Genomic DNA, 55,048 nt, shown 5'->3' with positions numbered 1-55,048 from the left:
CCGTGATGTATCTCGGCAACATCGTCGAGATCGGCCCGAAGGGCGCGATCTTCGCCCGCCCTGCGCATCCCTATACGCAAGCCCTTCTAGCTGCCGCGCCAGTCGCGCGACCTGGCGCACGCCGAAGCCGAGCGGTGCTGGCCGGCGATATGCCGAGCCCGCTCAATCCGCCATCCGGCTGCCGCTTCCATCCGCGCTGCCCGTTCGCCGTGGAGCGTTGCCAGCGCGAAGTGCCGGCGCTCACGCCGGGGGATGATGGGCGCTCGGTCGCCTGCCACCGCTGGCGCGAGCTCGCGGCAGCTCCTGCCGAGGCGCCAACCCTGCGGCATGCGCCGCGCACCGCCCGGTTGCTGGCGCTCTATCGGAGTGCTGCGGCTGCGTCCGGCTCTCGCATCGGGATCAACTGACCATGCCGCCAATCGAGGTCACAGCCATTCCCACCGGTCAGACCGTGCCGGAGGGATTGCCGCCAGAGGTCGCGGACCGCTTGCGCATTCTCCTGTCCGCCCCCGGGCAGCTCATTCTCGTCGCAAGACGGGGGGCCGTCATTGTCGGGCTTCTCGCCGGGCTCCGCCGCCGGACGACCGCGATGCTGCGCATCGTCTGGTTCTGGGCCGGTTCTGCGGACACGAATGGCGATGGCGAGGAGACCGGCCGCGCGCTGATCGCGGCGCTGGAACGGATTTCGCTCGAGGCCGATATCCTGACCTGGCGGATTGCCGGTGCGACCGGGGAGGACGACCTGCCGCCGGCGCTGCGACGGCTGACAGGGATTGCGGCCGCCGAACCGGGATCGGTCTATTCAGAACGCAGGCTCCGCAACGCCGAGCAGCCGCCGAAGCCAGTCGCTCCGCTCTACCCGCAATCGACCGGATTCACCTGCGGCCCCGCTTCGCTTGCCATGGCTTTTGCCGGCCTCGAGCCCGCCATGGTTCCCGATCGCCAGCTCGAGATCGCCCTGTGGCGCGAAGCCACGACGGTCATCGGGCTGACCGGTCCGGGCGGCTGCGACCCGTATGGGCTGGCGCTCGCCGTTGCCGCGCGCGGCTATGCGCTGCGGCTGTTCATGAGCGCTTCGGAGCCGGTCCTGCTCGATCGCGGCAATACGGAAGCCAAGCGCGAGCTGATGACCTTCGTTCAGGCCGATTTCAAGAGCCGGGTGCTCGCCTCCGGCATCGATGTCGAGCATCGCGCCTTCGAGAGCTGGGAGCTGCGCGACGCGATCGCCGAGGGTGCCATCGCCGTCGTTCTGATCGACCAGATGGAAACGCACGACCGGACAGCGCCCCATTGGGTTGTCGTCCACGCCGTCCATGACGACCTGTTCCTGCTGAACGACCCCTGGATCGAGACGGACGCACTGGAAACGGTGGCCGACGTGCTCGACCTTCCGATCCGCACCCCAGTCCTGGAGCGCATGGCCCGATATGGCGAACCGAGCTACCGGGCAGCGCTGCTGATCGGACGCAGCAGCTCGCAGGCGTCTTCGCCCGTGCAGGCGGTCCGCAACTGATTGGGATGCCAACCGGCGCGGGTGGCTTCGTGGCCGCGCCCGCGCCCTCTCTCCTGCCGCGTCGCCTGCGGCCCGGCTTGCGTCGCAGCGGCTTAAGATGATTCCTGCCCGTCCGCGACGCTCGCCGATCCGGTCCGGAGATGCTGGCGATCGAGGGCAAGGGCGAGAAGGTTCGCGATGATTTCGACAAGGGTGCCGGGCTGCGGCGGCCGCTCTTCAGGATCGAATGCCAGCCCGATGACGGCGCGGTTTCCCGCCGATGTCAGCACGGGCCAGAAATCGAAGCGCGAGCCATTGAAGGGGTAAACGTCGGCGACCGAAACCGTGCCGGTCGTCAGCGACGACCGCGCCGCCTCGATATCGACCTCGCGGGGCTCGATCGCGCCGCGTCTCTCGACCAAGTCGCCCAGGGGCTCGGACATCAGCATCACGATGACCGGAACCTGGAAGAGGGTTTCGAGCGCATTGGCTGTACGGGAGAAAACCGCCCTGGGATCGCCGGCCGCGACGATGTCCCGGCTGTAGGACCGCACGATCCCGGCCTGCCGCCGCGCCAGAGCCGCATCGTCCGCCCTGCGGCGAGCGGTCGAGGCCACCGCGCTCGCGATCAGTCCGACGACGAAGAGCAGCCCGATCGCCCAGATATTGGCGGGGTCGTCGACACGCAGCGTGAAGCGCGGCTCGGTCAGGAAGAAGTTATAGGCCAGTGCCCCGAGGACCGCGGCGCAGAGCGAAGGCCCCAGGCCAAACGCCACCGCGGCGGTGATCACCGGGACGACAAAGACAAGCGACAGGTTGGGAATCGTCACCGCGTTGTCGAGCCCGACGGCCACCACGGTTGCGAAGACCGTCATCGCCACCGCGAGGACATAGCGAACCACGATCGGAGCCTTGAAGAGCTGCAAGGCCGTCAGCGTATCGGGGTCAGGCAGAAGCTCGAACTCGCCCGGAGACCTGAGGGTGCTCATGGCAATCTCCCTTATGCCGGTGGGCATGCCCACCATATGGTGTGCCGATCCTGCTGCTGCAGCCGGGCTCCCCGCCCTCGTCTCGATCATCCGACCGCGCATATCGCATCCAGGCCGATGATCGAACCTTATGCGTTCGCCTCGGCTTCCCCGAAAGCCGCAATCCACCTTTCGGGCCGATGCCTAATGCGGGGTCGTAAAATAGATCCGTGTCGCCAGGAGGCCGGCCAGCAGCAGCAGCAAGACAAGGGACTGCAACAGGTCACGCGCGACCCCGTCGAAGGGCCGATGGCGGCGGGCGGTGCGATAGACTGCCTCGCGTCGCCGCCTCAGGGATGCCTCATAGGTGACCATGCTCGCCTCCGTCATGCGATGGCGGATGATCGGCCTTCTCCCCGTAAGCTCGCTATGCGAGCTGTCATCCAGCGGCATAAAGCGGGCGTAAGGGGCTATCACCGGCCCGGTTCCTCCTGCCGAGGCAGGGCCGGGTCCCCGGCCCTGGATCATCGGACCGGATACCCTATCCAGTCCGATTACCTAACCCTTTGTCTTTGCATCGTCTTTCCCGAAAACTGCAATCCCGGGGGGCCGACGCTTTAGGCTGCGGAACGCTGGCTGGCCGCGCGGCCGCTCATCGGCCGGGGCAAATCGTCGAGCGCATATGTCAGGTCTTCGACGAGAGACGCGGCCGCCGTGACCAGGGGCAACCGACAGGCAGGGCTGATGCCGGGATGCTGGAGCGACAATGCCAGTTTGATGGCGACGGGGTCCGGCTCCCGCGCGGTGAGGCCGAGGAGCGGAACCAGACGGCGCTGCAGGATCTGCGCCTGCTCGAAGGAGCCGGTGCGGCACGCCTCCCTGATCCGGCCGAGCAGGCGCGGCGCAAGATTGCCGATGCTGGCGATCGCGCCGCAGCCACCCGAGGCGAGATAGGCGGGGATGGTGTCGCCGGCCCCCGTCAGGCGCATGAAATGCCGGCTGCAGCTGCGCATGATGCGGTCGCAGCGCGCAACATCACCGCGGCGCTCGAGGACCCCTACGATGGTCGGCGTCGCGGCCAGCTCGGCCAGCATCTCGGGCGCGAGCTCGACCGCGCAGCGATCGGGGTCATTGTCGAGAATCAGCGGCAAGGGGGTCGCCGCCGCAACCGACAGGATGTGCTGGACGATTCCGGCCTGGGTGGGCCTGTTGTAATAGGGCAGACGCAGCAGGATCGCATTGGCTCCCGCCGCGGTGGCGTTGCGGACATCTGCGATGCTCTGTGCCGTCGCATTCGATCCGGCCGCCGCGATGATGGGGTAGACCGGGCCGGCAGCAGCCCGCGCCAACCTGAGCAAGCGCATGCGTTCCTCGTCCGTCAGCGTGGAGCCTTCACCGCTGGCGGACCCGAGAACGATGCCGTCCGCACCCTCCTGGATCTGCCAATCGACCAGCCGCAGGAAGGCCGGTTCGTCCAGGCTATTGCCGCTGAAGGGCGTCACCAACGGGGTGAACATCCCGCGAAGCCAGTGATCCATCGGAAACCTCATCCTATCAGACCATCGATCGTGGCGCCTCGCCACGGACCATCGTCCCGGCGAACACGTCCCGTTCGGGAGGACGGTCAGGGGCGACCACCCTCACAGTCTCGGATGGTTCCGCGTAAGGATTCGATGCGGATCGGCATGGGCCTCACATAAGGGCTCCGCCTGCCAGGCAGCGTCCGCCGGGCTCTCGTCGACAAGCGGAAACCCTCCGACTTGCCAGGCGCAGAACGCCCTGCGGGTGGCTTATGAAGCGTTTATGGCGCGGCGTGCAGAAGCCCATCGCAAGCAGGATGACGCGCAATATTTGTCAGATGCATCCCGTGAAGGGATGCGCATCGACAGAATGCGTGCCGCCATGTTGAAGCTTACCCTCACACTCCTGGCCCGGCTCCACTCCCTCGCCAAACGTCTCGACGCTCATCTCACGCGCGGCGTCGAGCAGCATGGTCGCTTCCTGGCGGCCCTGGCGCCCCCCAATCCTGGTCGCGGTGCCGCGGAGCGCAGACCAGCCGCGCCCAGTCCTGGCCGAGCGCCGACCACTCGCGCCCGGAGCGGGGCTCGCTGAAACGCCCGGCCGGGCGGTCAGTCCCCCTGGAGCCAGACCGGATCGCGCATGCGCAGGCCAATCGCCTGTGCATGCCGTGAGACGCTCGAGGCGATGCGGTCCTGGATCGCCGCATCGGCCGCAATCGTCGGAAACGACAGGCACAGCCCCATGATCTCGTTGCGGCCGGGATCGGCAATGGCAGCGCCGATCGAGGAGATGCCCGGCGTGATCAGGCTCGACGAGCGGGCGATCCGGTCCTTGCGGATGGCGGCGAACTCGGCCCTGACCTCGTCATCGCTCATGCTGGCGCGGATGCCGAGCTTGCCCTGGGCGTCGAGCTGCGCCAGCGCCTGCGCGTCATCGAGGCGCGCCAGGATCGCCCGTCCGATGATCGAATCGAAGGCAGGCTTGCGCTCGGCGACCGAGCCGGTGTGCTGCAGCGCATAGGTGCCCTGCTGCGCGACAAGCAGCACGCGCTCGTGACCGGCAACGATGCCGGCATGGCCGGTGAAGCCGAACTCGCGAACGAGATCGTCGATAGCGACCCGCACCAGATCGAGCAGGTTGTGCCGCGCGAGATAGAGCGCGGCCAGATCCAGCGCCTTTCCGCCCACGACATAGCCCTGGTCGCGCTCTTCCCGCTCCAGAAGCCCGGCTTCGGAGAGCGTCTTCAGCAGCCGCGAGACCGAAGCCTTCGGCATGTCGAGTTCGCGGCAGACCTCGCCCACGCGCAACACGGGTCGCTCCTCACTGACAAGGGAGAGAATGCGCAGTCCATTTTCGAGCGAGCTCATTGATGTTCCATCAGAGATAACGGTGTTGACATATATGGGACGACTCAAGATACATAACAACAGCGGGCACGTGCTGCACAGCCGCGAACGAGAGACCGGAGCCAATGATGATCGGGACAGCCAAACCAGCCAAGGGGGAGATCACCCGCGGCCATGTCGAGCTTGGCTCGTATCCGGACGGAGCGATCTATTCGCCGGTCCTGATCGCCGAAGGTCGCAAGGATGGCCCGACCCTCTGGCTCCAGGCCTGCATTCATGGCCCGGAAGTGGTTGGCCCGCTTGCGATCCAGCGCTTCCTGAAAACGGTCGACCTCGGCGAGCTCTCCGGCCGTGTGGTCTGCCTGATGCTGGCCAATCCGCTCGGCTTCCGCGGCTACAACCGGCTGACGCCGCAGGACGGCTACAATCTCAACCGCGTCTTCCCCGGCGATCCGCGCGGACACCACACCTATCAGCTCGCCCACCGGCTGCTCGATCTGTCGCTGGCGCATTCCGATGCGATGCTGGACCTGCATTCGGGCGGCGATCTCACGATCACCTGCCACTACACGCTGTTCCACAACAACGGCACGCCCGAGGGCATCGAGTCGGAGCGGCTGGGCCGCGCCTGCGGCGCACCGAATGTCTGGAATTCGCTGGAGGAAGGCCTCTCGGGCTGCCATTTCACGCATTACACCAGGAGCGGCAAGCCATCGCTCATCGTGGAGAGTGGCGGCGGGGCCCGCGTGACGGCAGACGATCTCGATCGTCTCACCCTGGCGATTTTCAATGTCTGCAAGGCGCGCGGCATGTTGCCGGGCGCACCGATCCTGCCGCCCCAGTTCCGGCTCGGCGGCGACGCGATCCATCACAAGGCGATCAAGGGCGGCCTGTTCATTCCCAAGGTCGGGCCCGGCGACGACGTGGTGAAGGACCAGCATCTCGCCGATATCGTCGATCTCTTCGGTGATGTCGTGGAGGAGGTGCGCTGCCCGGTCGAGAAGGCCTGGGTCGGCTCGATCCGCCGCCCGCATATGCCGATTTACAATGGCGATCAGGTCTTCGAACTGGTCGGGACCAAGGGATATGATCCGGCCTGAGCCTTGCATTTGAACTCGGTAAGTCATGACCGGGTTCGGGTGCCCGGTCCAACAAACAGGGGATCGTGATGGGTACCAGCTCTTTTGACCGGCGCCAGCTTCTTGCAGCGCTCGCCGCCTCGACAACGCTGCCGTTTGCTTCGGGCCTCGCCCGGGCCCAGAGCTTCACCGGCCGCAAGCTGGTGAGCTCCGGCTTCGGCGGCTCGACCATGGACATCATCCAGTCGGCCGTCTTCACGCCCTTCGACAAGGCGACCGGCGCCGCCTCGACGCAGGTGCCGATGCAGTCGGCGGCAGCGCTGGCCCGCATGAAGGCCGAGGCGGGCAACCCGCAGATCGACCTATTCCAGTTCTCGGGCGGCCAGGAAGCCTTTGCCAAGAGCGAGGGCCTGAGTCAGCCGCTATCGGGCGTCTCCCGGCTGGCACAGATCCCGGCGGGGCTGAAGGATCCGGACGGCCATTGGGTGACCTGGGCCGTGATCGCGGAAGGCATCATCTACCGCAAGGATAAAATTCCAACACCGCCAACGAGCTACAAGGATTTCCTGAAGCCAGAATACAAGGGACACATCGCCTTTCCCGCGATCACCAACGGCTACGGCATCGATTTCCTGGTCATGCTTGCCAAGGCCTTTGGCGGCAGCGAGGACAATATCGAGCCGGGCTTCGAGGCGATGAAGCAGATCAAGGGCGAGACGATCTTCAAGGCGGCCTCCGACCTGCCGACGCTGTTCGGCCAGGGCGATATCTGGATCATGCCCTACGACACCGGCAACACGTTCAAACTGCAGCAGGCCGGCCTGCCGGTCGCTTTCGCGACGCCGAAGGAAGGCAGCCCGGCGGTTTTCATCACGGCCTGCGTCGCCAAGGGCGCCAAGAATGCCGATATCGCCAATGCGGCGATCGACGCGATGCTGAAGCCCGAGGCGCAAGTCGAAATCGCCCGGACGATGCGCTGGACCGCCTCCAACCCCGAGACCAAGCTGCCTGCCGATCTGACCGGCGAGGTCCCTTCGGTGGACAAGCTCGCGCAGCTCGACCGCGACAAGATCAACGCCAAGCGCGCCTCCTGGATCGAGCGCTGGAACCGGGAAATCGCACGGTGACGAAGCCGGAGACGAAAGGCGGCGGTGCGCGGTGGGCGCTGTTCGCACCCGCCCTCCTGTTTGCGCCCTGTGCCTTCGTCTATGCGGTCTTCTTCATCTGGCCGCAGGCGTCGCTGCTTGCGATCAGCGCGACCGATGCCGCCGGCCTCACGCTGGCGCACTACCAACGCTTTGCGGGGGATTCCTATTACTGGGAAATCCTCGGGCGCACGCTCGGGCTCGGCGCGGCCGTGACCGCGATCACGCTCGTGCTCGGCGTGCCCACCGCCTATCTGCTCGCCCGCGTGCAATCGCGCTGGGCGGGCTTTCTCCTGCTGCTCACGACCTTCCCGCTGCTGGTCAGCGCCGTGGTGCGCTCCTTCGGCTGGATGGTGCTGTTCTTCCGCGACGGGCTCCTCAGCCATGGCCTGATGGCACTCGGCTTCGCCGACAAGCCGGTGCAGACCATGTATACGATGGCCGGCGTCATCATCGCACTGGCGCAGGTGCTGCTGCCCCTGATGATCCTGACGCTGCATGGCGTCTTCAAGTCGATCGACCGCGATCTGGAATATGCCGCGATGAGCCTCGGCGCCCGGCCGATCGTCGCGCTTGGCCTCGTCACGCTGCGGCTTGCGAGCGGCGGCATCGTCGCAGGCTCGCTCCTGGTCTTCTCGCTCGCGATCAGCGCCTTCGCGACACCGAGCCTCGTCGGCGGCGCTCGCGCCAATGTCATGGCGACGGCGATCTACGAACAGGCGATCGAACTGCTCGACTGGCCCTTTGCCGCGGCGCTGGCGACCATCCTGCTGGTCACCGTGCTGGCCCTGTCCCTGGCTTATGGCGCCCTGCTCGAAGGCCGTGGCGAACGCGAGGCGGCACGATGACGATCTCCTTTCGCTCTCCGCTCGGCTTCGTGCTGCTGCTGCTGGCCGTACTCGCCTTCGTCTATCTGCTGCTGCCGATCCTCGTCGTTGTCGCAGCGCCGCTCGGCGATACCGGCTACCTCGCCTTCCCCCCCCGGGGATTGACGTTCAAATGGTACGCCGCCGCGCTGCATGACACGCGCTATCTCTCGGCGCTCGCCGTCAGCCTGCGCATTGCGCTCACGAGCGCGCTCATCGCCTGCACGATCGGTGTGGCGGCGGCCTATGGCCTGACCCGCTTCAGCTTTCCCGGCCGACGGCTGCTCGAAGCCATCTTTCTCTCCCCGCTCATCCTGCCGACCCTGGTGCTCGCCGTCGGGCTGACGCTGTTCTTCACGCGCACCGGCCTGCTCGTCGGTTCCTGGAAGCTCGTTGCCGCGCATGTGATCGTCTGCACGCCCTATGTGCTGCGCGTCTCGCTGCCCGTGCTGCGCCGCTTCGACCGCAGCCTGGAGGAGGCCGCGCGCAATCTCGGGGCCTCGCCGGTCATGGCCTTCTTCCTGGTCGTGCTGCCGGTGGTCCGGCCCGGCATCGTCGCCGGCACGGTTCTCGCCTTCATCACCTCCTTCGACGAGGTGGTGCTGGCGCTGTTCCTGGCCGAACCCGGGGCTCCGACGCTGCCGGTCATGATCTACTCGGCGGTCCAGCTCGGCTTCGAGCCCTCCGTTGCAGCGGTTTCGGGCCTGCTCGTCCTGGCGACGCTCGGCCTGATGATCCTCTATCACCTGCTGGGCACCTTCGGAGGCCGCCGGAACTGACCATGGACATCCAGCTTCAAAACCTGCGCAAGACCTATGGCTCGGCCGTCGCGGTCGCCGATATGAGCGCGCAGATCCCGCAAGGGCGCATGCTCGCCCTGCTCGGGCCCTCCGGCTGTGGCAAGACGACGACGCTACGGATGGTGGCGGGCTTCATCGCGCCGACATCCGGTTCGATCCGGGTCGGCGCAACCGACATCACGACCCTTCCCGCGCATAAGCGCGATACAGGCCTGGTGTTCCAGAGCTACGCCCTGTTCCCGCATCTGAGCGCGGCCGAGAACATCGCCTTCGGATTGCGCCGGCGCGGCGTGGCACGGGCCGAGCGCGAGCAGCGCGTCACCGCGATGCTGGACAAGCTGAAACTGTCGGGGCTCGCCGACCGGCTTCCGCGCCAGCTTTCGGGCGGCCAGCAGCAGCGTGTGGCGGTGGCGCGCGCGCTCGTCATCAATCCGTCGATCCTGCTTCTCGACGAGCCCTTCTCCAATCTCGACGCCAAGCTGCGCGAAAGCACGGGCCTCGAATTGTCGCGCCTGCAGCGCGAGTTCGGGCTGACCTCGATCTTCGTCACGCATGACCAGACCGAAGCCATGAGCATTGCCGACACGATCGCGGTGATGAAGGACGGCGAGCTGCAGCAGATCGGCTCGGCCAGCGAGATCTACGAACGACCGGCCAACCGCTTCGTCGCGGATTTCATCGGCAGGGCGAATTTCCTGGCCGGCCGGATCCTGCGCCGCGAGGGACAGGACGCGGTCGCCGAGCTTGCGGCCGGGCTCGAGATGCGGCTACTCGATCCCGGCGCGGCTGCCTTTCCCGGTGCCCAAGGCGAGGCGCTCCTGCGGCCGGAGGCGATCGCGCTTGCCGATCACGCTTCTCCGGGCAGCTTCAAGGCCACGGTCGAGCAGATTTCCTATCAGGGCGCAATCGCCAATCTGCATGCCCGGCTGGCCGACGGCAGCGCGATCGTCGCCAGCGTTCCGCCCGAGGATGCCAAGGGATTGGCGCCTGGCAAGCTGGTCGGCCTTGCCCCGAAACCGGCGGCGCTGATCTGGTTCGCGAAGAGCTGAACAGTCCGCCATCGCGCGCGGCTGGGCCTCGAAAGCAGCCCATCCGCGGACGAAGAGGAGGGGTCACCTGCAAGCGGCAACCCGACGCCGGGATGATCTCAGGTCTTGGTCAGCCCGAGAGCGATGGCGCAGGCTTTGGCGACATCGGAATCGGGCGACGCGCTGCCCGGCATCGTCGCCCATCCCCCCTTGGCGATGAAATCGCCCTGCTGCCATGAGCCGATCTTCTTCAGTTCGACAAGTTGCTCGGTCGCATTGGCCTGCTGCTGGAACCTGACCACGCAGATCGGCGAGAGCGCGGCGATCACGGCCGTGCTGGAACGCGCCGTAGCGTCACGCTCCGCCCTACCCTGCGTGACCCAGCCGCCCCAGCTGAAGCCGATAATTGCAAGCGCGACAGCTCCGCCGACGGCGCCCCAGGCGGCCGGTTTCAGTTCTGCTGGAATTTTCATGAGTTTTATCTTTCCCCATCGGAAGAAAAATCGTCCGATGACCGACAGTATCACCTTTTCAGGTCGCGCATTTTCTTTTCACTGCAGTGCCCTTCTATGCTGTTTTCGAAATTTACACTGAGGTCTCGTCGGATCACGGGTCAGCCCGCGCTCCTCGTCAGCGAGCACGCCGGACCAAGCGGGCGCTCAGCCAACCTCAGATCATCCTGATGCGGCCTCTCAACGTTCCGTGCTGCTTCGGCAATTTCGGCATCATCGACACCCATATTTCACGCATGACGAACGGGCATTGCTGAACAGGGAAAATTCCCTCTCAAGAATCTTGAATTTTCGTCGGAAAATTGTTGGAAACCAACTCGTTGCTCTTGGATTTATTTCGCAATGAAACTTATTGTTTACTTTTTCGATAATTCGTTTACTGTCTGATTGTCGATAATTTGTTGGCAGTTTTCTCCGCGTATCTATGCGCGCCTGACGAACCCCCTTCGAAAATCGTGGTGAACCCACCGGGCATTCGCTCGGTGGCCGAGAAGTATTGCCAGAAGGAGAGTTCGTAATGAGCACCGGCACAGTAAAATGGTTCAATTCCACCAAAGGCTTCGGCTTCATTCAGCCGGATGACGGCAGCCAGGACGTCTTCGTCCATATCTCCGCCATCGAACGCGCTGGTATGCGCGAGATCGTCGAAGGCCAGAAGCTCGGCTATGAAGCGGTCCGCGACGCCAAATCCGGCAAGATGGCCGCCGAGCAGCTGCAAGCCGCGTAATCGATATTCAGCCTCCCCGATAGCCACGGATGTACTGGTGTCGGTCATGAGGTTGGAAGGAAGGGCCAGGTTCAACGCCTGGCCTTTTTCATATCCGCCGGCCGGTGTGGACCGGCGCCCATCGGGAGAAGCCGCTGTCCGGGAAAACCAGAGTCCGCGTCCAGGCGGAAGCCGCATCCCTCAAGACGCAAACCCGATCCCTGTCGCGCAACCGCATCAGCGCAGAGACTGAGGCGGTCATTCGAGCACGCGACGCCAACACCGCCAGGCTCAAGGATCAACGGCTGAACAAGGAGGCGCTCGACCGCGCCGCGGCTGCGACCGCTCCTGGCATGCCGCTCCCATGACTGCGCCTTGGTGGCAGAGCGGCGTGATCTACCAGATCTATCCCCGCTCCTTTCAGGATGGGAATGGCGATGGCATGGGCGACCTCAGGGGCATTGGGCAACGGCTCGACTATCTCGCCGGCCTCGGGATCGACGCGATCTGGATCTCCCCGATCTATCCCTCGCCAATGGTCGATTTCGGCTATGACGTTGCCGATTACTGCGACATCGATCCGCGTTTCGGCACGCTCGCCGATTTTGACGCTCTGCTCGCCCAGGCCCATGCGCGCGGCATCAAGGTCCTGCTCGATTTCGTCCCGAACCACAGTTCCGACCGGCATCCCTGGTTCGTCGAGAGCCGTGCCTCGCGCGAAAATCCGAAACGCGACTGGTATCTCTGGCGCGATGCCGCCGCCAATGGCGGCCCGCCGAATAACTGGGTGAGCGATTTCGGTGGTCCGGCCTGGGAATGGGACGAGGCCACCGGCCAATATTACTACCACGCCTTCCTGAAGCAGCAGCCGGACCTCAACTGGCGCAATCCTGCCGTCCAGGCTGCGATGTATGACGTGATGCGCTTCTGGTTCGACCGTGGCGTGGACGGTTTCCGCATCGACGTGCTCTGGCACCTGATCAAGGCAGAGAGCTTCCCGGACAATCCGCCGAACGCGGCCTATCACCCCGGGCTCGGCGAGATGCACCGCGTGCTCCAGCTCCATTCGACCGACCAGGCGGAAGTCCATGCGATCGCCGCCGAGATGCGCGCGATTGCCGACGGCTACGGCGCGGCCGGGCGCGGTGAGCGCGTGCTGATCGGCGAGATCTATCTCCCGGTCGATCGCCTGATGCACTACTACGGTCGCGGCCGGCCGGAAATGCATCTGCCCTTCAACTTCCAGCTCGTCGAGGCCGCTTGGGAGGCGCGCGCGCTGGCCGCGCTCATCGCCACCTACGAGGCGGCTCTTCCGCCGGGCGGCTGGCCGAACTGGGTGCTCGGCAATCATGACCGGCCTCGCGTCGCCGCCAGGCTTGGACCGGCTCAAGCCCGCGTCGCGGCGATGCTGCTTCTAACGCTGCGGGGCACTCCGACGCTCTATTACGGCGACGAACTGGGCCTGAGCGATGTCCCGATCCGGCCCGAAGAGCTGCGCGACCCGCGCGGCTTGCGTGAACCCGGGCTCGGCCTGGGCCGGGACCCCGTCCGTACGCCGATGCCGTGGGATGGAAGCGCCCATGCCGGCTTCAGCGCGGTCCAGCCCTGGTTGCCACTCAATGCCGATTGGCCGACGCGGAATGTCGCTGTGATGATGACCGAGCCTGTCTCGGTCCTCCGGCTCTATCACCGGTTGCTGGCTCTCAGGCGTGCCCATCCGGCCTTGGCGATCGGAGATTTCGCGCTGCTGGAATCCGACGGCGATGTCCTGGCCTATGAGCGGCGCGAGGGCGCTCAGCGGCTGATCATCGCGCTCAATCTCGGCGGAGAGCCGCAGCGCCTGGCGTTACCCGGGGACGCGCCCGGTTGCCGTTTGCTGCTTTCGACGCTCGCCACAGCGCCCCTCATCGAGAACGATGTGCTGCTGCTCCGGCCAGACGAAGGCGTCATCCTTGCCGCCTGACCCAGAAGGAAAGGACGATCGCTTGCGTATCGCCATGCTGGCGCCAATCTCCTGGCGGACGCCGCCCCGTCATTATGGTCCATGGGAGCTGGTCACCAGCCTCCTGACCGAGGCCCTGCTGGAGCGCGGCGTCGATGTCACGCTCTTCGCCACCAGGGACAGCCGGACCTCCGGCACGCTCGCGGGTCTTTGCCCGGCGCCCTATTCCGAGGACCCTGCCATCGACGCCAAGGTCTGGGAGATGCTCCACGTCGCCCATGTTTTCGAGCGCGCAGGCGAGTTCGATCTCATCCACAATCAGGCGGATTTCGTGCCGCTCGCGTTCTCGAGGCTGGTCGAGACGCCGGTCGTGACGACGATCCACGGCTTCTCGTCGGACCGTATCCTGCCCGTCTTCAAAGCCTATGAGGATCGCGTCCATTATGTCGCGATCAGCGCTGCCGATCGCCATCCGGACCTGCGCTATGCCGCTGTGATTCATCACGGCATCCGGCTCGAGGACTTTCCCTTCGATCCCGACGGCAGCCCGGACCTGCTCTTCTTCGGCCGCATTCACCGGGACAAGGGCGCGGCCGAGGCGATCGCGACGGCACGCCGGGCCGAGCGGCGGCTGGTCATGGCCGGCATCGTCCAGGATGAGGGCTACCATGCGGCGCAGGTCGTTCCCGCACTCGACGATCGGTCGGTCGCCTATCTCGGCCCGGTTGGCGGGGCGCTCCGCACCAAAACCCTGGGCTCAGCGCGCGCTCTGCTTCACCTCATCAGCTTCGAGGAGCCTTTCGGATTATCCGTCGTCGAGGCGCTGGCCTGCGGCACCCCCGTCATCGCCTTCAACCGCGGCTCGATGCCGGAGCTGATCGAGCATGGCGTCACGGGCTTCCTTGTCGAGAGCGTCGATGAAGCCGTCGCGGCCGTCGCCCGCATCGGGGAGATCGATCGCGCAGCCTGCCGAGCGTCGGTCGTGGCGCGCTTTACGGTGGAGCGCATGGCCGACCGGTACTTGAGTTTGTACCGATCCCTCCTCGACCGCTAGCGCAGGATGAGGTGGCGCTGAAACAGATGGACCGCGGCGCGCGCCCTCACCCCCGCGCCTTGCGCCGTGCGTAATGGGCGCGCGCCTTCGCCCGGTTGCCGCAGCCCTCCATCGAGCACCATTGGCGCGACTGGTTGCGCGTTTCGTCCAGGAAGACCCAGCCGCAACTCGGATCGGCGCAGCGGCGCAGATGGTAGCGCCTGCGCGAAGCCGCCAGTTCGAGCACCGAGACCGCGACGGGCAGCAGTGGCAGGCGCAGATCCGGCGGCGATCCACTGGGTTGCCAGTGATGGATGCGGGCTTCGCCGGCCTCTGTGAGCCGCCCCACGCGCTCTATGTCACGCAGCAGTGCCTCTGCCTCGGCGGGCCGGGCCAGGCCTTCATGCGCGGGATCAAAGACCTGTTCGATCTCAAGGCGCAGCCGCAACGCCGCTTCATGGACCTGCTCCGCTGCCTGGGCTTGCGCGTGCGCCTCCGTCAGAAGCAGCGTGACGGAGTGCGCATCGATCAGCTCCAGCCCGGCGGCCCAATGCACCAACTCGGCATAATCGTGCAGGCGCTCGGCGCTTCGCTCCGGGTTTCCGCGCCAGGTCGTCGTATTGATGAAGTCGAGGCAAAGCGCTCCCCCCAGCGGTATCGGGGGATGAGTCGCATAGGAGCGCGGGTCGGTAGCGGGCGACATCAAACGAAGTTTCCCCTTGTTGCCGGACGATCTTGACAGCCGCGAGAGCCACGCGACAATACTAACCTTCTAATCGGTTAGAAAGAGCTGCCATGGCAACGGCTGCCCGACCGCCTTTCACCCTCGCCGGCTTCAGGCAGGGCTTCGTCCGTGCGCAGGCGCTGGCTCCCGGCGTGCTCCTCTACGGCGTCGTGTTCGGCATCCTCGCAACGGAGGCGCGGCTTTCCGTGCTCGAATCCGTCCTGACCAGTGTCTTCATCTATTCCGGCTCGGCGCAGATGGCTGCCCTTCAGGTCTGGCGGGACGGAGCGGAGCTGCTGCCGTTGTTCGCGGCAATCGTGCTGATGAACGCCCGCTACCTGCTCTATGGCGCGGCACTGCGTCCCTGGCTCGCAGGAGCGCCGCCGCTCGCGAGCTACGGAACCCTGTTCTTCCTCGGGGACGGCAACTGGGCGCTGGCGATGGCCGAGCATGATCAGGGCCAGGACGATGCGGCCTTCGTACTGGGGTCGGGAATCGCGATGTTCGCGCCCTGGATTCTTGGCACTTTGATCGGCCGCCTCAGCGGCGGCCTGATCGGCGACCCGGCGCGCTACGGCTTGGACTTCATGCTGATCGCCTTTTCGGCAGCCCTCCTCATCGGGATGTGGAAAGGCAAGGCCGATCTCGCACCCGTTCTTGCTGCCGGCCTTGCAGCCGTGATGCTCGCCCCCTTCGTCTCCAGCGGCTGGATCATCGTCGCCGGCGGGCTTGCCGCAGCCGCCGCAGGCGCCCTCACCCACCGCTCTCCGGCCCCGAGCGAGGCCATGCCGTGAACATCGACCAGCGCTTCGCCATTGCGCTCGTGGTGATGGGGGCGGCCTCCTATCTCTGCCGCGCCGGCGGCTTTTTCTTCATGCGGTTCGTCTCTCTGACGCCAAGGCGCGAAGCAGCGCTGCGGGCACTCCCCATCGGGGTCATGACGGGCATCGTGGCGCCGGTCGTGCTTCAGGGACGGATCCCGGAATGCGCAGGTCTCGCCGTTGCCATCCTGGTAATGACATGGCGCGGCAGCGATCTTGCGGCTGCGCTCGCTGGTGTCGCCGTCGTCGCGCTCCTGAGACAGATCCTCTAGCCGTCGTCCCGGCCCTCCGGCCCCCAGCCTTTCCCAGTTCCCGCAGCGTCAGATACAATCCCGGCATCAGGCCGTTCCCGACGCGGGAGGATTTGGTCCATGGTCATGTCTCGGCCACCGGCAAAGCTGCTGCTGCAGGCCGCCCCTGGCGATGGCCCCACGCCTGGCCCGAGCCCGGTCGCCCCAACCCTCTCCCCATGCCAGCCGAGCCGCCCAGAACCGTAAGGGACCGATCGATGGAACGCAGAGATCTGCTGAAGGCGATCGCGCTCGCCTCCTCCGCCGGCGCAGCCAGCGGGCTCACGCTGGCTGCGGAAGCCCAGGCCCCGGCGGGCAAGCGCGGCATCGGCACCAGGGACATCACGCCGCTCAGCCCGGATTACTTCATCCCCGACCGCTTCAAGGGCAAGACGCTCATCATCACCGGCTGCGCGCGCGGCATGGGCGCGCTCGCAGCGCTTCGCGCCGCCCGCGAAGGCGCCAATGTCGTCGGCGCCGACTGGCTGCAGGAACAGGGCACCGAGCACATGAACGCGATCGCGAAGGCGGGCGGCAACGCCGAATTCGTCTTCGGCGACATCTCCGACACCGAGACCTGCGAGCAGATGGTGAAGGTCGCGGTCGCTCGCTTCGGCCGGCTCGACCACGCCATCAACAATGCCGGCGTCATGGACGGCGTCTATTCCGGCGCCCCGATCGAATATGAGCGGCAGAAGCACCTGCTCTTCGCCCCCATCCACGAGGCCACCGACGCCTATTGGGACAATGTCATGCGCACCAATGCGACTGGCGTGTTCAAGTCGATGCGCGCCGAGCTCAAGCAGATGGTGAAGCAAAATCTCGGCGGCGCCATCGTCAATGTCGGCTCTGTCACTGCCCTCGCCGGCTTCGGCGGAAATCCGGCCTATGTCGCGAGCAAGCATGCGGTGACCGGCCTCACCCGCTCGGCCGCGATCGATTATGCCGCCTATGGCATCCGCATCAACTCGGTGAACATGGCGCAGACCGCAACCCCTATGGTCGAGCGCGCGCTGGAACTCGTGACCAGAAAGATGCAGGACACCGGCGGCGGACCGAGCATGAGCATGCTAAAGACCGACAGCCTGCTGCAGGCGGCCGATTCCCATAAACGCGACGCGACGCCAGCGGAACAGGTCGCCATCATGCTCTTCCTGCTCTCGGATGAGGCCTCCAACCTCACCGGTGGCACCTACGCGACCGATGGCGGCTGGACGACCTATTAGAGCGGGCAACGGCGGGCTTCGCGCTCCGCCGGGGCGATTCCGGCTCTTCTCACGAGCAGGATGCCCGCCTATCCTGGCGCGATGCGCTTCAAGGCGGTGATGGTCGATGTCGACGGTGTTCTGATCGTGCACCCCGATCCCAAGGGGTGGGCCGCCCATCTCGAACGTGATCTCGGCCTCTCCAGGGAGACCTTGCAGGCTGAGTTCTTCACCCCGCATTGGCCCGACATCATCCATGGCCGTGCCGATCTCCATGCCCGGCTTGGCCTCGCCTTGGCGAGGATGGGGGCGACCGTGAGCGCGGACACCCTCGTCCGCTACTGGTTCGAGCAGGATTCCCATATCGATCACGACCTGCTGGGGCAGCTGGCGGAGCTGCGGGCGCGCGGCCTCGCCTTGCATCTCGCGACGGTTCAGGAACATGAGCGGGCCCGGTATCTCTGGCATACGCTCGGTTTCGAGCGCCATTTCGACGCCATTCACTACGCGGCTGCCCTCGGCTGGGCGAAGCCGGCCCAGGGCTTCTTCGCCGCGGTCGAGGCGCGAACAGGCTTTGCACCTGACGAGCTGTTCCTGATCGACGACGCCCCGGCGAATGTCGAGGCCGCCATCGCGCGGGGCTGGAGCGCGGCTCTGTGGACCGGGCAAAGCCGGCTTGCCGACCTGCTGATGGAGCGGTGTTCCTAGGCCCCTTGCACGCCAAATCCCCAGGGCTGCAAGCGGACATTGGTCCGGGGCGCCGTGCAGGCCCGTTGCTGCCCCTTGGGGGACGGCATTCATGGCGTTCTCGCGAAGGACGCCGGCCGTCTGTTATCCCCTCGGATTTCGCGCATCTTGGCACTCGGACAGACTCATCGCGCTATCTCGCAGAGATGGCTTCTCCTTGCGCCGGGATTGACGGAGCCGAAGCTCACCGCCCCGCTGTCAATCAGCACCAGATCCGGGAACATTGCAGTGGTCAGATCCTCGGATGCTCGTCAGGCTCAAAGCGCCGGCTGGTCGAAATAGGTTCGCGGCCCATCCTGATCGAAGAGGCTTCCTATGGCCGTGAGTGCCTGTTTCAGCGCGTCGATGGTAGGACCACCCACGCTGAGCCGGATGCCACCTTGCGGGGCCCCTGGATCGACCAGTGAAGCGTTTGGCGGCATCACGATGACGCTCATGGCTGCCATGCGCCTCGAGAGACGTTCAGCCTCTGCGGCCGACATTGGAAGCCAGACGTGGAAGCCCGTGACCGCACGGGTCGGCAGATTGAACGGCAGCGCGGTCCTGACAAGGTCGTAGCGTTTCGCCGCATCCAGCCGGATCGACGCCGCGACCGAAGTCGCGGTTCCATCCGTCAACCACTGCTCCATGATCATGCAGGTGAGTGGCGATGCCATCGTGCAGGTAGCCTGAAGCTTGGGCATGGCGCGCTCGATGACGCTCGACGGTACGACGAGCGAACCGATCCTCATGCCAGGGCTCACGGTCTTGGACAATCCGCCGACATACAAGGTCCGTTCCGGGGCGAGTGCGGCCAAGGGCAACAGGTCGGGGCCCGCAAAGACGGAATAGACGTCGTCTTCCACGATCGTGACATCATGCGCCCGGCAGAGGCGGACGATATCCCGGCGACGGGCCGAGCTCATCGTGGCGGCCGTCGGATTTTGTAGGGTTGGCGTCACATAGAGTACGCGCGGAGCAGCCGCTGAGGCAGGAGAACACAAGGCCCTCTCCAGCGCCTCCGGGGTGAGGCCCTCATCGTCCATGTCGAGCCCGACCAGCGTCAGACCGCTTTGTCGCGCCAGCATGATGGCCCCAGGATAGGTCACGGCCTCGGTCAGAAGGACGCCGCCCGGCCGGCAAGCGACCGCGAAAGCGACGGACAGGGCGTGCTGCGCGCCATTGCACAGGAGAATGCGGTCCGGCGTGACCTCCAGTCGTTGGCCAGCCAGCCATCGCGCCATTTGCGCGCGATGGTGCGGGCGTCCCGCGGCGGGCGCATATGTGCCGAATGTATCGGCGTCGAGACGCTTGGCCATCCCTGCAAGCGTCGCTGCAAGCAGGCGATCACTCAGCATCTGGGGCGGCGTGTTGAGGCTCAGGTCGATGCTGCCATGGGGGCGAGGCGAAAGACCGGAAACGAACATGCCTCGGCCGCGCACGCTCTGCACCAGGCCCCTGCGTTCGAGAACGGCATAGGCCTTGGTCACCGTGCCAAGCCCGATTCCGAGTTGGTAGGCCAGCTCGCGATGGGGTGGCAAACGGGCTCCGCAGGGGATGCCGCCCTCGGCGATATCGTTGGCAAGTGCGGTAACAAGCCTCTCATAGGGCGGCCCTGCCGCTTCCGCGAGACGTGGTGTCCATGGCGAGATGAGGCGCATCGGGCATCCATAAAAGTGTCACGAGACACTAATCAACTATGGAAATAGTGTCACATTTATAGGATGCACACCAGACACATCCAGACAGGTGACACCCGTGACGCCCGATCTTCTTCTGGCTCTTGCCGCCTATGCCTTCGTAACCTCCATCACCCCTGGCCCGAACAACACCATGCTGTTGGTCTCGGGAGCCAATTTCGGCTTCCGCTCGACCATCCCGCATATCCTCGGGGTCAATCTGGGCTTTTCCGTCATGGTGCTTGCTGTCGGCTTGGGCGTTGGCGGCGTCTTCGCCGCCTTCCCGATCCTCCACGACGGGCTCCGCTACGGCGGAGCCCTCTATCTTCTCTATCTGGCTTGGCAGATAGCGCGTTCGGGTAGTCTGGACGCGGAGGGAAGCGACGGCAAACCGCTGAGCTTCCTACAGGCGGCGGCGTTCCAATGGGTCAATCCAAAGGCATGGATCATGGCGATCGGCGCGGTCGCGACCTATACGCCGCAGAACGGTTTCTTTCTCAATATCCTGATCGTGACGATGATGTTTGCGCTCATCAATGGCCCTTGCATCATCGCCTGGGCCGGTTTCGGCACCATGCTGAAGGGCTTTCTCGGTAACCCGATCCATCTGCGCATCTTCAACGTGATGATGGCTCTGCTTCTCGTCGCGTCTCTCTACCCCATTCTCACGACCGCCTAAGGGACGGCGGTCGTGAGCGAAACAGCAGGGCTCACCCTGTCGGCGTCGGACGGGCATTCTCGTGCAGGTTCATCCCGGCGCCTCCGGCTCAGGAGGTGGAGTTTCGCAACCCCAGCCTCTCAGTCCAGGCCGGGATGAACGACCTTCATGGCCTCAATAGCTAGTGGGCCAAGGGTGCCGAGGCGTGACGCGACGCGTCGCGTGCAACAAGCCGCGTAACCTCAGCGAACAGGTCCGTCGGCGCTCTCAGCGCCAAATCCGACAGCGAGAGGATACCGGTCATCCGTTTCTCTTTGTTCATCACCGGCACGTGATGGATCTGCTTCTCCGCCATGCGGCGCGTCGCATCCCTGACGTCATCATCCTCGAAACACCAGGTGATCCCCTCCGTCATGACCTTTCTCGCCTTTGTCGTGTTGGGATCGGCCCCTTCGGCGCAGCCACGGCAGGCAAGGTCTCTATCCGTGATCATTCCGATGAGACGATCATTTTCTCCCACTGGCAGGCACCCGATATCCGCATCGCGCATCTTGCGCGCGACCTCGGTCAGCGAGATGTCCGGAGAGATCCATTCCGCATGTGCGGTCATAGCGTCACGAACGAGCATGGCTACCTCCTGCTCTGCGCGGCTTCATATCTGAGGCATGTCGCTCGCTGAAGGGATTGCCTGGTGGTCTCCATATTGCGCCGGAATGCGCTGCGACCAGCCGAGCGCGCCATCCGAAAAACTGCCCTGCGCGCCGAAAGCGTGGTCCGGGAAAGGACTTTGGCGAAGGCCCGCCCCAGAGAGCGGCATGCCCGTGGATGATAACGGATCATCGCGGGGCGAGCCAGCATCCTGTGGCCGCCGCCAAGCAATTCGGCGCAGCCAGGGCCGGCTGCATCGCCGGGAAAGCGGTGCTGCAACGCCGGAAAGCCCGCGACTGGCGACCATTGCCGCAGATCGAGAGGAAACGCGGATTAGCGCCCCGCATCCCGCGCATCGCGCCTCCTCCTGGGCTATGATGCGGATGATGGGTCCGGCCAGCAGGAGCGGAGCATGATCCACGCGACGTGCCACACAGCCGATGAGGCGATGCGGGCCGAGTTCGACGCAACCCCCTGGTTCGAGGAGGCCGACCCGGCCAGCATTGCGCTTCTCGCCAAACGGGGCTGGTCGGCGCCCTGGATCGCCGACGCCCTCGAGCGCCGGGCCGGGTATGAAGCGCTCCGCGAACTGATCCGCTATGCCCGAGACCGGCTGGAGATCGAGTCGCGAGAGGACCCGTCCTGGCCGACCTTCGAGTGCCGTGTCGATGGCGCCGAGGCGACCGCGTGGCTCGATCGACACCGATCCGATATCGCCGCGGAGGTGCGCCGCGCCGCTTCCTAGATTGGCATAGGCGTCCACCGCCGAGATCTGGCGCGACGGTCGATCATCGCAAACCGAGATTCATTCCGGGTTTGGGGCGGCCCTGTCGCGCCAACTGAGCCGCGCCAGCTCGAGACTCACGAAGGCAAGCATAGCGGCGAACATAAGCTTGATGGAGACCGAATTCAGGAGAAATGCAAAATTGAACGGCGCTACATAAGCCTCGGTGCCAGTGGGCCCGGACCGATGGAACCGCTCGATTGTCCCCTCGAACCATCGCTCAAATTCGAGCCTTCGCATTTACAAAACGCTCGTCCTTTGGCGCGACGCTTTCGCTGCAAGGAGGCGGCCATGAATAGCAATTACCCACTGGCCCGGGCCTATCTGATCAACGCCTTCCTGACGCTGGACGGGGACAACCCCGAGGATGACCGACTTCGGCGCGCCGTCGAGTTGCTCCTCGAAGCAGTTGCTCGCGCCCAGCGCAGCAGCACGCACTCCAACGTCGTGCGCTTTCCAGGTGCAGAGCCTGTCGTTTCCGGAGGCCCGCCGCCACGGTCGGCGTCTTAAGGCAGCGGGCGAAACGCGGGCTTGAGCCTGACGCGCCCTGATCTCAGCCGCTGCTGCCCGCCTTCGCCTCGGACGCGGTCGCGGACTGGCTGCCGGTGGCGCGATCGAGGCACTCGGCCATCTCCGAGGTGCCCCATTTGTGCTTGGAACACTGCGCCGTTCCCTGTGTCAGGTCGCGGGCGACGCCGCGAGGCTGCGGGGAGCCGCTGCAGCCCAGCAGTGAAAGAGCGACAAGGGCGAGCATCATCGATCGCATCTGGTTCCTCCATTGAACGCGCAACAACGGATCATGCCGGTTGGGCGAGAATATGAGGCACATGCGAAACGGGGCAATCGGCGGGGGATTGTGGTCGATCATCGTCCCCGCGGCGGCCTGATCAATGGCATGCCGGCTCGATCATGCCGCCGGCAAAGCAATTTACAGCACTGTCTTGAAGCAGCGCCTGAACCGCTCTCAGCGATAGCTTGCGGTAATCGCGCGAGCCGCCTCCGCAATCACCGCGGCGCGGCCCGGCGCGGGCGCCGTCGATTCGGCCAGGAATGCGGCGATCACCAGGAAGCCGCCATCGGGGGCCGTGAGGATGCCGACGTCATTGGTGACGCCGTTGACGCCGCCAACCGTCTGGCTCGTTCCGGTCTTGTGGCCAACGCTCCAGCCTTCGGGCGTGCCGGCCCGGATGCGATCCGGGAAGGTGACCGTCGCTGCCATGATCTCCCGGAACTGGCGGGTCGAGGCCGGATCGAGCAGTCGTCCCGAGGCCAGCATGGTCAGGAATTTTGCCATCGCGCGCGGGGTCGCGGTGTCACGCTTGTCGTACAAATAGGCCTTGAAGGCCGCCTCCTTTCGCGCCGCGGGGACCTCGCTGCGGTCGGCCTCGAGTCGCGCGGGATAAGTATGCTCCGGCCGCCATTGCAGGCCCGAGGTTTCGGTCTGCAGCTCGCGCTCGGTCCGGTCGATCCGGATTTCCGCGATGCCCGCCTCTGCCAGGAATGTCCGCAGCGCAGCGATGCCGCCGAGGCGCGAAATCAGGACGTCGGTTGCGGCGCTGTCGCTTTCGACGACCGCGCGGCGGACCAGGTCGGCGATGGTCGTCTCAAAGGAGCCCCTGGCGGCGACGATATCGGCGATCGGCTGGATATTGACGCTCAGATCCTCGCGCCGGATCGTGACGAGCTCGTCGAGGCGGATCCGGCCCCGGTCCGCCGCCCGCATCATGGCTGCGCCGACGACGAGCTTCATCACGCTCTGAAGCGAGAAGCGCTGGTCGCCATTGATGCAGACCGGCGCGGAATCCGCATCCTGCGCGCAGATGCCGAGGCGGCCGGGATGGGCCTTGGCCAGGGCCTGAAGGCGCGCCTGCAGACGGTCGCGATCGGAGATACCGCCGGCGCCCGCCATTCCAGCCGAGCCGAGTGCCGCGAGGGTCGCCGCCACCACGCCGGCAAGAAGGGTTCGTGTCAGGCTCGGGCGCATCGGCGTGGTCCTTGGTCGGCAGGTGAAGAGCCGCTCCCTCCTAGGCAAGGACGCATGCTGAGCGAAGTGATATGTCCTCACGCCACACTGAACAGGATTCACGGCTCGGCATGATCTGGCAGAAGCTCGACCTCAACCTGATCAGGGTGCTGGCCCTGGTGCTGGAGGAAGGCAGCATCGTGCGCGCCGCTGCCCGGCTTCACATCTCGCCATCGGCCGTGAGCCATGCGCTCCGGCGGCTTCGCCAGTCCTTCGGGGATCCGCTTTTCGTACGAGTGGGGCAGCGGATGGTCCCGACACCGCGGGCCGAGAGCCTGCGACGGGCGATCACCGATTTTCAGGCCGACCTGGAAGCCAGCCTGGCGCGCGGGTCCCGGCCGGGCGCGGAATTCGACCCGGCCGCATCGGCGCGCCTGTTGCGCATCGCCACGCCGGGCGCACTCGAACTCACGCTCGTGCCGGCGCTGGCGGCGGCACTCCGGCGCCAGGCCCCGGGCTGGCGGCTGGAGATCCTGCCCTTCGAGCGGCGCAGCTATGAGCCGGAGCTTGTAGGCGGCGAGATCGACTTCGTCCTGGAGATCGGCGGCCACACGCCGGCCGGCGAACTGGTGTCGCGGGCGGAGCTCTGGGAGGACGAGATGGTGGCGCTGGCCGGGCCGCGCTGCGAAGTGCCCGCCGGAACCGAGGAGATCGGGACGGCGGCGTTCATGATGCTGCCGCAGCTCTATCCGCTGCCCTGGCCGGTCGGGCAAAACTATCTGGACGTGGCGCTGGCACGGGACGGCCAGCACCGCCGGCTGTGCGCGAGCCTGCCCGGCTATGCGGCGGTCGGGCTCATGCTCGAGCAGACCGATCTCGTTGCGGCGATGCCGGACCGCACGGCCCTGGTCATCGCCACGCGACATCCCGAGCTTCGCATCCTGCGGGTGGGCCCGCGGCGTCGCTCCCCCCTGCTGCTGCTCTTCGCCGCTTCCCGGCAGGCCGATCTCGAGCAGCGCTGGGCGCTCGACCTGATCAGGCGGGCCGCGGCCTCAGTTCCCAGGCCGGTCTCCGTTCTCCCGGCGTGAGGCCTTTGCCCGGTCAGGGGCCGAGAACCTCCGGCGAACGCACTCGCCCGATGAGCCGGTCAATGCCTGAACCCAGCGCGATGCCGGCGCCATAGGCCACGAGGTTCCAGAGGGAGAAGACGCGCCCGAGCAGCAGCGCGCCTGGCGTCGTCAGCCTGAAGGCATCGAGCCAGGGCGTGTGATAAAGGCGGCTGAGCTCGACGCCGAGCGCGATCAGCGCTGCAAGGATCGCCAGCCAGGATGCCGGGCGACGCGGGGCGATGACGGCCAGCAGGAGATAGACCATCGTCCCCCAGAGCAGCGAGCCGCCATATTTCACGATGCCGAACGGCAGACTCAAGCCCATCCCGAAACGGCGCAGGAGCAGCCCCGCGGCGATCGTTGCGAGACAAAGGGTGATCATGGTCGTGCGCGAGCGCAGGCTCGTCTCAGGCAGGCTCGTCTCAGACATGGGTTTCCGCCTCGGGGGCCCGCTGAAACGCCAGGGCGAAGGCGGTGCCGGGCTCGTCGTCGAGAAGCGCGATCGCGCCGCCATGCGCATTCAGCATGGAGCGGACGATGGACAGCCCCATGCCGGTGCCGCCGCTATCGCGGCGCGTGGTGAAGAAGCTGTCGAAAATCCGTGCCCGGTTGTTCGGCGAGACGCCGCTGCCATTGTCGCGCAATGTGATGTGAAGCCGCTCCGCCTGCGAAATCGCGACGATATCGAGCTCGGTTGCGCCGTGACGCAGCGCGTTGTCGGCGAGATGCGCGAGGATGATGCGCAGATTCTCGGCGGAGATGCGGATCGCGCTATCGAGATCGCCGCCGGCGCGGATCGCGAGCGCGGGAAAATCCCGCTGCAGGTCGGCGATGGCCGGAGATAGGCTGGTCGTGCCGCCGGTCGGCGTGCTTTCGGCACGCGCAAGTTCGCGCAGGCGGTTGGTGATCGCGGTCAGGCGATGCGTGTCGGCGATGATGTTGCCGAGGAAATGGCGGCGCATCTCCTCGCTCATCGCCAGGCCGTCTCCCGAGCCGTCGTCGCGCAGCAGCTCGGCGGCGCCCTCGATCGAGGTCAGCGGCGATTTCAGCTCATGCGAGACATGGGCCGCGAAGGTCGCGATGAAATCCGAGCGATTATTCAGGCTGTCGGCCATGTCGAGAAAACTCTGCGACAGGCGCGCGAACTCGGCGGTCCCGTGGTTCGTCAGCGGCCGCATGGCGCTGCGGTCGCCGTGGCCGATGGCCGTCGTCCGGGCGATCAGCTCCTGCACCGGGCGGGTGATGGTGCGGTGAAAGGCAAGCCCGATCAGCAGGGTGAGCGCCGCGACGGAGAGGCCGGCCAGCACGACCTTGCCGCGCTCCTCATAGAGATGGCGGAAGACGTTGCTCGGCGTGCGCGAGGCGTAGAGCACGCCGGCGACGCGATCGCGCAGGATGATCGGTGTCGCCGTGAAGATGCGGATGCTGGTGCCGCGGCTGAGCGAGTAGAGCGGCGGCGGCGCGTGGCTCGAGACGCGCTGCCGAAGCGTCGCTGCGAAATGTCCCTGCAGCGCTTGCCCGACCTCCTCGACATGGGCGAGCGACAGGCCGATCTCGTCTCGCCCGGCGATCACCACGCCCTGGGGATCGAGCAGGCGAAAACCGGCGAGCGTGCTCCGCTGGGTTTCCAGGAGCAGCGGCGAAAGCCGCTCGCCGGCGGCCCTGAAAGCCGTGCCGGCGGGCTGAGATGCGGGTTTTGCGTCGGGCCTGCGGCCGAGCAGGGTGTCGCGCGTCAGGTCGAGACTGGGCAGGATCGGCCGGAACGGCTCGGCCGGCGCCGATGACGGCGTTGCTGGAGCCGGAGCCCCCAGCACGGCGTCAGCCGGCAGGTTGCTCTCGAAGTCGCGCCGGATGGCGGCTGAGAGCGCCACGCTCTGGGCGATCAGCTCGGCCTCGGTCTGGTGGACGAGCTGGTTCTCGTAGATCCGGAAGAAGAACAGCCCGACGAGAGGCAAAGCCAGCACCGCCGTGAGCATCAGGAAGACGATCAGGCTGAGATTGGGCCGCCATTTCGCGGCGACCCGGGCCGGGAGCGGGACAGGCGCGCTCAATTCCCGGCCTCGCAGCGCCCAAGCCGGAAGCCGACGCCGTGCACGGTGTCGATGGCGCTGCCGCAGCCCGATGCCGCGAGCTTGGCGCGGATGTTGCGGATATGGCTGTCAATCGTCCTGTCGGCGACATGGATGGCGCCGCCATAGGCGCTTTCCAGGATCTGCTCGCGGCTGAAGACCTGGCGCGGACGCGCCGCAAAAGTCTTCAGGATCGCGAACTCGATCCCCGTCAGCGGCAGCGCCCTGCCCTCGAAACTGGCCAGATGCGACTCGGGGTCCAGCCGCAGCGCGCCCCAGGAGAGCGGCTCCACTGACGCGGCCGAGCGGCCGGAGCGCGTGCGCCTGAGGATGACGGTGACGCGCGCCACCAGTTCACGCGGGCTGAACGGCTTGGTGACATAGTCGTCGCCGCCGATCTCGAGGCCGAGCACCCGGTCGATCTCCTCGTCCCGCGCCGAGAGGAAGAGGATCGGCGCGTCCGAGGATTTGCGCAGCTGGCGGCAGACCTCGAGCCCGTTCATCTCGGGCATGCCGATATCGAGGATGACGAGATCGGCCGGCTGGCGCCGAAAACTCTCCAGAGCCTGCACGCCGTCGCGGGCGATTGACGTGGCCATGCCGGCCTTTTCGAGTGCGAAACAGATGACCTCGCGGATATGGCTGTCGTCATCGACCACAAGAATGCGGGGCGCCATCGTCGCGTGCCTGTCACTGGCCGGCTGGGGCCGGGCTGCTCGTGCCCCCGAGCGGGGCATGGGGAGTGTTAGCCAAGTAGCGCGACAGGCGCCACGCACGAAAGCCCCAGGCCCGCCAATCCTTCTGCTCCGTGAAGTGTCGATCGGCCATGCGGACGCGGCTGCCCTGCGTGTACTGGTTGCTGGCCCAGGGAATCGTGCGACCGACGGCGGCAATGCGCGGCGTGTAACGATCGAAGGCCGGGATCACCTGGGGGCCGAGCGATATTAGATAGGCGGTGTCGAGACGCGAGCCCGTGCCGCGCAGCTCCTGGGAATGGCGGAAATTGTAGTTGGCGATCACCGCCGGCGTGTTGACGAAGCAGAAGGCGTAGAGCGCCAGCGCCAGCGCGGCGGCATTGGCCGAGACGAGCCAGTTGACCGATTTCCGCCCGACGATCTGGACAATGATCAGCACCAGGCCGAGCGCGACGAGCAGCATCCAGATGAAGGCGACGAGACGGAGCCAGGTCAGCGAATAGGCTTCGACATAGAGATCGAGCCGCAGCAGCGTCGAGACCATCAGCATGATGTTCTGGCCGACCCAGGCGAGGACCAGCGGCCGGACGAGGCGATGGCGCTCGGAGGCGCCGGCCGGCCGCATCGCGACCAAGACGAAGACGGCCGCCAGCAGCGCCGTGACGACGAGCGGATAGGCGCCGCGATGGGCGTAAGCGGCATAGCTCATGCCGTCCGGCAGTGCGACGCCACCCCAGAGATAGGCGATGTCGAGCAGGGTCTGCACGGCAAAGAGCGCGTTGAACAGGACGAGCGAACGCAGGATCGCTGTGTCGCCGAGGAGCCCGTGGCGATCGGGCGTGAGGGGCGCCGCAGGGCTCGCCTTCGCCTGGCGCTTGCGGGCGAGCCGGACATGCAGCATCGGCCAGACCAGGCAAAGCATCGTCAGCCAGAAGGCGGCGCGCCAGGGCGAGAGCAGATCGAGCAGCAGCCTGAGGTCGATGCGGTTCAGCCAGATCTCGACGAGCGGATTGGCAGAGGCGAACAGCGTCGCAAACACGCCGAGAAGGACCAGCGGGACGACCCAGCCGATGAGCCAGGCACTCCCGGAGGACGCGCGCCGGCGCCGCGCCGAGAGTCGACCGACACGGCCGAGATCCCGCACCAGCCTGCCAGCGCCGGCCAGCAGCATCGCCCTCGCCTGCCGGAAGAGTTCCTGCCAGCGCGCCTGCTGATGCTGGCTGAGAATGGCGGCAAAGGCCGCCGTGCAGAGGATGGCGACGAATGAGGAGATCAGGCTGACCTCCTCGGCGATGGCCAGTAGCCCCGCCCCCAGAACCAAGAGCGCCAGGGCGCGCCTGCGGCCGCTGGCGCGGATCGGGTTCGCCCAGAGCGAGGCGATGGCCAGGACCGCCAGGAAATAGGCGAGCGAGATGCCGAGCCAATGACCGTAGAACAGAAAATCGCCGAGCAGCACCAGGCCGGAGGCGAGCGCGAGCCGGGCGTTAAGCCAACGCGTCGCGCGCCTCGCGGACGGCGACGCCGTCAGCTCGGCTGATGGGGAGGACATGGGCACTGCGGGCTCTGCTGAAGCGGAGGACTCTGCTGAGAGTGAAGACATCGGCATGGGGTTTCGCTGATCGAGGATTCGGGCGCAGGGGGACGGCGCTGCGGGGCGGGAAACGCCAGGATGGCGGTCTCCGCAGGCAGCGGTCGCGCCACGAGCCACCAGCCATCGCGGGCGAGCCGGCGCGGCAGCCTTGATGTGGGGAAACGGGGAGCGACGATCTCTGCCATGCCCCAGAGATGCGGCAGCCGATTGCAGTGCCGGTCTGCAGACCGCTCAGGATTTCAGGATTGTTGTGCAGTTTTCGTGCAGGAGCGCGGAGCCAGCGCCCGGGGCGCACGCGAAATCGCGCACACTCAAGGCTTCGAGAAGAACCCTCGAACAGGGAACCTGACGGAATAGCCCGCCTCGCTGCACAGGACGGAATAGTCCTTCACCAAATAATATTGCCTCGCTTGCCTCACGAAAACAGATGAGAGCTCCGTTCTCATTCCGTCTTGAGAAATGCTGGTGAATTCGCGACCGCCTGGCAGAGCCGAAACCAGGCTCTTCAGGCTCGCCCGGAATGTGTCGCATGACGCACCGGTCCGCGCTTGGACGCTCATGATTCTGGCGTCTTCGTCGTAGTGAGAGCGGACCGCCAGCTTGCATAGACGGGCTGGGTCCAAAGGGAAACCGTCCGAGGCTTTCGCCGCTTCGACGAGCCACGCAAGCTCCCTTTCGCCCTGACATTCCCGGTCGGTAGAGACGGCAACGGCTTTCCCATAGTCAGCCTGCATCGCCGCAACGCGGACGAGTATGGCGAGCCTGCTTTCGGCCCGAAGTACAGCCCCGGTGATGCGCGCGAATGCGCCGTACGAAGCAACGAGGCACAGGCTGAGAGCGACGAGAGGCGCGCAGAGGAAAGAGATCACCAAACGCGCCAATGCAAGCGGGTGCATGAAGCCCTCAGAATACTGCCCTGCCGCCATGCGTATCGGTTGGAGTGTCAGAAATCCACCCGGCTAACGTAACTGCGCACGCCCTCCCCGCGAGGCAAAGTGAAGATGCGCCAGGTCAGCGGGAATCTCAGCCTTCTCGGCCAGAGCGCAGGACCAGCGCACGAGCCGTACTGTTAGGTCACAAAACTCTGAGCAGACACTATACTTGGCGCCCCACCGACCTGCCCGGCTTCTTCGGGGCCATGGTTCGGGAGGATGCCGTCGGCCCAGCCAAACTTTCGCGCAGGTTTGTGTGCGGCAGGGCCAGCATCGGTTCCTCCGATACCACGATCGGTTTAATCCGCTTCAACCGCCCCGCCCGGCCTGCGACGTCTGCCGACGACGTTTCAAAGCCCGCAGGGATATCGACCATGATGGATAAAGCACTCGCGCATAAGAAGGTTCTCATCGCCGGAGGCGCATCGGGAATGGGCCTGGCCCTGGCGCGGCGCTGCCTCGACGCCGGCGCGGACGTCACCATCGTCGGACGTAATGAAGCCCGGTTGCGAGCTGCCGAAGAGGCGCTCGGCCGTCCCGCGACGCTCGCCGCCGTCGTTGCCGATGTCTCCCGCGAAGACGAGGTGGTGAAGCTCTTTGAGCGCGTTGGCGGGCTCGACCATGTCGCCTGCACTGTGGCTGACATCGAGGGCGCATACGAGCTCCTGCCCGAACTCGACCTGAAGGCCGTCCAGAGAGCCGTGGACAGCAAGATCTATGCGCCATTGCTGCTGGCCAAGCATGGCATGTCGAAGATCGGTCGCGATGGCTCGATCACGTTCACCTCCGGTATCGCCGCCTACAGACCATCGGCACGCGGGGCTGCGGTTGCTGCCGTGAACGCGGCGCTGGAAGGGCTGGTCCGGGCGCTTGCGGTCGAACTGGCGCCGATCCGCATCAATGCGGTGTCGCCGGGCTGGGTCGACACGCCGATCTGGGCCTTCGTCGCTGGCGATCGGAAGGACGACGTGCTGGGCGCCATGGCCGAGCGCCTGCCGGTTGGGCGGATCGGTCAGCCCGATGACATTGCAGACGCGGTTCGGTTCCTGATGGGAAATGGGTTCACGACGGGGACGGTATTGCATGTCGAGGGCGGACACCGGCTGATCTGACCGGTTCGAAGCTGTCGCTGGCGGCCAGCACATGCTTCAGCGCCGCGGGCTGGATCCGGCGACGACGCCATATCATCGAGAGCGCGGGCGGCGGCCCGGGCCATGGTGCGTCCACGATCTCGCCGCGCTCCAGAGCCTCGGTGACGGCGAAGCGCGGGACGAGGCCGAGGCCCGCTCCGCTCGCTGCCAGGCGCACGATCATGGCGATGCTGCCGACCTCGGCCGCGGGGCTCGGGCGTGCGAGGCCCGCCAGGGTGAAAGCCTCGTCGAATAGCCGCCGATAGATGCATCCGGCTTCGGTGACGATGAAGCGCGCGTCGGCGAATGCAGCAAAATCCCCGACGAGCGCGCCGCGCTTGTCGGGCGAACCGATGATGACGAGGGGAGCCGTCGCTATTGCACGCCGGGCCAGACGTTCATCGAGGTCCGGCTGGTCGAAACGGAAGGCGACATCGATGTCTCCATCCACCAGTTGCCTCAATAACTCGCCGCTGCTCGCGATCTTGATCGTGAGCGTGATCTCGGGATGCTCGCGCGCAAAGCCTGCAAGCCATTGCGGGAGCTTCGCCGACGCGATGGTCTCCAACGCACCGATGGTGACCGATCCTGCAGGATGCGCGGCGACCGCGTCCATCGCCGCCCGCGCTTCATCCGCCAGCTGCATCAACTCCTCGGCATAGGGCTGCAGAACCTTTCCGGCGGCCGTCAGCTCCAAACCAAGCCTCGAGCGCGTGAAAAGGCCGACGCCGAGTTCGGTTTCCAGGGCCTGGATCTGGTCGCTCACGCTCGACTGCGCGAGGTGGACCTCTTCGGCGGCGCGGGTAAAATTTCGCGTGCGCGCCACGGTCAGGAAGGTCTTGAGCGATCTTGTGAGCATGACGGCGCGGTCCACGATTTGCAGCGATACGCTACCCGGGTGGCCGCAGGCTGACCACCCGCCGCGCCCCACCGATCGCCCGCAAACGGGCCGGCTGCACCGCGCTTCCCCGTGCCGTGAGCACCGCCGCGGGCGGGTGCCAAGCGTCCGGCTCAGTCCCCTTGCCTGCGAGGCCGGCTCTCGTTGAGCCTTCGCGTCTGCAGGATGCTGACCGGCGGCCAGGACACGCAATCCACCACGTTCAAGGTGAGCGTGAACGGCTCGAAAGGGCGTCTGGCGAAGTCGTGAGCGGCCTCTCGCTGCGCTCCATTGATCGACATAGCGATCGTCAGATGCGGCGTCCAGTTCCCAGGCCGATAATGCGGGTCGCAGAGGGTGGGATCGAGCACCGCATGCAGCCTGTCATGGGCATCGATCAGGCGCTGATCGGGGCTGGGCTGCAGCCACAGAACGAGCGGTGCGGTTTCAAAGACTTCGATCTGCTCAAAGGTTAGCGCGAAGGCTGGTTCGCCCTCGAAAACCTCCGCGGCGGCGATGAGCCTGGGGGTTTCGATCGCCTCGTACCGCGCGAGCGTGAGATGAGGAAAATAGCCGAGCGTGCGGATCGAGGGCGCGGTCTCGAAGGCCGAGGCCTTGTCGACCAACGCCCAGAAGGGTTCTGCCGGGTTTCGCGCGCGCAAGGTGATGCCGAACATGTCAGCCTGTGTGCCTCGTCTCGCTCCTTCCCGCAACGGCAGATGCGGGCGGAGCGCGGCCACAATCTCCGGCAAGGCACCCTCCCCGCCAGCTTCAGCCGCGCGCCTTAACAGGCCAGCTGGAGCGCGCGCCGTCAGCCGCCCTTCTTGCCGCTCGCATCGAACTGCTTGAGGAAGGCCAGCAGATCGGCGATGCGCTTCTCGTCCTTCAGTCCGGCATAGATCATCTTGGTCCCCGGCACCTTTGTGCGCGGGTTCTGGATGTAGTCGGCGAAGGTGGTGTCGTCCCAGGTCAGGCCGGAATCCTTCATCGCGGCGCTGTAGCCATAGCCTTCGCGCGTTCCGGCCTTCTGGCCGATCACGCCGTTGAGGATCGGCCCGACCGTGTTCTTCGCGGTCTCGCCGACCTGATGGCAGGCGCGGCACTGGGCATAGACCCTCTCGCCGGCGGCGGCATCCTGGGCACGGGCGGGCTGGGCGGCGGCCGCGAGCAACGCGGCGCCCATGAGGTAGGCAAGCTTCATATCGTCGGGGTCCTATGGTTTGGGCGCAAAGGGGCTGACCCAGCCGCCGGCCTTGGCCGGCGCCTTTGGCGGGAAGGCCTGGGCGAGATAGTCGAGCAGGATCGCGCGCATCTCCGGATCGGGTGCCGGCATGCTGTGCTTCTCGGTCATCCAGTTCAGGGTTTCGTCCCAGCGGACGCGGTCCATGCCCTGGCGGCCGACGACCTTCATGGAATGGCAGCCGATGCAGTAGCCAAAGGTTTCGTCGCGGCCGCGGAAATCGGGCAGCGACTCCGGCGTCTCCTCCTGGGCGAAGCTGCCGGCGGGGGCGAGGAGGACGGCCGCAAGAGCGGCCATCCGGAGCGAGTGAAGAGCGGCCATCGTCAACCGACCAGGATCGCGGTGCGGTGGAACGGGTTGGAGCCGTAGCCCTGCGGGTTCCAGTTGGTCGCGACATGCGGCTGGGCGACCCCGCGGGAATCGGTGGCGCGGACCCAGAGCTCGAAATAGCCCTCGCTCGGCAAGGTCACCGTCCCGGTCCAGCGCACCCAGTCGTACCGGTTCTTCGGCTTGGCCAGCGTCATCGCCTGCCAGCGCTGGCCGGCATCGAAGGAGACCTCGACCTTGGCGACATCGTGATCGCCGGCCCAGGCTGCGCCGCGCAAGGAGACCTCGCGGGTCGTCGCCGACAGGCGCGTGCCATTGGCGGGCGCGGTGATGATCGAGCGCACCGGCATCGAGGTCATGTCTGCAAAATTGGTCTTGCCGTCGGCATTCGAGCCCGGAATCAGCGGCACGGTCGGGATGCGGTAGGAGGTGCCGCCCATGCCCTGCCCGTCATGCGGGGTTGCGCGCACCAGGATGCGGTTCAGCCATTTCGACGAGAGCGAGGCCGGCCAGCCCGGGACGAGCAAGCGCAAGGGCCCGCCATGGATATGCGGCAACGGCTCACCGTTCATCGCCCAGACGATCAGCGAATGCGGCTCGAGCGCCTTCTCGATCGGCATGCCGCGCGAGATCGCATCGCGGGTGGTGTCGCCAGAGAGGTGCGGATCGGCGCCGAAATGGCCGGTGAACTTGGCGCTGGCTTTAAGACCCGCAGCCTTCAGCACATCGGCGAGGCGCACCCCGGTCCATTCGGCGCAACCGGCGCCGCCATTGGTCCATTGGTTGCCGCGTCCGGCCGGCTGGTAGAAAGAGCGGCCATTGCCGCCGCATTCCAGCACCATGCGGAAGGTCTGCGCTGCGAAGCGGGATTTCAGCTCGGCCAGCGTCAGGGTCAGCGGCTTCTCGACCTCGCCCTCGATCTTGAGTTGCCAGGCATCGGCATTCGCCACCGGCTCGGGGACCTGGCCGTTATTGCGAATGAAGAACTTTGAGATCGGCGTGGTGTCGTCATTGAGCAGGCTTTCCGGCGTCTCGGCGACGAGCGGCCGGTCTCCCAGCAGCACCAGGCCCTTGTCCTTGCCCGGATAATCGAAGGGCTGCGGGCCCTTTGGCGGAGCGGCGGCGGGCGCGGCAGCAGGAGCGCCTTGGGCGGCGGCCGGCGATACGAGCGAGAGCCGCGGCAGGCCGCCGAGCGAGGCGCCGAGCGCTGCCAGGCTGCCGCCGAGCAGGAGGCGTCGCGATGCGCGTGGGGCGGTGGAGCGTTCGGGGATTGAATCGTGATGCGGTTCGGCGGCGGCATCCCGCGCCTGGACGTCTTCCAACATGGTGTTTCTCCCGAGGACATGTTCCTCGCTGGAGACGACGCCGGGCCGATGCGATTTATTCCAGGTCGAGAAAAATATTCTGGCGGAGCGAAAAAACCGTCAGCCGACGCAAGCAGGCCGGAGGCTGCGCGCCTCGGCCAGCGCCGCGATCTGCTCGCGCGGGATGCTGCGTTCATCCTCGGTCAGCCTGGCGACGAGCGCGGCAATGCCGTCGAGGCGGGCGGGATCGATGCCCTGCCCGATCAGGGCGTAGCTCGCGTGGTGGCCGTGCCAGGCACGGATCGCAAAACCCTCGCGATCCTGTACGGCTGGCCGCGCCGGCAGGCTGTCGTCAATCGGCGCTATCCACAGGCCGACGCGACAGCCGTTGGGCCCGACATAGCCGGCAAGCACGCCGCCTCCGCGCCGCACGGCGGGGTCGAGCGAGAGATGCACGAGGCGCAGCGAAGCGAGCGACAGATCCGGCAGGGCGTCGACATCGGCGCCCGCCAGTTCGACGCCGAGGCGCTGCGCCTGGGCGGCGGGCACCTGGGCGAGCCAGAGCCGATGCGCGGCAACCGCCGCGGTCAGCGGCGATTCTGCGGGGTCCGTGCGATACAGGCCGAACCAAGCGACGCCGAGCCCGCAGGCGATGAGCAGCGCGGCCGCCACCTGCAGCCATGGCCGGGGTTTCAGTCGCGTTGGCGGCGGGGGGGCCGGCAAGGCGAAGGCCGGCGCCTCCTCCTGCGGGGATACGGCGCGCATGGTGGCGCGCAGATGCGTCAGCGTCGCGACCTTTGCGGCGGTGTCGCGATCGGCCGCAATCGCGGCTGCAACCTTAGCCGCCTCGCCCGGCTCCAGCTCGCCATCGACATAGGCGTTGAGCAGATCCCAGGAGATGGTTTCGCGCTTCGTCATGTCAGCCACCCGCCTGGCGGCGGCGCAGCGGCAGGACGCGGAGATTGCCGCCCTCGATCGCCTCCAGCAGCGCTGCCCGCGCCCGGCTGATCCGGCTCATCACGGTTCCCTGGGGAATGCCGAGGATCTCGGCCGCCTCGCCATAGCGAAACCCGGCGAGATCGATCAGTTCGAGGATGTCGCGATGCGACGGATCGAGCCGCTCGAGTGCCTGGCGCACGGTGATCTCGGCGATCAGGCTGTCATGATGGCGCCAATACCCGCCCTCGGGCGCTTCCGCCTCGGTGGCGGCGAGCACGGAGGCCTGCCCGCGGCGATGCTCGTCGATCCAGAGATTGCGCAGGATCGTGAACAGCCAGGGCCGGAGGCGCTCGTCCTCCTCGGGCGGCGATGCGTCGAGCGCCTTCATGGCGCAGGATTGCAGCAGATCGGCCGCCGCGTCCCGGCTGCCGCTCAGCCGCAGCGCATAGAAGAACAGGCGGTCCCAGTTTCGGCGCAGGGCACGCTCGACGACGATACGCAGGATGAGCCCCTCCGCGATGGCTTTCAGGCCCCATCCTATCGCAGAGGCTCACGGGCTTCTCAAGACTCGGCCGGCGCGCGGCGCTCTGGCGATTAGCCAGGGCGTGGCACCGGCGAACGCCTGGGGCTCCGCTCGGCCACCGTTTACATCGGCGTATCCGGCCCTTGCGAGGGAGCCGCTGGTGCAGTCCGGCCTTGATGCGACGGCTGCCGCACCGTCTCAAAGAATCTTAATTCCTTTCTCGCACATGAAGGGAATGACGCTGCCGTAGAGGATTCTCCCGACCTCGCCTGACGCTCCACGGCTGAGGTCCCAACGACGCGATGAACATGGACCTTCCGACCTTCTGGTATCTGACTGTTGGAACATTGGTGATCGCCACCGCAATGACCCTGTGGGAGCGAAAGGCGCATGGCGAGCGCGCGGTCCCGCTCGGAATCTGGGCCGCGAGCTATGTCGTCTTCGCCATCGGCTGCGTCTTCGCGATGAAGCGCGATGCGTTTCCCGGCGTGACCGGCGCGGCGCTCACCAATATCCTCTTTGTCCTGGCCTACCTGATGGTCCTGCAGGGCGTCCGTTGCCTCGACGGAAAGGCAAGCATCGCGTGGCCGGCCGCGCTGCTCATCGTCGTCGCCGCGATCTGGGCCATCGCCGGCGAACCGTACCCGGTTCACGTCTGGACCTATGTCGCCTCGTTGCCGATCGCGCTTGCCTGCATCCTGACCGCCATCGCGCTGTCGCGCAGCCGCGCGGTCAGGGAGCTTCGCTCCCGGCCGGTCGCCATCGCCGTCTTCTTTGGCCACGGCGTGTTCTATCTCCTGCGTGGCACCGTCGCGCCCTTGCTCGTCGCCTTCTACGGGGAGAGCCTGCTGCCGGTTCTCGCCAAGGTCACGATGTACGAGGCCGTGCTCTTCACGGTCGCGATGCCGATGGCCTTGATGGCACTGATCCGCGAGGAATATCAGGCGCAGCTCCTGGCCGATTCCCGCACCGATTTCCTCACCGGGCTGCGCAACCGCCAGGGCTTTTTCGAACTGGGCGCCAGGGCGCTGCGGGATGGGGCGACGCAGCGGCCGGTCTCACTGCTCGCCTTCGACCTCGACCACTTCAAGGCGATCAATGACCGCTATGGCCATGACGCCGGCGATGCGGTGCTGAAGCTCTTCGCCACGGTGGCGCGGGACATCGCCGGCACGGACGGGGTCATCGGCCGCTTGGGCGGGGAAGAGTTTGCGATCCTGCTGCCGGGCCAGGACAGCATGGTTGCCAGCCGGATCGGCGAGGCTGTCGCCAGGGGATTTGCCGAGCGTGCCGCGCGAAGCGATGGCTTGCAGCTCACGGCCACGGTCAGCATCGGCCTGGCCGAAGCCGCATCGAACACAACCGCCCTCGCCGAACTGCTCTCGGCCGCCGACCTCGCGCTCTACAAGGCAAAAGCACTTGGGAGGAACCGCATTCAGATCGCCGGGACGGAGGGGGTTTCCGAGGCGGCTTGATGACGAGTAGAGGGGCGAATGGCGGCGAGACTGCGAGCCGCTTTCAGGGGCGGCGATATCCGTGGGCCCGCCGGGACCAGCGCCCTGTCCGGCCGAGTTGCACTTGTGAGCCAGGCGCGCGGCTGCGCACTAACGCTATGTCGATCCACGCGTTGACTTAACCTGTCCCAACCGTACCGTAGATTAGAATTCGTCGAGGGGCTGGGTTGGGTATGCGTTCGCGAGTAATCGCTTTGGTGTTGGCGCTGCTAGCCGCGTTCAGGCCAGCTGCCGCGCAAACCTATGACCCCAATTTCAGGGACGCAGAGCGGGCCTTCTTGAGCCTCGAGCTCAACACCCGGCTCTGGTTTCAGGTATTCCTGACGAGCGCGGGGCATTGGCCGGCCGTGCCCAACGTAAATTTCTCCCGGCGGCTCTTTGAAGCCACCAAAGACCTCCAGCGGGCACGCGGAGAAGCCCCCAATGGCATCCTCACGGAGGCCCAGGTGGGGCAAATGCTTGCGTCGGCCTCCTCGGTATTGAAGGGCTGGGGGTTACGCTGGGTTCCCCATCCAACCCGCGGCCGCTCAATTTGGGTCCCGATAGGGCTCGACCTTGCCGCCTTTCGGACCGAGCGCGGCGTCGAAATCAAGGAACCGCGCAACAGATTCAAGCTTTTGTTCAATTCCTACCCGACCATAGACGTGAAAACCGCCTACGACGTCACTTTGCGGGAGATGGTCCGAAGCGGCGACCACATCAACTTCAAGGTCCTGAAGGGCGATTTCTTCGTCATTACGGGGAATCAAGGCAGGTACAGCCGCTACGTCCGTTACCATGCCGATGCCGGGGGCATTCTCGGTTTCGATATGTCGTGGTCTGACGATGACGCTCCCGTCTTCGGAAATCGACTCGTCACGGTCATTTCCGGGTCCCTTTGGGCTTCCATGACGGGAGCGCCGTTCCCCACCGTGAAACGCGGGGGATATCCGTGGGAGAAGAGCGAACCTGAGGTCGCTAGCCTCCCGACCCCTGCCCCGGCTCCGGCTCCGACACCAACACCGCCTCCGGCCAGCGCCGAACCGCCAAAGAAAACCGGATCGAGCGGCTCAGGTTTCTTCGTCTCGAAGGCTGGGCACATTCTCACCAATGCCCATGTCATCAAGGAGTGCACGACCATCACAGCGCGGCCGGACGGTGGCACTCCCGGTCCCGCTCAGGTGCTCGCACGGGACGCGATAAACGACCTCGCGGTGTTAAAGGTGGCGGGGCCCGTGGAGCGCACACTCCCCATTCGAGCCAGTGTCCGGTTGGGGGAAGGCATCGCAGCCTTTGGATTTCCACATACTGACCTGCTGGCGACGACAGGAAACTTCACGCTGGGCAACGTCACGGCGCTGGCGGGCCTTCGGGATGACAGCCGGTATCTTCAAGTCTCTGCCCCGGTGCAATCGGGGAACTCAGGTGGCCCGCTCGTCGATGCTTCGGGCAATGTCGTGGGCGTGGTCACGGCAAAGCTAGACGCGATCAAATTGGCTGAGTCCCAAGGCGACCTTCCACAGAACGTCAACTTCGCCGTGAAGGCGTCGTTGGCTACGAGCTTCCTCGACGCGAACCAAATCACCTACGATGTCGGCGTGTTGGCGGAGAAATTGGATCCTGCCGACCTTGCGGAACGAGCGAAGAAGGCCAGCGTCTTCATTGCCTGTCGGTAATCCCAAGCCGGGCAAGTCTGGTCTCACGCAGCCGGCGGCCTTCCTCGGTTGCGCTGACGATGCATAGGCAGGGATTCCAAGCTGGCGGCGAATCAGCCTCCCTCCTCACCCCGCAAACACCGACCTCTCCGCAAATCCCGTATGCCGCCGCATCATCCGGCCCACGACCCGGTCGCGCGAGGTCCGGATGTGGCGCGCCACCGCTTCGCGGGCCGCTGACGCATCCCGGCGCGCCAGCGCCTCGATGATCTCGTCATGGTCGTGGCGGACCTCTTCGCCGTCCCCTGCCGCGCCGAGATCGGCGAAGAGCAGGCGCTGCATCTCGTCCATGGTCTGGGCGATGCCGCGCAGGAGCCGGGTGTTGTCGGCAATGGTGGCGATCGCCTCGTGAAAATCCTGGTTGGCGCGCATGAAGGCGCGGTAGCTCGCCTGGTCGCCGATGCGCAGCTCGACGGAAGATAGCAGGCGCATCATGTCGACATGACTGTCGGTGATGCGCGGGGCGGCGAGTTCGGCTGCGGCGCATTCGAGGATCAGGCGCATCTGGATCAGCTCGTGGAAATCGCGGAGCGACAGCTCGGTGACGCTGTAGCCCCGGCGCGGGATGACGCGCACCAGCCCGTCCTGCCGCAGCCGCGACAGAGCCTCGCGCAAGGGCGAGGTACTGACCTTGAAGCGCGCGACGAGGTCCGATTCGTTGAAGACCGCGCCCTGCGCGATCTCTCCAAAGATGATCGCGGCGCGGAGTTCCTGATAGACACGCTCGGCCAGCGAGAGCTTGGCATCGGTTCCTGCTTCGGCCTTGGCCGGCATGGTTTTAGCCCTTCGTGAAAAGGGTCGCGGCGCCTGATGCGCCGCGACCGCTCCCTGCCCTATTGGTCGGCGGGTTCGGCAGGCCCCGTCAAGCCCGGCGCCCGGCGAAGAAGCGCTGGACAACGATGAGGATGATGAGCGCAGCCAGAGCCTCGACAAGCGCAACCGCAATCAGGCCTGGCGCGATCTGGCCGGTCGCGTCCTTCAGCAGGCCAAGACCATAGGGGGCGAGGAAGCCGCCGAGATTGCCGAAGGAGTTGATGATCGCGATGCCGGCCGCAGCCGCGGTACCGGCGAAGAGCCGGTTCGGCAGCTGCCAGAACACAGGAATCACGCCATAGGCACCCGCCAAGGCGAGTGAGAACAGCACGACGACCATCTGCGGCGAGCCGTGCAGGGCGAAAGCGACGCCGGCCAGGCCGAGCGCGCCGACGATCAGCGAACCGACGCATTGCAGCAACGGGCGGCCCGTCCGGTCGGCCATCAGGCCGTTGCCGATCATCACCGCCGAGCCGACGAGTGAGGCGCCCGAGACCAGCCAGCCAATGGTCGCGACGTTACCGAAGCCGGCCTCGCGCATGATCGTCGGACCCCAGAAGGCGACGGTCGCGTTGGCAACGATGATGCAGAAATAGACCAGCGTGAAGATCCAGAGCCGCGGATCGCGCAGCACCGTCGAGAGGCCGTGCTCACGCGGGCCGAGTGCCCTTGCATCGCGCTCGAGATCATCGCGGACCGCGCTACGCTCAGCATCCGAGAGCCAATGCGCCTGTTCCAGTCGGTCGGTCAGCCAGGCCAGCGCAAAAAGCCCGATCAGGATCGTCGGAATGCCCTCGACGATGAACAGCCATTGCCAGCCCGACAGGCCGCCCATGCCCTGCATCCCGGTCATGATCTGCCCAGCAAGCGGACCGCCGATGACGCCCGACAGGGCGACCGACGACATGAAGATGCCAAAAACCTTGGCCCGGCGCTCGCTCGGGAACCATTGCGTCAGGAACAGGATGACGCCCGGGAAGAAGCCGGCCTCGAAGGCGCCGAGCAGGAAGCGCAGGACATAGAAGGTGGTCGGCGTCGTCGCAAAGGACATCAGCGCGCAGATCGTGCCCCAGCCGATGGCGATACGGGCGATGGTCTTGCGCGCGCCGATGCGCTGCAGCAGCAGGTTGCTCGGCACTTCGAACAGGAGATAGCCGATATAGAAGATGCCGGCGCCGAGCCCATAGACGGCCTCGGAGAAACGCAGCTCGTCGGCCATCTGCAGCTTGGCGAAGCTGATATTGACGCGGTCGACCCAGGCCAGCACCCAGAGAACCATCAGGATCGGGATCAGGCGCCAGAAGATCCGGCGATAGGCGGTGTCGAGCAGTGTCGCGGTCGCGCGGGCGGCCGCGCCCGGTAGCGATGTGTCGGTCATGTCAGAATCCCCTCGGCGGCCTTCGACCAGCATGAGCGAAGTCGTGGCTCGATTTGTGATGCATCAATAACACATCATAAACGAAACGAGCCTGTCAACAGGCACGACTAAGGCCATGGCGGCTCCGATCGGTTGAACGCTCCCTGCCCTGCTATCCCAGCACTGGCCTCTTGACCGCCGGCACAAACTGCGAGCAGTAATTGAAACATCAACAAAATATCTAAGGGATAACCATGTCCATTATGACGCTCGGCGCTGCCGGAGATATCGTGGTCCGCGAGCGGCTTTACGCCGGCGATGCGCTGATCGATGAGGGCTATGGCGAGACGCTGGCCTATCTCCGAGAGAGCGATCTGGTCTGGGGCTCCTGCGAGGTGCAGTTCGCCCGCCAGGGCTACCGGAGCGATGCGCCGATCGCCTATCTCGTCGACCCGACGGTGGCCGCCGATCTCGGCCGGGCCGGGTTCGGGCTGATGACGGTCGCGACCAATCACACCTGCGATTTCGGGCCCCACGCCTTCCTGGAGACGCTCGACCACCTGCATGCGGCCGGCGTCGACACCGTCGGCGGCGGCAAGGATCTTGCCGCCTCGCTCGTACCGGACCAGCGCGTGATCAATGGCTGCCGGTTAGGGACCATCGCGGTCTCCTGCCTGCTGCCTCCGGATTATGCGGCGACGGAGACGCGGCCGGGCATCGCGCCGCTCGCGATCGAGCAATGGCCGGAAATCCACCCGGTCCTGCTCGCGACCGAGCCCGGCGCACCGATGCGGATGCGCAGCCGGGTGCGCGAGAGCGATCTGGAACGGCTACGCGGGCAGATCGCCAGCCTGCGGCCCCATGTCGACGTGCTGATCGTCAGCGTGCACTGGGGCTATGGCCGCGGCGATCCGCTGGCCGAGTATCAGCGCGCGTTGGGACAGGCCCTGATCGATGCCGGCGCCGACATGGTGCTCGGCAACCACGCCCACAGCCCCGCGGGCGTCGAGACCTATCGGGGCAAGCCGATCCTCTACAGCCTCGGCAACCACATCGCCCAGCAGGACTGGGACAATGCCACCCCCGACCAGAAGGCGATCTTCTCGCAGATCGACCCGTGGTCGATGGTCTGCCGCATCGGCATCGGCACCGGCGGCGTCGAGACGATCGCGTTCCGCGCGACCGAGTGCAACAGAAGCGGGATGCCAGTGCTGATCCAGGACCCGGCCCGCGCCCTGCCCGTGCTCGAGCGGTTCGAGCGGCTCTCCCGCGGCATGGGTACGGAAAGCGAGATCGAGAGCCTGAACCTGACCACCCGCTTCACCGGGTGACGCCCCCGGGAGCGCGCGCCCGGATCACCGACCGGATCGTATCCGGTCGATGATCTGGGCTTCTGTGTTGGCATCGGCCTTCCCGAAAACCGGAATCCACTTTTCGGGCCGATGCTTACAGCAACGCGCGCTCATCGCGGCCGAGCAGGCGGAAGGCGAGATAGATCGCGCCGGCGCTGAGCACGAGCAGGATCGTCGAGAGCGAGGCGGCCGTGCCGTAATCGCCGTCATTGATCGCGATGTAGATCTTGACCGGCATCGTGATGGTGCCGCCGACATAGAGCACGAGCGACGACGAGAGTTCGTTCACCGCCGTGACGAAGGAGAGCATCGCGCCGGCGATGATGCCGGGCAGGATCAGCGGGATGGTGACGCGCAAAAAGGCCTGGACCGGGCTGTAGCCGAGCGAGATCGCCGCCTCCTCCATACTCGGCCCGACCTGGCGCAGCGCGGCGGCCGAGGAGCGCACCGCATAGGGCAAGCGCCGGATGAAGACGGAGAGGATGATGATCGCCGCCGTGCCGGTCATCACCAGCGGCGGCGTGTTGAAGGCGGCGATGAAGGCGACGCCGACGACGATGCCGGGCATGACATAGGGCACCATCAGGGTGGCATCGAGCAGCGAGGTCTGGGCGGTGTTGCGCCTGGCCACCAGGCAGCCGATCAGGGTGCCGATGACCACGATCAGCAGCACGGAAGCACCGGAGAACATCAGTGAATTCATCACGACATCGCCGAGCGTGGCGATGATGCGGCGGTAGCTGTCGAGGCCGAAACCCGGCTGGAACACCGGCCCATTCGTCTTCCTGACCGAATAGATCGCCGCGATGATCGCCGGCATCGCACCGCCGAGCGCGATGACATAGACCGCAACATGGGCCGCGACATTGGCAAAGCCGCGCAGCCTGATCTTCTCGGGCCGGTTGATCAGGCTGCTGTGATAGACGTTCTTGCGCGACATGAAGCGCTGGATGAAGACGAAGACCATCGACATCAGGATCAGCGCCAGGCTGAGCGTGGTCGCCATGCCGAGATTGGAGCCGATCTCGGCGGAATAGGCGGTATAGGCCTCGGTCGCCAGCACATTGAAGCCGCGCCCGAGCAGCCGCGGCGTGCCGAAATCGGCGATGGCGTGGATCAGCGCCAAGAGCCCGCCGGCCGAGAGCGCCGGCAGGACCAGCGGGAACGAGATCTGCAGCACGCGCTGGAACGGCGTCAGCCCGAGATTTTCGGCCGCCTCCTCCAGCGAGCGGTTGACATTGGCGAGCGCGCCAGAGGTCAGCAGATACACATAAGGATAGAACTTGAAGGCGAAGACGATGAGGATGCCCCAGACGCCGTAGATCGGCGGCATGAAGATGCCCCAGGACATCAGCGTCTGGCGCACGAGGCCGCCCGAGCCGAACAGCACGATCCAGGAATAGGCGCCGATGAAGGGCGGCGAAACCAGCGCCAGGATCGCCAGCATCGAGACGAAGCGGCCGCCCGCAATCTCGATGCGCGCCATGCAGAAGGCCATGACCGAGCCGAGCAGTAGTGCACCGGCCAAGCCACCGAAGCCGACGATCAGCGTATTGATGAAGGCGTTGAAATAGCGCGTGCTGCCGAACAGCCTTTGCCAGTTGGCGAGCGTCAGCACCCCACTCTCGTCGCGGAAGCTGGAGATCAGGACGAGGCCGAGCGGGATCAGCAGGAGCACGATCAGGATCGCCCAGGCCCCGACCGCGACCAGCGTCCAGAAATCCGGGCGCCAGCTGCGGCGCGTGGCCCCGACGGCGATGGCGCTCATGCCGTAAGCTCCGCCTGGACACGCCGTCCCTTAGCGTCGAAGCCATGGAGATCGGCCGGGTCGAAGCTCAACCGGATCTGCCGGCCGGCCTCGATCGCGAGATCGGGCGGCGGCGCACCGATCTGTGCGACGAGCCGGTGCCCCTGCGCCTGCACCGTGAGATGGGCCTCACGGCCGAGATAGCTGAAATGCTCGACCGTTCCGGCAATGCTGGCGGCGCCGTTCCCGGCTCCCCGTTCGCCTGCCCCTGCCCCTGCCTCGGCGAGGCGCAGGCGTTCCGGCCGCAGCGCCCATTGCGCTACGCCCTTCACCTCGGGCAGGCCGAAGGCTGCGGGCGCCAGCAGGTTCATCGTCCCGACGAACGAGGCGACGAAGCGCGTCGCCGGCTGGCCGTAAATCTGCTGCGGCGTGCCGATCTGCTCGACGCAGCCATGATCCATCACGCAGATCCGGTCGGAAATGGCGAGCGCCTCCTCCTGGTCATGCGTCACATAGATCGCGGCGATGCCGATGGTACGCTGGATGGCGCGGATCTCGTCGCGCAGGTCGAGCCTGAGCTTGGCGTCGAGATTGGAGAGCGGCTCGTCCATCAGCAGCAGGCGCGGCTTCACCACCATCGCCCGGGCGATGCCGATGCGCTGCTGCTGGCCGCCCGACAGCGCGGCGGGCAGACGTTCGGCCAGCGCCGCCAGCCGGACGGTGGCCAGCGCCTCGGCGACGCGCGCGCGGATCTCGGACGTCGCGACCTTGCGGGCTTTCAGCCCGAAGGCGACGTTCTCGGCGACCGTCAGATGCGGGAAGATCGCATAATCCTGGAAGACCATGCCGATGTCGCGCTTATGCGGCGGCACCGAAAGCAGGTCGTGGCCGGCGAGGTCCACCCTGCCCTCGGTGAGCTGCGAAAAGCCCGCGATCGAGCGCAGCAAGGTGGTCTTGCCGCAGCCGGATGGGCCGAGCAGCGTGAAGAACTCGCCCTTCGCGACCGAGAAGGACACGCCGTTCAGGGCTGTCGTGGCCCCATAGCGCTTGATCGCGCCGTCGACAGTCAGATACGCCATGCCGGCAAAGCACCCCCGCTTTTGTCCCTAGTTGCGCATGGCCGCGATTGGACGGCAAGATGCAGAAACTTCGCCGGCGCAGATCGGTGTGACAGGGATGGGGATGAGTCATGACAGCGAGCGGAAACTTGTCGCGCAGGACCTGGATCGGGCATTTCGTGCTGACGGCCGGGCTGCTTAGCGTGGCCGGCGGAGCCTCCGCAGCCGACAACAAGGTCGTGCTCTACACCGCGCATAAATCCTCGATCGTGCAGAAGATGATCCCGCTCTTCGAGGCCGAGACCGGCATCAAGGCCGAGGTCGTGCAGCTCGGTTCCGGCGATGTCTTCCGGCGCACCCGCGCCGAGGCGGCTGCGCCCAAGGCGGATGTGATCTGGAGCGTCACCGGCTCGCTCCTGACCGAAAACGCCGATCTTCTGGCGCCCTACACGCCCAAGGACCAGGCGGCGATCGACGCGCGCTTCGTCGCGAGCCCGGCCTGGACGCCCTATACGACCGTGATCTACGTGCTCATGGTCAACAACAAGATGGTCAAGGACGCCGAGATCCCCAAGACCTGGGCCGAGCTGTCCGATCCGAAATGGAAGGGCAAGCTCGCCTCGGCCCGTGCCGACAATTCCGGCTCGGCCTTCCAGCAGATGACGACCGTGCTGACCGCCGGCGGCGACAAGGGCTGGGAGGTCTATGGCAAGCTCGCCAAGAACTTCATCTTCTCCGACAGCTCCGGCGCCGTGCCGCGCTATGTCGCCGATGGCGAGGCGCCGCTCGGCCTGACGCTCGAGGACAATGCGCTGGAATATGTCGCCGGCGGCGCGCCGGTGAAGATCGCCTATGTAGAGGACGGCACGACGACCTCGCCTGACGGCGTGGCGCTGGTGAAGGGCGCACCCAATCCCGAACCGGCGAAGCGCTTCATCGACTGGGCCCTGTCGAAGAAGACGCAGGAAGCGCTGGTGAAGGAAGCCGGCCGCCGTTCGGTCCGTGGAGATGTCGCCGCGCCTGGCGATGTGAAGCCGCTGGCCGAGCTGACGCTGGTCAAGCTCAAATCCGTCGACGAGCTCGGCGGCACCAAGGCGATGCTCGAGAAGTGGAGGCAGGCGACCGGCCAGTAATGGCCTGAACGGGGCGGCTCGAAGCCGCCTCGCGCCGATAATCGCCCATGCAGATTGAGTGTTTCAGCCTCGGCAAGCGCTTCGCGACGCCTGAAGAGAACGAAGACAGCGTCGTCATCCTGCCCGGCCGCGGCTATGCCGTGATCGATGGCGTGACCGACCGCAGCGGGCGCCGCTTCGGTACGATGCGGGCCGGGCGCTTCGCCTCGGCCCGGGTCGCGACCGAAGTCGCGCGTTTCCTCCTCAGCGAGGACCTGAGCGTTCGCGGCGGCGATGCGCGCGTGCGCCGGCTGGTCCTGGCGCTCAGCGACACGCTGCGCGATGGCTATGCGGCGCATGGAATGTCGGAACGGGTGGAAACCGATGCGACAACGCGGATCGGCTGCACTCTGGCGCTGGGTTATCATGACGGCTCGGCCCTGCAGCTGGTCTCGATCGGCGATTCCGGCATCCGGCTGAGCGGAAAAACACTCGGCACGGTCCGCCATGTCGAGGCCAAGCCCCTCGACCGCGTGACCGCGCTGATCCGGCGGGAATGCTGGGCCTATCTCGGCCGGATGCGGGCCGATCCCCTGCACCAGCGTGCGATCTCGGACGATGCCGTCTGGAACGGCTTGCGCGTGCCGCCGGCAGGCCTGAGCGCCGAGGCTAGCGCCGAAGTCAGGGCCCATGTGCTGCATCTTTGCAGCGAGGAGATGCCGACGATCGCGCGCACCGAGATCGAGCGGCTGCTCGACAGCGGCATCAGCGGCCAGCGCGTCTTCGCCAATCATCCGACCAGCGATCTCGGCTATGGCGTGCTTGACGGTTTCGCCATCGCCGAGCGGCATGTCTTCACCGCCGACTATGCCGCAGACGAGGTCTCGCGGCTCGAATTGTTCAGCGACGGCTATTTCGCCGAGCCCGAGGCCTTTGGCGTCGCGGCCTGGGAGGCGAGCTTCGCCGAGGTCGAGCGCATCGACCCCGACAAGATCGGCCCCCATGCCAGCGTGAAGGGCTCCGGCCCCGATGGCTGGACCGACGACCGGACCTATCTCGGCATCGCGTTCGATCGTTGAACGGGGGCGGTGCGCGCCCTATTCGGACGCGCCCTCGCGCCGCCTGAGCGCCTTCAGCCGGCTGATCAGGTGGCGGGCGCCCATCAGGATATGCTGCTCCAGATGGTCCTTGGCGCGCTCGATATCGCCCGCTCTGCAGAGATCGAGCAGGAGCTGGTGCTCGCGGTTCATGCGCTCCCGCCCGCCCGTCAGCCGGATCGGCAGCGGGAAATGGCGATAGGCGTTCAGATAGAGTTTTCGGATCAGCGCCAGCGTCTGCGGGCGGTTCGCCGGCGCATAGAGCGCGGCATGAAACGCCCAGTTCAGGCTCGACCAATTCTCGTCCTGCTGATCTTCCGCGATCTGCGCCAGGATCTCTTCGGCCCTTTGGTAGTGCTGCGCCGTCATCAGCGGCATCGAGAGTTCGAGAAGCCAGGTCTCGAGCCGGGCGCGGATCTCGTAGGTTTCCTCGAGATCGTCGATCGACAGGCCTGAGACGACGGCGCCCTTGTGGGATTCCTGCCTGACCAGGCCCTCGGCCTCGAGCTGGTGCAGGGCTTCGCGGACCGGAACGCGACTGACGCCAAGCTCGGCCGCCAGTTTTTCCTGACGCAGCTGGATGCCCTCGGGCAAGGCGCCGGAGAGGATCTGGTCGCGCAGCAGGTCGACGACCCGCGCGGTCGTCGTCTTGCGCTGAAGCGCCGGAGGATTGTTCGACAGGATGGAAGCCGTCATCGCCTGCTCACGCTTCTCCTGCTCTGGCGCCTGGCCCCAATCCCTGCCCTGAAGCGCGGTTCTTTTCAATCCAGGCGGTGATCTCAAGGCAGGATAACAGCATTTGTATCCAATCCTGGCGCGCGTTCAGCGGCGTCCACAAACGGCATCTCGCGCCGTTTCGCACCCTCTTGCGTTGGGTCGGGCAGCATCGTAATGAAAATTGGATCCAATATCCAATTTGGCTGAAAACACCCGTGATCGCGATCTGCAACAATGAAGGGGCCTGCGGCATTCCCGCGACGGCCCGAGGCCTGGCTGCCGGCGAAGCGGCGCTCGACGCGATCGAGGCGGGGATCCGGCTGGTCGAAGCCAGCGAGAGCGTCCGCACCGTCGGCCGCGGCGGCTGGCCCAATCTTCTCGGCGAGGTCGAGCTCGATGCCTCGGTGATGGACGGAACGAGCCTGCGGAGTGGCGCCGTGGGCGCGCTCACCGGCCATCTGCATCCGGTCAGCATTGCCCGCCAGGTGCTCGAGCGGCTGCCGCACGAACTGCTGGTCGGCGAAGGGGCAAGGCGTTTCGCCGCCGAGATCGGGGCCGAGACCGGCGAGCTTCTGATGCCGCATGCCCGGACCGCCTGGGAGCGCTGGTTCCGGGACGAGGTCAGCGAGGCCGACCGCGCGAACTGGCCGGATGTGCCGATGGCGGAGCTCTGCGCCCAGGCGATCGACCCCGAGACCGGCCGCGACACCACCGTTTTCCTGGCCCAGGACAGCGAGCGCCATATCGGCGCCGGCACCAGCACCTCGGGCTGGGGCTGGAAATATCCGGGGCGTCTCGGCGACAGTCCGATCATCGGCGCGGGCTCCTATGCCGATACGCGCTACGGCGCCTGCGCCTGCACCGGGGTCGGCGAAATGAGCATCCGGGCCGGCACCTCGCGCGCCGTCGTGCTCTACATGAAGATGGGCATGAGCGTCGAAGAGGCGGTCTATGAGGCCGTCTCAGACATGCGCGCCCTGAAGGGCGGGCTGATCGGCCGGGTGACGATCCATGCCATCGATGCGGCGGGCGGCCACAAGGTCGTAGCCGTAAACGGCCTGCCGGAAAACCATTACTGGCTCTGGCGCAGCGGCGAGGCGGCGCCCTCGAGCCACCCTTGCGAGATCATCACGATCAGCGAGGAGCCCGCCCCCAAGCCGACCGCCCATCGCCGCTACGAGCAGATGGGCCTCTGACCTTCCGCCCTGGATCATCGGACCGGAGATCGCATCCGGTCCGTTGATCTGACCCTTTGTGTTTGCATCGGCTTTGCCCCGAAAACCGCAATCCACTTTTCGGGCCAGTGCCTTAGTTCCATCGATCATCAGGGAGAGTGACCATGGCCCATTCCGGAAAAATCATCCTGTCAGCGCTGGCCGGCCTGCTGCTCGCCGGCACCGCCGCCCGTGCCGAGGGCACGCTCGACCGCGTCAAGCAGCGCGGGCAGTTGATCTGCGGCACCAGCACCGGCATTGCCGGCTTCAGCATGGCCGATGCGCAGGGCAGCTGGAGCGGGCTCGATGTCGATATCTGCCGGGCGCTCGCGGCCGCGATCTTCGACGACCCCTCGAAGATCAAGTTCGTGCCGCTGGCCAGCAAGGACCGGCTGACCGCCCTGCAGAGCGGCGAGATCGACGTCCTGCCGCGGACCACGACCTGGACGCTGAGCCGCGACGCCGGCCAGGGCCTGAACTTCACCGCCGTGAACTATTATGACGGCCAGGGCTTCCAGGTTCGGGCCAAGGCCGGGCTCAAGTCGGTGAAGGAATTGGACGGCGCCTCGATCTGCACCGTGCAGGGCACGACCAACGAGCTGAATCTCGCGGACTATTTCCGCGTCAACAAGATGAAATACGAGGTCGTCGCCTTCCAGGGCATCGACGAGACGGTGAAGGCCTATGAGAGCGGTCGCTGCGACGCAATCTCGACCGATATCTCGCAGCTCGTCTCCTATCGCCTGAAAATGTCGGACCCGGCCGAGCATGTCCTGCTCCCCGATGTGATCTCGAAGGAGCCGATCGGCCCCTATGTCCGCCAGGGCGACGATGAATGGTTCGACATCGTGCGCTGGACGGTCTTTGCGCTGATCAATGCCGAGGAGCTCGGTGTCACCCAGGCCAATCTCGCCGAGATGCTGAAATCGGAGAATCCCGAGATCCGCCGGCTGCTCGGCGTCGAAGGCAAATTCGGCGTGGGCCTTGGCCTGACGCCCGACTGGATCGCCCGGATCATCCGGCATGTCGGCAATTACGGCGAAAGCTACGAGCGCAATCTCGGCACCGGCAGTCGCATCGGCCTGCCGCGCGGCCTGAACAATCTCTGGTCCAAGGGCGGCATCCAGTTCGCACCGCCAGTGCGCTGACCCGGGCGATCCAGGAAACGCCGCAAGCTCCCTGGATTTAAGTCTTGGTCGGTCGCTGAAAGCGGCGTCGCGGGTCACCCGCGGCGCCGCTTTCTTTCGCCCGTGTGCCCTTCTCGGCTGGCGCCAATCGCCCGGCGCGGCGACAGGACCGGCTGTAGCGGGATCACTCGCACCATTGTCCAGTGGCCAGACAGCATGAGGATAGGACCGGAACGCCGCTCCACTCAGGAGTTCTAGTCATCACGATTGTCGGCGCATGTGTAACCGACAAAGCACGATCTCGAATTCTGGGTCCTGACCCAGGCGGGTGTGAGATACATGTCCTCCGCGCAGAACGCGGAATCCTTGACGTACCGATTGAAGATGTTGGGACCCGAGTTGAGAATCGCGGAGCCCTTCGATTGGACCAGGGCTTTGGCCTCGGCACACTGCATTGTCCGTAGGGCCCCTCCTGCGCAAATGCCATCGTCGCAAGGAGCGATGTGCCCAGCGCAAGGGTGAGGGTCGTGGCGCAGCGGCTGGCAGTGACAATTGGCTTCATGGCGGTTTGCTCCCTATCGCGTCATGAGAAACGTCGTAGTCGCCTCCTGTGGGCGGGCGCCTGCATTGACGGGCAATGCCGGCGCCGAAGCTTCGTTCTGTGGTGCGTCTTCGGGCACCATGCCGGCAGCAGGCTCGCAAGACCTGCGGTGGCACTGTTACGTTGACACCCGTTTCGGGTGTCCGGCTACTCACGCATCAGTGAGGTTCGGAATTCCCGCGGGTTATCTCCAATCGGGAAAACCGCCACCATTTGGAGCGCAAACCGACACTAGCGTCCGCTTCCCACGCCTGCAGGACATTCGACGCACGGCCACATCCAGACCCCTGGATAAAGGGTGCCAAGGTCGCGCCCGTCTACACCGGCGCACCTGGTCAGGCTGCGGTTCCTGGGGCCATCGCCTGCGCCTGGAGCCCTCACCTTGCACTGCCTTCCACAGGGCCGATTCCCCGGGCTGATCGAATCGTCGCGGCGAGGCCGGCCACTCCGGACTATCGGAATCAACGAATCCCCACCCGGCCTGGACCCGCGGGGAGAGCGCTGAACCAAGCCATGGCCTGGCCCCGCAATGTGCCGGCGGCCCCCAGTGCGACCGGCTTGCCGAGGCTGAAACGCGCGTTGCGGCCAGCGAGGCAGCCGGCCGGCAGTACCGTGGAACGGCCCCGGGCCGGGCCGCGGGCAATGTCAGCCGTTCAGGATCGGCACAGCTCTCCACACACATCATCCCCCGCATTCAACCGATTGGCCAAGAACGCGTTTCTTCCCTTTGCCCCCATTTGAAGAGGTCCCATGCCGGTAGGTGAAGGGGCGGATTTTTACCACTCGTTAACCATTCCATTCCTAGATCATGGCAACCGAAAATTTACCAAGATGACTGACGTGTTAACTCAACCTAGGCCGATCCGCCTCAAGGGGCGCTCCTATCTTGCTCTCACGCTGACCCCGGAGCTGCCCTTCGATGATTGGCTGACGCGGCTCGACGAACTGGCTGGCCTGTCCGCCGGATTTTTCCTGCGGCGGCCAGTGGTGGTCGATGTCGAAGGCCTGAATATCGACCGGCCGCAGCTGCGCGAACTCGTCGGCCAGCTCGGCAAGCGCAATGTGCGGATCATGGGCATCGAGGGCGCGCCGCCCTCGCTGCTCGGTGCGGACCTGCCGCCGGCGATGTCCGGCGGGCGTGCGGCCTCGGACATCGAACCCCCGACAGCCGAACAGGCGCCGCAGGCCGAGGTCGCCGAGAGTGTGCAGCCTGCCGCCCCTGCCCCGCAGCCGGTCAAGGCGACGCCGTCGATCATCGTGACCGAGCCGGTGCGCTCGGGGCAGTCGCTGATCTTCACCGAAGGCGACGTCACCGTCATCGGCTCGGTCGCATCGGGCGCCGAGATCGTCGCCGGCGGCTCGATCCATGTCTACGGCACGCTCAGGGGCCGGGCGATCGCCGGCGCGATGGGCAATGCGTCTGCGCGAATCTTCTGCAGCAAGCTCGAGGCGGAGCTGCTCGCGATCGACGGCTTCTACAAGACGGCTGAGGACCTCGGGCCCGACATGCGCGGCAAGGCCGTCCAGATCTGGCTCGAAGGCGAAACATTCAAAGTTGGATCACTCGCCTGAAACGACGGCGTATCCACAGAAAGCGGGAGAGTGCAATGGGCAAGGTCATCGTAGTCACATCGGGCAAGGGCGGCGTCGGCAAGACGACATCGTCCGCCGCATTGGGGGCAGCGCTTGCGCATAATGGCGACAAGGTCGTGGTCGTCGATTTCGACGTCGGGCTGCGCAATCTCGACCTCGTCATGGGCGCGGAACGACGGGTGGTCTATGACATCGTCAACGTCATCCAGGGCGAAGCGAAGCTGACGCAGGCGCTGATCCGCGACAAGCGGCTGGAATCGCTCTACCTGCTGCCGGCTTCGCAGACGCGCGACAAGGACAATCTCACGCCTGAAGGCGTCGAGAAGGTCATCGCCGCCCTGAAATCGGCCTTCGACTGGGTCATCTGCGACAGCCCGGCCGGCATCGAGCGCGGCGCGACGCTGGCCATGCGCCATGCCGATGTCGCGATCGTGGTGACCAATCCGGAAGTCTCCTCGGTGCGCGATTCCGATCGGATCATCGGGCTGCTCGATTCCAAGACGCTCAAGGCCGAGCAGGGCGAGCGGATGGAGAAGCATCTGCTGCTGACCCGCTACGACCCGATCCGGGCCGAACGCGGCGACATGCTGAAGGTCGACGATGTCCTCGAGATCCTGTCGATCCCGCTGCTCGGCATCATTCCGGAAAGCATGGACGTGCTGCGCGCCTCCAATGTCGGCTCGCCAGTCACCCTGGCCGATGGCCGCAGCGCGCCGGCGATCGCCTATTTCGAGGCTGCGCGCCGCCTCAAGGGCGAAAACCTGCCGGTAACTATTCCCGGCGAAAAGAAGGGCTTCTTCGGCAAGATTTTCGGAAGGAAAGCGGCATGAACTTCCTTCGTATTTTCACCCGCTCCCAGTCGTCGGCCCCCGCCGCCCGCGAGCGCTTGCAGGTACTGCTCGCCCATGAGCGCGCCTCGGTCGGCGATTCCGACCTCGTCACCAAGCTGCGCGACGAGATCCTGCGTGCGATCTCGAAGCACATGCAGATCGATGACGACCGGGTCAGCGTCAAGATGGAACGCGGCGCCAAGGTCTCGACGCTCGCCGTCGATATCGAGATCCCGTTCGACGCAGAGAAGAAGAAAAAGGCGGCGTGAGCACCGCCCCATCCTCTCCCCGAGGCATCAGCCATGCTGGATCATCCGAGCGGACCTCGTATCCGGTCGGATAGTCCAGCATTTTGCGTTCGCACGCATTGAACGAGCTCGCGCCCCGGCTTGGCTCAGAGCGCGGTCAAGGCCTGACGATCGTCCTGCGATCGGGCCCAGCTGAGCCACATCGCTGCGGTCCAGGAGAAGTCCGGGCCGCCGCAGCCTGCGCCGTCGCGCGGGTCGAAATACTCCCAGAAGCCGTTCTGCCGGACGAGATCGCCGCTGTC

Annotated in this window: 58 protein-coding genes (2 of these 58 only partly in view); 29 read left to right on the top strand and 29 right to left on the bottom strand. The window is 66.0% G+C overall.

Going from position 1 to position 55,048, the window contains the following annotated elements; genetic code table 11:
- Both AB4099_RS09065 and AB4099_RS09060 read left to right on the top strand, forming a co-directional pair.
- Positions 1-407 carry the 3' portion of an ABC transporter ATP-binding protein gene (locus tag AB4099_RS09065; RefSeq protein WP_441477819.1) on the top strand. Its footprint begins 691 nt before the window's first position, so the window shows 407 of its 1,098 coding nt (coding positions 692-1,098); its start codon lies off the left edge, out of view; it ends in the stop codon at positions 405-407.
- A 2-nt stretch (positions 408-409) separates the two neighbouring features.
- The gene (locus AB4099_RS09060) at positions 410-1,513 is read left to right on the top strand and encodes a peptidase C39 family protein (RefSeq protein ID WP_441477818.1); all 1,104 of its coding nucleotides are present in this window, start codon (positions 410-412) and stop codon (positions 1,511-1,513) included.
- Positions 1,514-1,605: 92 nt separating this feature from the next.
- On the opposite strand, the gene AB4099_RS09055 is transcribed toward AB4099_RS09060, so the two are convergent.
- The 5 genes from AB4099_RS09055 to AB4099_RS09035 form a co-directional block, all read right to left on the bottom strand.
- Positions 1,606-2,481, bottom strand: coding sequence for a DUF4118 domain-containing protein (locus AB4099_RS09055; protein WP_113518810.1), 876 nt, complete (start codon positions 2,479-2,481; stop codon positions 1,606-1,608).
- A gap of 183 nt (positions 2,482-2,664) precedes the next feature.
- The gene (locus tag AB4099_RS09050; RefSeq protein ID WP_441477817.1) at positions 2,665-2,835 is read right to left on the bottom strand and encodes a hypothetical protein; all 171 of its coding nucleotides are present in this window, start codon (positions 2,833-2,835) and stop codon (positions 2,665-2,667) included.
- A gap of 242 nt (positions 2,836-3,077) precedes the next feature.
- Complete coding sequence (locus AB4099_RS09045; protein ID WP_441477816.1) at positions 3,078-3,998, bottom strand: dihydrodipicolinate synthase family protein; 921 nt, start codon at positions 3,996-3,998, stop codon at positions 3,078-3,080.
- Positions 3,999-4,314: 316 nt separating this feature from the next.
- Positions 4,315-4,452 carry a hypothetical protein gene (locus AB4099_RS09040; RefSeq protein WP_441477815.1) on the bottom strand — a complete coding sequence of 46 codons (138 nt, stop codon included), beginning with the start codon at positions 4,450-4,452 and terminating at the stop codon, positions 4,315-4,317.
- Positions 4,453-4,589: 137 nt separating this feature from the next.
- Positions 4,590-5,348 (bottom strand): IclR family transcriptional regulator, encoded by a 759-nt coding sequence (locus AB4099_RS09035; protein ID WP_113518813.1) that lies wholly within the window; start codon positions 5,346-5,348, stop codon positions 4,590-4,592.
- Positions 5,349-5,455: 107 nt separating this feature from the next.
- Between AB4099_RS09035 and AB4099_RS09030 the strand changes: the two genes are divergently transcribed.
- From AB4099_RS09030 to AB4099_RS09010, 5 genes are all read left to right on the top strand, one after another.
- Complete coding sequence (locus AB4099_RS09030; protein WP_162768487.1) at positions 5,456-6,427, top strand: succinylglutamate desuccinylase/aspartoacylase family protein; 972 nt, start codon at positions 5,456-5,458, stop codon at positions 6,425-6,427.
- A 68-nt stretch (positions 6,428-6,495) separates the two neighbouring features.
- The gene (locus AB4099_RS09025; RefSeq protein WP_441477814.1) at positions 6,496-7,533 is read left to right on the top strand and encodes an extracellular solute-binding protein; all 1,038 of its coding nucleotides are present in this window, start codon (positions 6,496-6,498) and stop codon (positions 7,531-7,533) included.
- A complete protein-coding gene (locus AB4099_RS09020; RefSeq protein WP_162768488.1) occupies positions 7,530-8,399 on the top strand; it encodes an ABC transporter permease in 870 nt (289 codons plus the stop codon). Before AB4099_RS09025 ends, AB4099_RS09020 begins: the two co-directional genes overlap by 4 nt.
- Entirely contained in the window at positions 8,396-9,196 is an 801-nt protein-coding gene (locus AB4099_RS09015) for an ABC transporter permease (RefSeq protein WP_441477813.1), read from the top strand. Before AB4099_RS09020 ends, AB4099_RS09015 begins: the two co-directional genes overlap by 4 nt.
- Positions 9,197-9,198: 2 nt before the next feature.
- Positions 9,199-10,266 carry an ABC transporter ATP-binding protein gene (locus AB4099_RS09010; RefSeq protein ID WP_441477812.1) on the top strand — a complete coding sequence of 356 codons (1,068 nt, stop codon included), beginning with the start codon at positions 9,199-9,201 and terminating at the stop codon, positions 10,264-10,266.
- Between the two features lie 98 nt (positions 10,267-10,364).
- On the opposite strand, the gene AB4099_RS09005 is transcribed toward AB4099_RS09010, so the two are convergent.
- A complete protein-coding gene (locus AB4099_RS09005) occupies positions 10,365-10,718 on the bottom strand; it encodes a hypothetical protein (protein ID WP_441477811.1) in 354 nt (117 codons plus the stop codon).
- Between the two features lie 556 nt (positions 10,719-11,274).
- On the opposite strand from AB4099_RS09005, the gene AB4099_RS09000 reads away from it, so the two are divergent.
- The 3 genes from AB4099_RS09000 (at position 11,275) to AB4099_RS08990 (ending at position 14,459) form a co-directional block, all read left to right on the top strand.
- Positions 11,275-11,484 carry a cold-shock protein gene (locus AB4099_RS09000; protein ID WP_113518820.1) on the top strand — a complete coding sequence of 70 codons (210 nt, stop codon included), beginning with the start codon at positions 11,275-11,277 and terminating at the stop codon, positions 11,482-11,484.
- Between the two features lie 343 nt (positions 11,485-11,827).
- Positions 11,828-13,426: an alpha-amylase family glycosyl hydrolase gene (locus tag AB4099_RS08995; protein WP_441477810.1), complete on the top strand. Its 1,599-nt coding sequence runs from the start codon at positions 11,828-11,830 to the stop codon at positions 13,424-13,426.
- 22 nt (positions 13,427-13,448) lie between these two features.
- Positions 13,449-14,459 carry a glycosyltransferase family 4 protein gene (locus AB4099_RS08990; protein ID WP_441477809.1) on the top strand — a complete coding sequence of 337 codons (1,011 nt, stop codon included), beginning with the start codon at positions 13,449-13,451 and terminating at the stop codon, positions 14,457-14,459.
- Positions 14,460-14,505: 46 nt separating this feature from the next.
- Here AB4099_RS08990 and AB4099_RS08985 read toward each other — a convergent pair whose 3' ends face one another.
- A complete protein-coding gene (locus AB4099_RS08985; RefSeq protein ID WP_441477808.1) occupies positions 14,506-15,141 on the bottom strand; it encodes a CGNR zinc finger domain-containing protein in 636 nt (211 codons plus the stop codon).
- A 92-nt stretch (positions 15,142-15,233) separates the two neighbouring features.
- Here AB4099_RS08985 and AB4099_RS08980 point away from each other — a divergent pair, with 92 nt between their 5' ends.
- The 4 genes from AB4099_RS08980 (at position 15,234) to AB4099_RS08965 (ending at position 18,186) form a co-directional block, all read left to right on the top strand.
- Entirely contained in the window at positions 15,234-15,956 is a 723-nt protein-coding gene (locus AB4099_RS08980; protein WP_441477807.1) for an AzlC family ABC transporter permease, read from the top strand.
- Positions 15,953-16,255 carry an AzlD family protein gene (locus tag AB4099_RS08975; RefSeq protein ID WP_441477806.1) on the top strand — a complete coding sequence of 101 codons (303 nt, stop codon included), beginning with the start codon at positions 15,953-15,955 and terminating at the stop codon, positions 16,253-16,255. The genes AB4099_RS08980 and AB4099_RS08975 overlap by 4 nt, the downstream gene beginning before the upstream one ends.
- A 236-nt stretch (positions 16,256-16,491) precedes the next feature.
- Positions 16,492-17,499 carry an SDR family NAD(P)-dependent oxidoreductase gene (locus tag AB4099_RS08970; RefSeq protein WP_441477805.1) on the top strand — a complete coding sequence of 336 codons (1,008 nt, stop codon included), beginning with the start codon at positions 16,492-16,494 and terminating at the stop codon, positions 17,497-17,499.
- A gap of 60 nt (positions 17,500-17,559) precedes the next feature.
- Complete coding sequence (locus tag AB4099_RS08965) at positions 17,560-18,186, top strand: HAD family hydrolase (protein WP_441477804.1); 627 nt, start codon at positions 17,560-17,562, stop codon at positions 18,184-18,186.
- Between the two features lie 296 nt (positions 18,187-18,482).
- On the opposite strand, the gene AB4099_RS08960 is transcribed toward AB4099_RS08965, so the two are convergent.
- A complete protein-coding gene (locus AB4099_RS08960; RefSeq protein WP_441477803.1) occupies positions 18,483-19,865 on the bottom strand; it encodes an aminotransferase-like domain-containing protein in 1,383 nt (460 codons plus the stop codon).
- Between the two features lie 97 nt (positions 19,866-19,962).
- Between AB4099_RS08960 and AB4099_RS08955 the strand changes: the two genes are divergently transcribed.
- Positions 19,963-20,562, top strand: a complete 600-nt coding sequence (locus AB4099_RS08955; protein ID WP_441477802.1) for a LysE family translocator — start codon at positions 19,963-19,965, stop codon at positions 20,560-20,562.
- Positions 20,563-20,722: 160 nt separating this feature from the next.
- On the opposite strand, the gene AB4099_RS08950 is transcribed toward AB4099_RS08955, so the two are convergent.
- Entirely contained in the window at positions 20,723-21,169 is a 447-nt protein-coding gene (locus tag AB4099_RS08950; protein WP_441477801.1) for a CBS domain-containing protein, read from the bottom strand.
- Between the two features lie 432 nt (positions 21,170-21,601).
- On the opposite strand from AB4099_RS08950, the gene AB4099_RS08945 reads away from it, so the two are divergent.
- Together AB4099_RS08945 and AB4099_RS08940 are read left to right on the top strand one after the other, a co-directional pair.
- Complete coding sequence (locus AB4099_RS08945; protein WP_441477800.1) at positions 21,602-21,934, top strand: hypothetical protein; 333 nt, start codon at positions 21,602-21,604, stop codon at positions 21,932-21,934.
- A 330-nt stretch (positions 21,935-22,264) separates the two neighbouring features.
- Positions 22,265-22,483, top strand: coding sequence for a hypothetical protein (locus AB4099_RS08940; protein ID WP_113518830.1), 219 nt, complete (start codon positions 22,265-22,267; stop codon positions 22,481-22,483).
- A 43-nt stretch (positions 22,484-22,526) separates the two neighbouring features.
- On the opposite strand, the gene AB4099_RS08935 is transcribed toward AB4099_RS08940, so the two are convergent.
- Together AB4099_RS08935 and bla are read right to left on the bottom strand one after the other, a co-directional pair.
- Positions 22,527-22,739 carry a hypothetical protein gene (locus tag AB4099_RS08935; RefSeq protein ID WP_441477799.1) on the bottom strand — a complete coding sequence of 71 codons (213 nt, stop codon included), beginning with the start codon at positions 22,737-22,739 and terminating at the stop codon, positions 22,527-22,529.
- A 198-nt stretch (positions 22,740-22,937) separates the two neighbouring features.
- The gene (gene bla, locus AB4099_RS08930) at positions 22,938-23,957 is read right to left on the bottom strand and encodes a class A beta-lactamase (RefSeq protein ID WP_441477798.1); all 1,020 of its coding nucleotides are present in this window, start codon (positions 23,955-23,957) and stop codon (positions 22,938-22,940) included.
- A gap of 71 nt (positions 23,958-24,028) precedes the next feature.
- Here bla and AB4099_RS08925 point away from each other — a divergent pair, with 71 nt between their 5' ends.
- Positions 24,029-25,024 carry a LysR family transcriptional regulator gene (locus AB4099_RS08925; protein ID WP_441477797.1) on the top strand — a complete coding sequence of 332 codons (996 nt, stop codon included), beginning with the start codon at positions 24,029-24,031 and terminating at the stop codon, positions 25,022-25,024.
- A 13-nt stretch (positions 25,025-25,037) separates the two neighbouring features.
- Here the strand turns inward: AB4099_RS08925 and AB4099_RS08920 are convergent, their stop codons facing one another.
- From AB4099_RS08920 to AB4099_RS08900, 5 genes are all read right to left on the bottom strand, one after another.
- Positions 25,038-25,475: a ribosomal maturation YjgA family protein gene (locus AB4099_RS08920; protein ID WP_441477796.1), complete on the bottom strand. Its 438-nt coding sequence runs from the start codon at positions 25,473-25,475 to the stop codon at positions 25,038-25,040.
- Positions 25,468-27,021: a sensor histidine kinase gene (locus AB4099_RS08915; RefSeq protein WP_441478059.1), complete on the bottom strand. Its 1,554-nt coding sequence runs from the start codon at positions 27,019-27,021 to the stop codon at positions 25,468-25,470. Before AB4099_RS08915 ends, AB4099_RS08920 begins: the two co-directional genes overlap by 8 nt.
- A gap of 71 nt (positions 27,022-27,092) precedes the next feature.
- Positions 27,093-27,791 carry a response regulator gene (locus AB4099_RS08910; protein ID WP_441477795.1) on the bottom strand — a complete coding sequence of 233 codons (699 nt, stop codon included), beginning with the start codon at positions 27,789-27,791 and terminating at the stop codon, positions 27,093-27,095.
- 13 nt (positions 27,792-27,804) lie between these two features.
- Positions 27,805-29,358, bottom strand: coding sequence for a DUF4153 domain-containing protein (locus tag AB4099_RS08905; RefSeq protein WP_441477794.1), 1,554 nt, complete (start codon positions 29,356-29,358; stop codon positions 27,805-27,807).
- A 353-nt stretch (positions 29,359-29,711) separates the two neighbouring features.
- The gene (locus AB4099_RS08900; protein WP_162768491.1) at positions 29,712-30,296 is read right to left on the bottom strand and encodes a hypothetical protein; all 585 of its coding nucleotides are present in this window, start codon (positions 30,294-30,296) and stop codon (positions 29,712-29,714) included.
- Between the two features lie 410 nt (positions 30,297-30,706).
- Between AB4099_RS08900 and AB4099_RS08895 the strand changes: the two genes are divergently transcribed.
- Positions 30,707-31,444 carry an SDR family oxidoreductase gene (locus AB4099_RS08895; RefSeq protein WP_441478058.1) on the top strand — a complete coding sequence of 246 codons (738 nt, stop codon included), beginning with the start codon at positions 30,707-30,709 and terminating at the stop codon, positions 31,442-31,444.
- Here AB4099_RS08895 and AB4099_RS08890 read toward each other — a convergent pair.
- From AB4099_RS08890 to AB4099_RS08860, 7 genes are all read right to left on the bottom strand, one after another.
- Positions 31,395-32,552, bottom strand: coding sequence for a LysR family transcriptional regulator (locus AB4099_RS08890; RefSeq protein WP_441477793.1), 1,158 nt, complete (start codon positions 32,550-32,552; stop codon positions 31,395-31,397). The genes AB4099_RS08895 and AB4099_RS08890 overlap by 50 nt on opposite strands.
- Entirely contained in the window at positions 32,474-33,091 is a 618-nt protein-coding gene (locus AB4099_RS08885; RefSeq protein ID WP_441477792.1) for a 2'-5' RNA ligase family protein, read from the bottom strand. Before AB4099_RS08885 ends, AB4099_RS08890 begins: the two co-directional genes overlap by 79 nt.
- Positions 33,092-33,150: 59 nt before the next feature.
- Positions 33,151-33,540 (bottom strand): c-type cytochrome, encoded by a 390-nt coding sequence (locus AB4099_RS08880; protein WP_441477791.1) that lies wholly within the window; start codon positions 33,538-33,540, stop codon positions 33,151-33,153.
- A gap of 12 nt (positions 33,541-33,552) precedes the next feature.
- Entirely contained in the window at positions 33,553-33,900 is a 348-nt protein-coding gene (locus AB4099_RS08875) for a hypothetical protein (protein WP_113518841.1), read from the bottom strand.
- 2 nt (positions 33,901-33,902) lie between these two features.
- Positions 33,903-35,231 (bottom strand): sulfite oxidase, encoded by a 1,329-nt coding sequence (locus tag AB4099_RS08870; RefSeq protein ID WP_441477790.1) that lies wholly within the window; start codon positions 35,229-35,231, stop codon positions 33,903-33,905.
- 99 nt (positions 35,232-35,330) lie between these two features.
- A complete protein-coding gene (locus AB4099_RS08865) occupies positions 35,331-36,128 on the bottom strand; it encodes an anti-sigma factor family protein (protein ID WP_441477789.1) in 798 nt (265 codons plus the stop codon).
- A 1-nt stretch (position 36,129) separates the two neighbouring features.
- Positions 36,130-36,627, bottom strand: a complete 498-nt coding sequence (locus AB4099_RS08860; RefSeq protein ID WP_441478057.1) for an RNA polymerase sigma factor — start codon at positions 36,625-36,627, stop codon at positions 36,130-36,132.
- Between the two features lie 353 nt (positions 36,628-36,980).
- On the opposite strand from AB4099_RS08860, the gene AB4099_RS08855 reads away from it, so the two are divergent.
- Entirely contained in the window at positions 36,981-38,147 is a 1,167-nt protein-coding gene (locus tag AB4099_RS08855; RefSeq protein ID WP_441477788.1) for a GGDEF domain-containing protein, read from the top strand.
- 317 nt (positions 38,148-38,464) lie between these two features.
- Positions 38,465-39,841, top strand: a complete 1,377-nt coding sequence (locus AB4099_RS08850; protein WP_441477787.1) for a S1C family serine protease — start codon at positions 38,465-38,467, stop codon at positions 39,839-39,841.
- 105 nt (positions 39,842-39,946) lie between these two features.
- Here AB4099_RS08850 and AB4099_RS08845 read toward each other — a convergent pair whose 3' ends face one another.
- Together AB4099_RS08845 and AB4099_RS08840 are read right to left on the bottom strand one after the other, a co-directional pair.
- Positions 39,947-40,654, bottom strand: a complete 708-nt coding sequence (locus tag AB4099_RS08845) for a GntR family transcriptional regulator (protein WP_441477786.1) — start codon at positions 40,652-40,654, stop codon at positions 39,947-39,949.
- Positions 40,655-40,742: 88 nt separating this feature from the next.
- The gene (locus AB4099_RS08840; RefSeq protein ID WP_441477785.1) at positions 40,743-42,071 is read right to left on the bottom strand and encodes an MFS transporter; all 1,329 of its coding nucleotides are present in this window, start codon (positions 42,069-42,071) and stop codon (positions 40,743-40,745) included.
- A 233-nt stretch (positions 42,072-42,304) separates the two neighbouring features.
- On the opposite strand from AB4099_RS08840, the gene AB4099_RS08835 reads away from it, so the two are divergent.
- Positions 42,305-43,381, top strand: a complete 1,077-nt coding sequence (locus AB4099_RS08835; protein ID WP_441477784.1) for a CapA family protein — start codon at positions 42,305-42,307, stop codon at positions 43,379-43,381.
- A 115-nt stretch (positions 43,382-43,496) separates the two neighbouring features.
- Here the strand turns inward: AB4099_RS08835 and AB4099_RS08830 are convergent, their stop codons facing one another.
- Together AB4099_RS08830 and AB4099_RS08825 are read right to left on the bottom strand one after the other, a co-directional pair.
- Complete coding sequence (locus AB4099_RS08830; protein WP_441477783.1) at positions 43,497-45,170, bottom strand: ABC transporter permease; 1,674 nt, start codon at positions 45,168-45,170, stop codon at positions 43,497-43,499.
- A complete protein-coding gene (locus AB4099_RS08825) occupies positions 45,167-46,228 on the bottom strand; it encodes an ABC transporter ATP-binding protein (protein WP_441477782.1) in 1,062 nt (353 codons plus the stop codon). The genes AB4099_RS08830 and AB4099_RS08825 overlap by 4 nt, the downstream gene beginning before the upstream one ends.
- Positions 46,229-46,338: 110 nt before the next feature.
- On the opposite strand from AB4099_RS08825, the gene AB4099_RS08820 reads away from it, so the two are divergent.
- Together AB4099_RS08820 and AB4099_RS08815 are read left to right on the top strand one after the other, a co-directional pair.
- A complete protein-coding gene (locus AB4099_RS08820) occupies positions 46,339-47,340 on the top strand; it encodes an extracellular solute-binding protein (protein ID WP_441477781.1) in 1,002 nt (333 codons plus the stop codon).
- 47 nt (positions 47,341-47,387) lie between these two features.
- Positions 47,388-48,398, top strand: a complete 1,011-nt coding sequence (locus AB4099_RS08815; RefSeq protein ID WP_441477780.1) for a hypothetical protein — start codon at positions 47,388-47,390, stop codon at positions 48,396-48,398.
- Between the two features lie 18 nt (positions 48,399-48,416).
- Here the strand turns inward: AB4099_RS08815 and AB4099_RS08810 are convergent, their stop codons facing one another.
- Complete coding sequence (locus tag AB4099_RS08810) at positions 48,417-49,112, bottom strand: GntR family transcriptional regulator (protein WP_441477779.1); 696 nt, start codon at positions 49,110-49,112, stop codon at positions 48,417-48,419.
- A gap of 236 nt (positions 49,113-49,348) precedes the next feature.
- Between AB4099_RS08810 and AB4099_RS08805 the strand changes: the two genes are divergently transcribed.
- From AB4099_RS08805 to minE, 5 genes are all read left to right on the top strand, one after another.
- A complete protein-coding gene (locus AB4099_RS08805; protein WP_441477778.1) occupies positions 49,349-50,329 on the top strand; it encodes a N(4)-(beta-N-acetylglucosaminyl)-L-asparaginase in 981 nt (326 codons plus the stop codon).
- A gap of 143 nt (positions 50,330-50,472) precedes the next feature.
- Positions 50,473-51,495 carry an amino acid ABC transporter substrate-binding protein gene (locus AB4099_RS08800; protein ID WP_113518857.1) on the top strand — a complete coding sequence of 341 codons (1,023 nt, stop codon included), beginning with the start codon at positions 50,473-50,475 and terminating at the stop codon, positions 51,493-51,495.
- A gap of 1,411 nt (positions 51,496-52,906) precedes the next feature.
- Positions 52,907-53,647, top strand: a complete 741-nt coding sequence (minC, locus tag AB4099_RS08795; protein WP_441477777.1) for a septum site-determining protein MinC — start codon at positions 52,907-52,909, stop codon at positions 53,645-53,647.
- A 35-nt stretch (positions 53,648-53,682) separates the two neighbouring features.
- Positions 53,683-54,498 (top strand): septum site-determining protein MinD, encoded by an 816-nt coding sequence (gene minD, locus AB4099_RS08790; RefSeq protein WP_113516688.1) that lies wholly within the window; start codon positions 53,683-53,685, stop codon positions 54,496-54,498.
- Complete coding sequence (minE, locus tag AB4099_RS08785; RefSeq protein ID WP_113516687.1) at positions 54,495-54,767, top strand: cell division topological specificity factor MinE; 273 nt, start codon at positions 54,495-54,497, stop codon at positions 54,765-54,767. Before minD ends, minE begins: the two co-directional genes overlap by 4 nt.
- A gap of 125 nt (positions 54,768-54,892) precedes the next feature.
- On the opposite strand, the gene AB4099_RS08780 is transcribed toward minE, so the two are convergent.
- A protein-coding gene (locus tag AB4099_RS08780; protein ID WP_441477776.1) for an MGH1-like glycoside hydrolase domain-containing protein crosses the window boundary here: on the bottom strand, positions 54,893-55,048 show its 3' portion. It continues 1,143 nt past the right edge of the window; only the last 156 of its 1,299 coding nucleotides appear in the window; its start codon lies off the right edge, out of view — the gene reads right to left on this strand; its stop codon occupies positions 54,893-54,895.

The sequence above is a fragment of the Allobosea sp. 2KB_26 genome, assembly GCF_052115715.1.
Classification (GTDB): domain Bacteria; phylum Pseudomonadota; class Alphaproteobacteria; order Rhizobiales; family Beijerinckiaceae; genus Allobosea.
The sequence above is the reverse complement of the archived record's forward strand: the minus strand, read 5'-3'. Positions and strand labels throughout refer to the sequence as shown.

Bases quoted from the DNA above. Each gene is read 5' to 3' on its own strand.
- AB4099_RS08815 (WP_441477780.1), top strand. From the start codon at position 47,388: ATGCAGATTGAGTGTTTCAGCCTCGGCAAGCGCTTCGCGACGCCTGAA.
- minC (WP_441477777.1), top strand. From the start codon at position 52,907: ATGACTGACGTGTTAACTCAACCTAGGCCGATCCGCCTCAAGGGGCGC.
- AB4099_RS08965 (WP_441477804.1), top strand. From the start codon at position 17,560: ATGCCCGCCTATCCTGGCGCGATGCGCTTCAAGGCGGTGATGGTCGAT.
- AB4099_RS08945 (WP_441477800.1), top strand. From the start codon at position 21,602: ATGATCCACGCGACGTGCCACACAGCCGATGAGGCGATGCGGGCCGAG.
- AB4099_RS09060 (WP_441477818.1), top strand. From the start codon at position 410: ATGCCGCCAATCGAGGTCACAGCCATTCCCACCGGTCAGACCGTGCCG.
- AB4099_RS08870 (WP_441477790.1), bottom strand. From the start codon at position 35,231: ATGTTGGAAGACGTCCAGGCGCGGGATGCCGCCGCCGAACCGCATCAC.
- AB4099_RS08925 (WP_441477797.1), top strand. From the start codon at position 24,029: ATGTCCTCACGCCACACTGAACAGGATTCACGGCTCGGCATGATCTGG.
- AB4099_RS09050 (WP_441477817.1), bottom strand. From the start codon at position 2,835: ATGGTCACCTATGAGGCATCCCTGAGGCGGCGACGCGAGGCAGTCTAT.
- AB4099_RS08935 (WP_441477799.1), bottom strand. From the start codon at position 22,739: ATGCGATCGATGATGCTCGCCCTTGTCGCTCTTTCACTGCTGGGCTGC.
- AB4099_RS09045 (WP_441477816.1), bottom strand. From the start codon at position 3,998: ATGGATCACTGGCTTCGCGGGATGTTCACCCCGTTGGTGACGCCCTTC.
- minE (WP_113516687.1), top strand. From the start codon at position 54,495: ATGAACTTCCTTCGTATTTTCACCCGCTCCCAGTCGTCGGCCCCCGCC.
- AB4099_RS09010 (WP_441477812.1), top strand. From the start codon at position 9,199: ATGGACATCCAGCTTCAAAACCTGCGCAAGACCTATGGCTCGGCCGTC.
- AB4099_RS09000 (WP_113518820.1), top strand. From the start codon at position 11,275: ATGAGCACCGGCACAGTAAAATGGTTCAATTCCACCAAAGGCTTCGGC.
- AB4099_RS08910 (WP_441477795.1), bottom strand. From the start codon at position 27,791: ATGGCGCCCCGCATTCTTGTGGTCGATGACGACAGCCATATCCGCGAG.
- AB4099_RS08940 (WP_113518830.1), top strand. From the start codon at position 22,265: ATGAATAGCAATTACCCACTGGCCCGGGCCTATCTGATCAACGCCTTC.
- minD (WP_113516688.1), top strand. From the start codon at position 53,683: ATGGGCAAGGTCATCGTAGTCACATCGGGCAAGGGCGGCGTCGGCAAG.
- AB4099_RS08985 (WP_441477808.1), bottom strand. From the start codon at position 15,141: ATGTCGCCCGCTACCGACCCGCGCTCCTATGCGACTCATCCCCCGATA.
- AB4099_RS08950 (WP_441477801.1), bottom strand. From the start codon at position 21,169: ATGCTCGTTCGTGACGCTATGACCGCACATGCGGAATGGATCTCTCCG.
- AB4099_RS08920 (WP_441477796.1), bottom strand. From the start codon at position 25,475: ATGTCTGAGACGAGCCTGCCTGAGACGAGCCTGCGCTCGCGCACGACC.
- AB4099_RS09055 (WP_113518810.1), bottom strand. From the start codon at position 2,481: ATGAGCACCCTCAGGTCTCCGGGCGAGTTCGAGCTTCTGCCTGACCCC.
- AB4099_RS08875 (WP_113518841.1), bottom strand. From the start codon at position 33,900: ATGGCCGCTCTTCACTCGCTCCGGATGGCCGCTCTTGCGGCCGTCCTC.
- AB4099_RS08960 (WP_441477803.1), bottom strand. From the start codon at position 19,865: ATGCGCCTCATCTCGCCATGGACACCACGTCTCGCGGAAGCGGCAGGG.
- AB4099_RS08840 (WP_441477785.1), bottom strand. From the start codon at position 42,071: ATGACCGACACATCGCTACCGGGCGCGGCCGCCCGCGCGACCGCGACA.
- AB4099_RS08915 (WP_441478059.1), bottom strand. From the start codon at position 27,021: ATGCTCACGGCGGTGCTGGCTTTGCCTCTCGTCGGGCTGTTCTTCTTC.
- AB4099_RS08835 (WP_441477784.1), top strand. From the start codon at position 42,305: ATGTCCATTATGACGCTCGGCGCTGCCGGAGATATCGTGGTCCGCGAG.
- AB4099_RS08830 (WP_441477783.1), bottom strand. From the start codon at position 45,170: ATGAGCGCCATCGCCGTCGGGGCCACGCGCCGCAGCTGGCGCCCGGAT.
- AB4099_RS09005 (WP_441477811.1), bottom strand. From the start codon at position 10,718: ATGAAAATTCCAGCAGAACTGAAACCGGCCGCCTGGGGCGCCGTCGGC.
- AB4099_RS09035 (WP_113518813.1), bottom strand. From the start codon at position 5,348: ATGAGCTCGCTCGAAAATGGACTGCGCATTCTCTCCCTTGTCAGTGAG.
- AB4099_RS09040 (WP_441477815.1), bottom strand. From the start codon at position 4,452: ATGCTGCTCGACGCCGCGCGTGAGATGAGCGTCGAGACGTTTGGCGAG.
- AB4099_RS08825 (WP_441477782.1), bottom strand. From the start codon at position 46,228: ATGGCGTATCTGACTGTCGACGGCGCGATCAAGCGCTATGGGGCCACG.
- AB4099_RS08820 (WP_441477781.1), top strand. From the start codon at position 46,339: ATGACAGCGAGCGGAAACTTGTCGCGCAGGACCTGGATCGGGCATTTC.
- AB4099_RS08880 (WP_441477791.1), bottom strand. From the start codon at position 33,540: ATGAAGCTTGCCTACCTCATGGGCGCCGCGTTGCTCGCGGCCGCCGCC.
- AB4099_RS08845 (WP_441477786.1), bottom strand. From the start codon at position 40,654: ATGCCGGCCAAGGCCGAAGCAGGAACCGATGCCAAGCTCTCGCTGGCC.
- AB4099_RS08905 (WP_441477794.1), bottom strand. From the start codon at position 29,358: ATGTCCTCCCCATCAGCCGAGCTGACGGCGTCGCCGTCCGCGAGGCGC.
- AB4099_RS09015 (WP_441477813.1), top strand. From the start codon at position 8,396: ATGACGATCTCCTTTCGCTCTCCGCTCGGCTTCGTGCTGCTGCTGCTG.
- AB4099_RS08865 (WP_441477789.1), bottom strand. From the start codon at position 36,128: ATGACGAAGCGCGAAACCATCTCCTGGGATCTGCTCAACGCCTATGTC.
- AB4099_RS08855 (WP_441477788.1), top strand. From the start codon at position 36,981: ATGGACCTTCCGACCTTCTGGTATCTGACTGTTGGAACATTGGTGATC.
- AB4099_RS09030 (WP_162768487.1), top strand. From the start codon at position 5,456: ATGATCGGGACAGCCAAACCAGCCAAGGGGGAGATCACCCGCGGCCAT.
- AB4099_RS09025 (WP_441477814.1), top strand. From the start codon at position 6,496: ATGGGTACCAGCTCTTTTGACCGGCGCCAGCTTCTTGCAGCGCTCGCC.
- AB4099_RS08895 (WP_441478058.1), top strand. From the start codon at position 30,707: ATGATGGATAAAGCACTCGCGCATAAGAAGGTTCTCATCGCCGGAGGC.
- AB4099_RS08970 (WP_441477805.1), top strand. From the start codon at position 16,492: ATGGAACGCAGAGATCTGCTGAAGGCGATCGCGCTCGCCTCCTCCGCC.
- AB4099_RS08810 (WP_441477779.1), bottom strand. From the start codon at position 49,112: ATGACGGCTTCCATCCTGTCGAACAATCCTCCGGCGCTTCAGCGCAAG.
- AB4099_RS08995 (WP_441477810.1), top strand. From the start codon at position 11,828: ATGACTGCGCCTTGGTGGCAGAGCGGCGTGATCTACCAGATCTATCCC.
- bla (WP_441477798.1), bottom strand. From the start codon at position 23,957: ATGCGCCCGAGCCTGACACGAACCCTTCTTGCCGGCGTGGTGGCGGCG.
- AB4099_RS08900 (WP_162768491.1), bottom strand. From the start codon at position 30,296: ATGCACCCGCTTGCATTGGCGCGTTTGGTGATCTCTTTCCTCTGCGCG.
- AB4099_RS08980 (WP_441477807.1), top strand. From the start codon at position 15,234: ATGGCAACGGCTGCCCGACCGCCTTTCACCCTCGCCGGCTTCAGGCAG.
- AB4099_RS08800 (WP_113518857.1), top strand. From the start codon at position 50,473: ATGGCCCATTCCGGAAAAATCATCCTGTCAGCGCTGGCCGGCCTGCTG.